Raw genomic sequence first — 57671 nt, 5'->3', positions numbered from 1 at the left:
GGAAAGTTTAAATGACTTGTCTTATTTCATCACAAAACTTATAAGAAAGTCCAATAAAAAAGTAGTATTACTCATAGATGAAGTTGATAAAAGTAGTAACAACCAGCTATTTTTAAGCTTTCTAGGGATGCTTAGAAATAAGTATTTACTTAGGAATCAAGGACGAGATTTTACTTTTCACAGTGTTATACTTGCAGGGGTTCATGACATTAAGACGCTGAAGGTGAAGCTAAGACCTGATGAGGAGCAGAAGTATAATAGTCCTTGGAATATAGCCACTGATTTCAATGTGGATATGAGTTTCTCAAAGGATGAGATAATGACAATGCTGGATGATTACACAGAAAATAAAGCGGTAACCCTTGATAAGGAATACTTTGCTGAAAAGCTCTATTTCTATACCTCTGGATACCCATTCCTGGTGAGTAAACTTTGTAAGATCATAGATGAAACTATAATGGATGAGGATAAATTAGTATGGGAAAAAGAGTACATGGACCTAGCTGTAAAACAGCTCTTAAGGGAGAGCAATACTAACTTTGATAGCCTTATAAAAAATATAGAGAATGATGAAGAGCTATATGACTTTGTTAGGAGAATAATATTAGATAGTGAACCTATGAGTTATATAAAAAGTGACGTTATAATAAATATGGCAAGTGTATATGGTATTTTAAAAGAAGAAGATGGACTTTGTAGGATAGATAATAAAATTTATGAGCAACTTCTCTATAATCACATGATGATGAAGGTTATAAGAAAAGATAAGAAATCAATTATGTCCCAATATAACTATAAATCAAAATTTATAATGGAGGATGGCAACTTAAATATAAGAAAAATTCTTATAAAGTTCTCTGAGTTCATGAAGCATGAGTATTCAGAGAAGCGAGAAGCATTTCTTGAAGCAGATGGAAGGCTATTATTTCTAGCATTTATAAGTCCTATAATAAATGGAACAGGCTTTGCCTTTAAAGAGGTACAAGGTGGCGATGAGAAAAGATTTGATATTGTTATAACCTATAATAAAAAGATGTATATACTAGAGCTGAAAAGATGGAGTGGGGAATCCTATCATCAGAAGGGATTAGTCCAGCTAGGAGAATACCTAGACCAGTATGATCTTGATAGGGGATATCTTCTAATTTTTGACTTTAGAAAGATCAGTGGAGAAGTCGGAAATCAGAAGGATACGGTTATTACTTTAGGTGAAAAAGAAAAGAGGATTGTTGAAGTTTATTGCTAATATAGCAACGCTTCAGAAGTCTTGGCAGCATAGTAACACTATTTAAAGGCAATATGAATGATGCAAGAGAGATTATTGGGGTTATCACAGAGATTAAAAATAACTGTGAGTAGATTAGTTAAGGAATAAATATATTTAGTTCAAATATAAAATATAAAATAATATATACACAAAACATAACTCAAGATATAACAGGAATATGATGCAATATATAACAAGAAATATGATGTGAAAATAGTTGCAATAAATGTTTAAAAATATGATACAAAAATAGTTACAATAAATGTTACAAAAGTGTTACAAAGTTTGTTTCAAAAACTGTTTACGAATATGTTGCAAAAATTGTTTCAACAAAATCTATGAAAAGCTACGTAAAAATAAAATTACGTAGCTTTTATTTTAAAAAAAATCAATAGAATAAAATCTGTTAGGCAGCTTTTTATGTTTTTATGTTTTTATGTTTTTATGTTCTTAGAGGGTTAAACCCTTAGAGGTTACAGGGTTTAAGGCTCCTAGAGAAAATAGGTATTTGTGTGATGAAATATAAAATTTTTTTCTAAAGTTTATTCATTTAGAAAGAAGTCTTAGTATGAATTACATCACTATCACATCCTATATAAAAAGAAATAACCCTAAAATGCTTTAGGGTTATTTGAATTGTGTAATTGTTCTTTTTTAGAGTCTAATATAAATTTTAATAAATCACTTAAGCTTTCTTTATCATTAGTATCATTATAGAAATCTAAAAGCTTAAATACTGGTACTATGCTAGCATCAACAATGTTTAATGAGATAAGTTCGAGAAGTTCATTTTTGAAACTATTTATTTCAGATAAAATTTCTTCTTTTATAAGTATATCCAATAGCTCAGTTAGAGATTTAACTATTATAGATATTCTTTTATGATATTTAGCAACCTTTATAGATTTTTTATAATATTCAATGGACAAGTCTATATTATTAATTAAATTATTAGACATAGCTATCTGGTTATAAGCATTTGCACTATAAGAACTTTCAGCTACTTCACTGTAATTATTCATTAGGTAAATTAACTTATCGATATAAACTCTTATATTCTTCGTATCCTTTAACACAGTATAAATATCAAGGATATTTCCTGTAATTAGTATGATGTTTTCAGTATCATTATCATCTAAAGTACTAAGCATATACTCATTTAGCTTAAAGGCATCACTATAAAATTTGGTATATCTAAGGCAATTTACTCTTAATACATTAAGTTCAAAAATATCTATTTTCGTTAGATTTTTTAGAGTTTTTTCGATGTGTTCAAGTTCAATTAATGCTTTATTATATTCTTTTAGATGCATATGGGCAAGTATGTTATTATGGAGAGCCTTATATTTTAAATCTTCAGGTATGGTGTCGTTGTATACTAGAGCTAAATTATTAAAATCCATAGCCTCCTTATATTTACATAACCACAAGCATACATTTCCTAACTTTTGAAGAAGTTTAAACAGTCTAATATCATTAAATAGCCTATTATGGTTTTCAAAAGCCTTTATATAGTAAACATAACTCCCGTTATAATTTTTTTGTTTTCTCAGGATATCTCCTATCTTTTCATATATAATCATTTTCTTTTCTGGAACATCATATTTAATTAAAAACACTTCGATTTCTTCTATATCTTTAGTAAAATCCTTTGAAATATTATCTTCATTCATAGATAAAAAATCTATATATTGGCTAGCAATTTTGCTAGTTTGAGAGTTTATATCCTCTAGTAAGTACTCTGCATTTAAAGTAAAGTCTATTCCTCTTTCTTTGCATATTCCATTTATGTTATCTGCAATTATATGTGCCACCGTTGGTGTAAGGTTAGATCTGTCATTTTCAATTATGCTTATGAGCTCACGGGTTATGTCGCCTCCTGCGATTTCCTTTTGATTAATTTTGAACTCTTTTCTAATCCTTCGAATTTTTTGACCTGGTGATAAAATTTCCATATTATCAATCTCCTTATTAGCATTTAATGTTAAAAATCTTTATGTATCAAGTATTTCTCATATTCAAACATAACTTACTTAAGTGGAATATAAAACTTTAGCTGAATGTTAGAAACTATCTAGGATTTTCACCTCTGCTAGATAATAGATAGAGAGAAGTAAAATGAACTTTTATACATTAATACTGTATTAATATAATTATTATACCATTTGAAATAAAAAAAGTAAAACAAAACCTTTACAGAAAAATAACAATAGGGTATGTTTAAAATGTAAACACTAAATATTACATAAATGTTATAAATTTATGTAATATTTAGTGTTTATGTAAAAAAGGAGAGATTTAAAATGAGGAAAAAAACAATATCATTATCAATTTTAGTGGCTATATGTCTAATGGTAGGGTTATATTCAACGAATAAAGTTTTACAAAGTGAAAATAAATTTATTAGCAATAATAGTATAAGACTGTTATCAATGGGTTCTGATTTAGAAAGTTTCAGAGATATAATAGATCCAGGCATAACAAATCCTAAATAAAAAGTAGATTTTATTCTAAGATACACAATAAACAACCAATGCAATGTAAAGATTAATGTTTACATACAAAAATTACTATGATATGATTCAAGTGTAAATAAAATAACTTACAATTGGAGACGTATATCCTTGCGATTATCTTAGATTTCCTGAGTTTAAAATGGGTAATATATTAGTAGATACGGATGATGAGATATGGAATAATAAAAAATTTTTGGAATTGGTAAGTCTTAATAGAAGTGAGAAGAAAGAGTGTAGCGATTGTAAGCATAAAAAGTGTTGTACAGGTTGTACAGGTCTTGCTTATGAAAAGTATAGAGACATTAGAAGAAAAGACCCAAACTGTAATATTGTAAATTAATAGAAAATGAGGTGTGTAGATGTTATATAATAATTTTGAAGAAGCAACGATAGAGATTGAAAGCAGTATAATAGATAAAATTGATTTTGTAAAATTAATAAATGATTGTATTAAAATGGGTTTTAACAAGTGTATTATTCATATTGAATCAGAGAAACAAATGAAACAAATGAATGAATATCTTCTGAAATATAGCAGTGAAATTGAACTTTATGTTTATCAAGATAAGATGTTAAGTGAACAAGAAAATAAAGAAATATTTTATATGAGTGAGCAATTAAAGGATCAACCACGTAAAAATGAGTTATTTATTTACAAATTAGATTTCAAAAAAAATAAGTCAATAGAAGATATGTTGGATTTTTTTAAGAAAAATGAAGAAATTTTAGAAGTGTATGAATATATCATTATTAAAACCTTTTTTACTAAGGAAACTTTAATTAATATGAAACAGTTTAATGACGTATTAGAGAGAATTCCTAAAAGTATAAAAGTATATTATGAATCAAGCATGATGCCAACACAAGTTTGCATTGAGCATCCGTGTAATATATATCTATGCGCTGGGGAAAAATGCCACACAGTAAAAAATAAGCACCCAGGAGAACTTTATATTGATGAAAGTGGGGAAATTATCCCGTATGGAATTAAAAATAAGGAATTAACAATTGGGAATATTTTAGACGAATCATTAGCTGTAAATCTCGAAAAATATAATAAATCTCCGGCTCATAACAAATTCATTGAAAATTGTAAATATATAAGATGCGAATATCTAACAAACTGGCCATTTTCTTTTTTCCCATTTGGAGGTATTATAAATGTCATATCAGAATAATCTTAACATTTATGTAAGTAATGTTTGTAATCTAAATTGTAAATATTGTTATAGAGAAGAGAGTAAGATTAATATTGAAAAAACAGATCCAGAACAAATATTAGAAAAACTTGATGAATTTAAAGAAAAAGGAATAAACTCCATTCATTTTACAGGAGGAGAACCCTTATTATGGCCGGGGCTTTTAAAAACATTAAGAGCTGTGAAAAAAATTGGATTTACAACTAAAATTACAACTAATTGTACAGTTGAAATACCTAAAGAACTTATTAAATTAGTTGATAAATTTATTCTAAGTATAGATGGACTGCAAAATACAATGCGAATTCATAGAGGTATTCAAGACTTTAATATCGTTAAAAAAAATTTAATTGAACTTAAGAATAATAAGAGCTGTATAGACTTAAATGTAGTTGTAACTAAATACAATTTGAATTTATTTCATTCAGAGATATTTCAAATTATAGAAGAATATAAGCTTAAAGATATCTTGGAAAAAGTTACAATACTGTGGGTATATAGTAAAGATTCAAAATTACAACTAGAACAAGATGATATTTTAATATTCAACAGAAATGTACAGAAACTTATAGAATTATTAGAGTATAAAATAAATATTCAAACTAATATGCTCTCCAGAAATAATTTTCTACAATTATTGGATGCAGATATGTTTAAATTTCCAATTTGGTTTGATGCTATTGAAAGAGTGTATTATACTAGCATTAAAATTAAGTATAATACGTTAGGTAATTTGTTTGATAATTATAATGATGATAGCAAGAAATTAATCGAAGATATTTTGAGCAACAACAATGATTATTTTGATCCAGTAGGAGGTGCTATACAATGAGTGTTGTCCAGATAAGTAACTGTAGTAAAAAATATGATAAAAATGAATTTTTCAGTTTGAAAAATATTGATTTAAAAATCGAGAAGGGTGAGATAGTTGGACTTATAGGACCGAATGGAGCGGGTAAGACAACACTGATAAAAACCTTAAGTGGACTTTTAAAACCAACAGAATATGAAGATGTTAAAATCTTAGAAGAGGATATTTATAAAGGGAAAAGGAAAATTCCGAAGATTGGCTTGGTTTTGAATTCAAACCAGATGTATGATGGATTAACTGTTATGGAAAATATTCAATTTTTTTTAAAAATGCACAAAATAAAAAAAGATGAAGATGAAATTGTGAAACTACTAAAAAAAGTTAATCTGGAAGGCCGAGAAAATTCCTTAGTTAAGAGTTTATCCACCGGAATGAAGCAAAAGCTTAACATAATAAGAATTATTTTGTTGGAAGTTCAATTTTTAATACTGGACGAACCTACAAGTGGGTTGGATCCTGTATCCAAATCAGAAGTTCACAATCTGTTGCATACACTCTCTAAAGAAATGAATATAACTATTTTAATCAGCTCCCATGTTATGAATGAGGTTCAAAGACTCTGCACCAGAGTTGTGCTCCTGAACAATGGGCAGATAATAAAAGATGATAATATGGAAGATATTTTTAAGGGATTTCATAAGGATGTTATAGAGCTTAGGATATCTAAAGATGAAGCCCAAGAAATGGATAAAAAGCTTAGAGACTATGGTATAAGAAAATACATTATTTGGGGACAGAATGATAGTAGCATTGCTTTAATAATGGAAAAGATAGCAAGTAAAGAGACCTTAATCTCAAGGCTCCAAATAAGTTCTTTCAATGAAAGACCTTTACAATTAGAAGATGTATTTTTCTATGAATTGTATAAGGATAGATTGGAGGAATGCTAAATGCTTATATACTTAATGTTAAAAAGTCTTATTAGAAATAAGTGGAATATAGTTAAATTATTTTTAATATCTCCTATAAATGCAGTTCTTCCAGTAATATTATTAAGCAGTACAATAGCCACAAATATAGATAAAACCACAATTCTGAAGATTTGCTTATGGTCATGTTTTTATTTTACTATATTCGAGATAATCTCAACTAGGATGGAATTTTTCGGAAGTGAAAAAATTCAGGATGTATTACTGTCTCGAATTAGCTTACATAGATATAGTTTCTATCAGACAGTTGCAGTAAATATTTTATATATTCCATCACTGATTATAACACTGTATCTTTATGATTTAATATTTCATTTGAATATTGATTTTCTATTTGCAATTATTTGTGCTTTCTTTGTTTTTATCAATAATGTAATTGTAAGCAACATCATGCTTGCTGTTCACTTAAAAACCCAAAACTATTTCAATAGATTCAACTTTGGAATGGATATTATCTATATAATAAGTGGTGTATTATATCCTATAAGTATACTTCCAAGGATTTTAGGAGAAGTTTCGAAGATTATACCAATAACCCATGTTATCAGCTTTGCTGAAGGAAATACAGCCCATATAAAAATAGCAATTTTGATTTTTTCAATTATGATGTCATTTGCAGTATGGAACACAGAAAAAAGTATAAAGAAGTATATTTTATCGGGAGGATTCTATGGGTAGTATTATATTGAAAAATATCTTTTTTTATAAAAGAAACTGGAAAGAATTATTGGTAAACACATTAAGGATTTACCTAAGTGTGATTCCATTCTATTACTTCGCTCTATCACAATCGCAGGGGGAAGAAAGTATAAGATTTACGTTATTAACTTTAATTATTGCAGGAATAATAAGCAATACGGTTATTGCAACAAACTATGAACTCTACCAAGAGATTATTAGTGGGAAAATGATAAATCTCAGCCTTGCTAATATTAAAATAACTGAGTATATTTTTGCACAAACGATTTTTTATTTTTTCATTTATCTAAGTCAGTATATTATGGTTTTGGTTGTGATGAATATATATGGAATTATTCATGTAAAAGTTTCATTAAATAGCATAATAAGTACAATGCTATTTACAGGAATAATAGTGGTCATATCAGCTGTTATAAGTGGCATGCTAGCAGTACTTACTCTTAAAACAAAGAGGTTTGCCTACAGTTCTATAATGATGAGTAGTATATTAATATTATCTGCATGTTATATGCCTTACGGGTTATTAAACTGGGAGTTTAAAGGTATAGCGCTATTATCACCATTTACGTATATAATAAATATTTTTAAGAGTGCATTTGGTGCTGAGAGTTTGATTTTACCACTTGAAATAATGTATCTTATATTGGTGGTTCAAATTTTAGTTTTAGGCCTTATACTGGCGAAGATATTATGTAAGTATTTCAATGAACTTATAAATAAGACCATATAATTTCAATTATCATAACTTAAGAAGTAATTGAAGAAAACTGTCAGTATGAAATAAAAAGATTGATCCAACTTCCTGTGAGTCTATACTAAAGTTAAGTATGGACTCATTTCTTTTAATCTTTTAGTCGTACTAAGCAGATAAATAGGGGAAAAGCTATATAAGTGGATATGTTAATAATCTATTTTAAATCATAAGGTTCCATTAAAAATTTCGCAAGTAAAAAAATTTTACTTACAAAACATAATATGGTATATTAACAACATTACATTAAAATACATTATTAAAATAATTTTACAAAGAAAAGCTGGTTTATACAAATGTAAAGGTTAATATAGGGATAAAATTAAAAATTTTAAGGGGGATTTAATCATGTCAGTTATAGGTATTTTAGGTACAGTTCATGATGAAAAAATGAGAGAGGAATCTAATTATTCTCTAGATAAAATAAAAGGACTTATAGAAGCGTTTAACCCGGATATTATTTGTGGAGAAGTGAGACCGGAGGATTGGGAAAAATATTGTGATAATAATGAGTATGAAGGATATCTTGGACCAAATGAATATAGAAGATTAATAATACCTTTATGTGAGAAGAAAGGTATTAAATTTGTACCTGTGGATTGGTTTGAAAATGATTTGATGAATCAAGATTGTTTTAAGGGGAAATCAGATAGTGAAATTAAGATTTTAGAAAAAGAAATTGAAACCCTAATTGAGAACTTTTGGAAAGTTGCTAAAGAAAGTGAAGTGCCATTTAATTCTTTAGATTTTAATAATATTGTAGAGAAAAAACATGAGTTTCTACAACGTGTTAACCCAAAGGTTGAGAACCTGTATTGGGTATGTAGGAATGAAATTATGGTTGAAAGAATAAAGCAGGCTTTAGAGGGGAATGAAGGTAAAAGAGTTCTCTGTACAGTAGGTGCAGAACATAATTACTACTATTGCAAAGGATTAGAAGAAAGCAATTGGGAAGTGATTTATCCATTAAAATAAATTACTATTTTAATCTATTATTAAATAAAAAAATTAAGGGGATGGTAAATCATAAATTTTAAATTATTAAAACAAAAGGATTTTTCATTATTGATTTTGGGAAAGTTAGTTTCATCTGTAGGTAGTCAAATGCAAAGTTTTGCACTTTCCTTATATGTTTTAAGTATTACGGGGTCAGCTACTAAGTTTGCATCTGTTTTAGCCATAACAATAATTCCAAGATTAATCATAGGGCCAATAGGTGGAGTTTTTGCAGATTGGTTTGATAAGAAGAAGATGATGGTTGGACTTGATATATTAAGCGGAGTAATAGTTGGAATATTCGTATTAATATATAGGAGTAATGGTGGTTTAAACATAGCACATATCTACTTTCTTTCAATTATGCTCTCTTTGATTGGTGTTATCTTTCAACCAGTAACTAGTAGTATTTTACCATCTATTCTAAAGAAGGACGAGTTAGTGGATGGTAATAGCTTAAATTCGTTTATTATGGATTTAGGTAATTTGCTATCTCCGGCAATAGCAGGAATTTTAATGGGGGCTTATGGTCTTTATGTGATACTTATTATAAATAGTATTAGTTTTATATTATCCGGTATAAGTGAGGCATTCATAAGAGTACCTAAATTAAAAGTTAAGACCCAGGTTACCTTCAAAAACTTTGTAAGTGATTTCAAGTATGGAATTAATTTTATTAGAAGTAAGAAGTTAATTTTAAATATTATATTACTATGCTTAGTACTTAACTTCGCATATAATCCGGTATTTACTATTGGACTAACCTATATTTCTAAACAAATATTGATGGTTACAGATTTTCAATATGGATTGATGGAGTCTATACTTGTAATATCAATGTTAATATCCCCATTCATATCTAGTGCTATATATAAGAAGTTTAAAAAAGGAAAGATGTATTTTTATATTATATTGGGTAGTGGAAGTTTACTGGCAATCCTAAGTATAGTGCCATCAAAGTTTTACTTGAATTTATTTGAGAGTAATTTAGCTCCATATATTAGTATAATAGCTATAACATTCTTCATTGGGATTATTACAACTGTTGGTAATATTATTGTAAATACAATAGTTCAAGAAGAGGTTCCTTTAAATTTAATGGGGCGGGTTATATCAGTAATGGGAGCCGTATGCATGGCTGCAATACCATTTGGTCAATTAGTTTTTGGATATATGTATGATAAATTTGATGCTTCAGTATGTATATTAATATCATCACTAATAATAGTTAGTACGGTACTATTATTCAGGAAATCTTTATTTGATTGTGATAAAGAAAGTGAAGTAGAAAATGTATTAGATGAAGCTGATGAGCAGATTATAATATAATTTCTTTAAATTACTCAAAAACAGTATTTATACTTTATATTTTTTAGAAAACTCATTCACTTTGCTCTTTTGTAAGTTCCCCTGGGGTGTAAAATTTATAGTAATTTAACGACAATACCTATTTGGGGTCACACATATAAGAAGTAGGGTGAAAAAAAGGTTGATGTTGAATATTGAATATAAGTAATGCAAATTTGATAAAAGGAGGAATTAACTTGGAGATAAATCCTTTAGCTATATTGGCAGCTATATTAAGTGTAATTTCAATAATACTAATATATAAAACTATAAAAAGATTCTTGTTTAAATAAAACAAGTGCCTAGTTGTATAAGCTTTGAAAATACAAAACTTGAGTGAATAGGTACTAATTTGTTAGAGGGTGGGGTAAATGAAAAAAAGAAGTATATTAGTTACTTTTATTATTCTTATTTTTATATTGTTATGTGTTTTTGTTTCAGGTAAATTTCTACACAAGGATAAACAATTAACTTTTAGTGAAAAAAATGAAGATGCAAAATTTTTGATCAATTTTATTGAGGAGAATTATCCTTTTTTAGAGATAAAAGAAAGCTTAACGGGGTATGATTTTCTAGAACATAAAGAAGAGCTTATAAAAAGAATAAGTAACTCAAAAAATGAGAGTGAATTTTATTTGAATGTTTATAAAACAATAAAATTATTGCAAAATAGTCATACTAGAATAGCTAATATGAAAGAAGTGAACGATTACATACTTGGCACAAACTTTAATAGTGTTGGCACTGAATATCCTTTTATTAGTTCATATTCAAATACTATCGATGAAAGTACTTCAGCAAGCTCCCAAAATTGGGATGATGTGTTCGTTAATATGTATTATATTCCCGATATTACGTGTTCTTATGTAGATGGAAAATATATTGTAACAAAGTCACTTAATGAAGATATTAATCTAGGTGATGAGATTCTTCAAGTTAAAGGTAAATCTGTTGAAGAGTATTTAAATGAAAATATTGATATATATACTTTATATTATGATTTTGAAAAAGAAAAACTATTTACTAATAAATTGTTTGTTTTTCCAAACTTAAAAAAAGTTAAATCTATACCAGTAACTATATTGTCTAAGGACAATACTGAAAAATTATCCAAGGTTCATATGGAAAAGTTCAACTTAGATACATATAATAAGTTGAAAGAAAGCAAAGAAGATAATATATCTACAAGAATAATAGAGAAAGACAATATAGCCTATTTAAAAATTAATTCCATGAATGATGAAAACAATGGTATTGAAAAGATTAAGAACTTTTTTATCAATATTAATGGTTATAAGAACTTAATAATAGATATCCGTGGAAATGGTGGTGGTGGTAGTGGTGGCGGTGGCTCTATTCCAGATACGATCATATCACATATTTCAAAACAACCATTAACGGTAACTGATTATTTATATTTTAGGCAAAGTGAATACACGGAAACCTTTATTGAAAAAGCATTTAAATCTACAAAAAGTAAAATTTCCACTTCAGCAAGCTTACCAGGAGATAATATGAATGGTAAATATATAGCTGTAGAAAATAGTGTAGAATATAGCTTTAGCAAGGAGAATAATTTTGATGGGAAGGTATTTTTATTAGTAGATTATGAGGTTTATTCTTATTCAGAGTTTTTTGCAAATCATGTAAAGAGATTAAATTTAGCTACAATTATTGGTACAAATACTGGAGGAGATGGAATAACAGTTACTCCACACATTAACATGTTGCCAAATAGTAAGTTAAGTTTTAAAATGTCACTTGCTTTAGGTGTAGATGATAAAGGGAATATTAATGAGAAGGAACATACTGCTCCTGATTATTATGTAGAGCAAGGAATAGAAGATTCTAAAAGAGCTCTAGAAAATGGTATTACAGATATAGAAAATACGGAGTATGATACTATTCTTAATAAGTGTATTAGTATAATTAATGGCAAATAGTATTATATGTATTATTTTCATGAAACTAAAGCTGACTATTTGGAAAAGTAATTTTAGAATGTATTCTTGTAACTTCTATGATGATTGCTCCTTTTATATTGAGTAGTGGAAGTTTACTTGCAATACTAAGTACAGTGCCATCAAAGTTTTACTTGAATTTATTTGATTGTGATAAAGAAAGTGAAGTAGAAAATGTATCAGATGAAGATGATGAATATAAATTAGGTGAATTAGCTAAAGCTGTCAGTGGTGAAGAATAGTAGAGATTGATAGTAAAATATGATATATGAATAGTATAATAAGAAAACTATACTATTCATAATAAAACCTAGGTGTCAAAATGATACCTAGGTTTTACTATGTATTAATACTTACATAAACCCATATTATATTCTTGTTTTGAAGTTTAATAGTTGTTTAATGTATAATTACATATTTTAGTAACAATTATCTAAAGATATATTGATATTGTAAAAAATGTAAATTTACAAATTAACACATTTATAACTATCTTTTCAGGCTACAAACTAAAAATTGTATAAATAATACAGTTAATAAATAAAATAGCAATAATAAGCTTAAAGTGTAAATAAAATATAAAAATAGTAATTTATTAAAATAATAGAATAATTTTTAATAAAAACTATAAAATAGTTGAAGTAAAAATATGTATTTAGAAGCACGAAATACCATTCAACATAATAAAGGTTATGTTGAATGGTGACATATTTTGGTATAATTTATTGAAAAAACAGTATTAAATATAACAAAATGTAAAAAAAGATAAATAATATAAAAAAAGAAAATAAATGTAAATATTTGGACTGGAAAATACATCATGGAATAAAATGGTATAATTTTAATGAATTTCAACTAGTGTATAAGTCTGATGTAAAAATAAGTATATTTGCATATATTTACATGGAAGAACCTCATATGGATATTTTTTTTGAGTGGTGAAATAAAAAATACCGCATATTCATTCTGAATAATACGGCATTTAACGAAATTACCTAATTTTATAATTGTTGACTGTTATATGAAAATTGTGAACTAATTGTTTTCAACATCCTTAATATATTTTTTTCGCATCATTTGGTAATAAATGTACATCTTTTAAAAACTTTAAACTATTATTTGCTTGAATTTCGTTATATTTAATATTCATTTTACATGCTATATCTTTGGCTATATCATTAAATAAATCACACATAGTAAAAACTGATTTCCAAATGCATTTTACTTCTCCATCAGGGTATGTCTTCAAGAATGTATTCCACATATGGCTTTCTAACCATCTATACATATATTTCCCTGATTTTCCAACACTAACTGTAAAACCTGTATCAAATCCTACTTTCCACTCCATTAAACGAATCAGCTGTGGGCGGACAACATAATTTATCATATCCATTACATATGGTATTTCTTCACGCCATAATCCCTTTGCTACATTATTAAGACACCACCAAAAATCATTACATGTATCAAAAAAATTATGTTCTGTTGGCTTCTTCACCCAATAATCCATATCTGTTGCTTCAGGGATGTTGGGCAAACACTTTTCTTTATCAAGTAATATTCTGCAAAGTCTGTCACCTTCAATTTCTTTTAGCACATATGGTAATGTGCTTACAGTTAAGTCAAGACGATTTCCATCAGTAAATTGAATAAGCCATGCATAACAATTATCAACATCATTTTTATAGTAAGAATTCTCTTCAGGATATTGCATATATAATCGTTCACCAAATTGATCTATCCATTCTTTCTGTTCACGAAATGATTTTGTTTCTTCAACAATGTATACAATATCATAATCCTGAAAAATATCTTTTATAGCATTGGGATTTGTTCTTGAGCCATTCATATAAACTGCACGAATTCTTTTATCATTTTTTGCTACATTCAATATTAAATTAAGCATTTCTTGTTCTGTTCTCATTGTATCCTCCTCAAATATAAAGGTCTTCTAATTCGTCATATTCTACAACTACCTCCAAATCAATTTGTTTTATCCATATTATAACATATTTTTCAAATACCCTACTGTTGAATTTTCAAAGAACAAATTTCAATACTGTTTCACAATACCTACAGATTAAATGTTAAAACATAAATTAAATTGCAGTACAATTTTAACTTCATATAATATATTATCAGCAATGGAGGAGTAGGTTGAAGAGCTTTAGTAGTTGATAGCTATAATATTAAAAAATTTTAGATAACAGACTTAAGTTCAAAGGTATTTCGATATGATCACTGGTGTGTAAGTTCTTACAGTTATAAGCTGTAAGAGTAAAATGAGATAAGAGAGAATCGTCAGAGATGTCGGTTCTCTTTTGATGTATATGTAGAAAGGGTTAAGGTAACGACTAATTTTATCAGATATTATATTTTTTTATTCTTCCTTTTCCAGGTACTATTCTTAAGGAAGTCAAAGATTTGTCACAATGATTTAAGTTATTGTGACCTATTTATTTGTTCAAAAGAGTATACGGTGTTGAGAAAACCCTTTGAAGGTTTTAAAGGATTTTAAAATATTTTAAAATTTTGTAAAGAATTGAAGAGGATTTATGAGAAATATATGTGGAATTTATGTCGAATTTTAGAAGAAGTTTAGAAAATTTCAAGTATTATTGATAAAATGTTGAAATATATGAATAAATTTTATTAAAATATTGAAAAAAATAAGAAGGTATTTTTTTACAATGTTGACAGTGAATTTGCAATAACCTTTCAGAAGGGTATAATAGCTTTCATGGAGGGGGTAACTCCTTTTCCAAACTAAAAACTTAATATATTTAGGAGATGATTAAAATGAGTGATGAAAAAGCAAGTAGTAAAGGTAAACTTAGTTTATTTGCATTTTTCGCAATGACTGCATCGATGGTTATGACAATTTATGCGTATCCAACCTTTGCAACATCTGGATTACACTTAGTATTTTTCTTATTACTTGGTGGTTTCTTGTGGTTTTTACCTGTTGCTTTATGTGCAGCAGAAATGGCCACTGTAGATGGATGGCAAGAAGGTGGAATATTCTCATGGGTAGGTAATACTTTAGGAGAGAAATTCGGATTTGCAGCTATATTTTTTCAATGGTTCCAAATAACAGTTGGATTCGTTACAATGATTTATTTCATTTTAGGTTGCTTATCTTACATATTTAATTTTCCAGCATTGAATTCAGTGCCAACAGTTAAATTTATAGGAGTATTAGCAATATTTTGGATTTTAACCTTAACTCAATTAGGCGGAACAAAACATACCGTTAAAATTGCAAAAACAGGATTTATATTTGGTATCGTATTGCCCGCAATCATATTATTTGGACTAGCTATTGGTTATTTGGTACAAGGAAATCCTGTAAATGTAAAAATAGGAGCCGAGTATTTAATGCCTGATTTTTCTAAGGCAAATACTTTAGTAGTCTTTGTATCATTTATATTGGCTTATATGGGTGTAGAATCTTCTGCATCACATGTAAATGAATTAGATAATGCAAAACGTAATTATCCATTAGCTATGATTATTTTAGTAGTTTTAGCTATAACCTTAAATACAATTGGTGGATTAACAGTAGCAGCCGTTATACCACAAGATCAAATTAGTTTAAGCGCTGGTGTTGTACAAACCTTTGAAGCATTAATACTTCATTTTTATCCAGCAGGAAAATTACTTGTAAAAGGAATTGCATTATTGTTAGCACTTGGTGTTATGGGAGAAGTAAGTGCATGGGTAGTTGGACCTTCAAAAGGAATGTATGCAGCAGCTAAAAAAGGAATATTACCTAAAGCATTAACTAAAACAAATAAACATGATGTTCCAATTAATTTAATATTAGTACAAGGAATAGTAGTTACAATTTGGGCAGCAGTTTTAACTTTCAGTGGTGGAGGAAGCAATGTATCCTTCTTAACAGCAATGTCTTTAACCGTTGTAATTTACCTAGTAGGATATTTATTATTCTTCATTAGTTACTTCGTATTAATATATAAGAAAAAATCATTAAAACGTTCATATGAAATTCCAGGAGGAAGAGTAGTTAAAACTATTGTTGCAGTAGCAGGATTAGCAACATCAATCTTTGCACTAGCAATTTCCTTTGTACCACCTGCAGAATTAGCAGGTAAAAGTATAACTAGTTATTTAATGATATTAAGTGTTGCTTTTGTAGTAACAATTATTATACCATTTGCTATATATTATATGGCAAAGAAAAAAGGACGTATTCAGCCATAAAAAAGCCAATGCTTTTCATTTATAGTAATATAAATTTTTTCTAAAATACAAATATTTATAATAAATTTTAGGAGGCTTTTAAAATGCTATTTAGTAAAACAAATGAAACAAACAGAGAGAATAATTCAACACCAATTTTTGGATCAATCGAATCTAACTCAGAGATTCCAAAATACAAATTAGGGATGGATTCTATTGCTCCAAATCTAGCTTATAGAATGATAAAGGACGAGCTTATGGATGAGGGAAATGCAAGACTTAACCTTGCGACTTTCTGTCAAACTTACATGGAGGACGAAGCTGTTAAGATTATGTCCGAAACTTTAGAAAAAAACGCTATAGATAAATCAGAATATCCTCAAACTACAGAGATGGAAAACAGATGTGTTAACATGATCGCAAATTTATGGAATGCTCCAAAGGATGGTAAATTCTTAGGCACATCAACAGTAGGTTCCTCTGAAGCATGTATGCTTGGTGGAATGGCTATGAAGTTTAGATGGAGAAATAGAGCTAAAAAATTAGGCTTAGATGTGAATAATAGAAAACCTAATTTAGTTATTTCTTCAGGCTTCCAAGTTTGTTGGGAAAAATTCTGTGTATATTGGGATATAGAAATGAGAACTGTGCCTATGGATAATGATCATATGAGCATAGATGTAGATAAAGTTTTAGATTATGTAGATGAATATACAATAGGTATTGTAGGAATATTAGGAATAACCTACACAGGAAAATTCGATGATATTAAAGCACTAAATGATGTAGTAGAAAAATATAATAGCACAACAGAACATAAAGTATATATACACGTAGATGCAGCATCAGGCGGAATGTTTACACCATTTATAAATCCAGAACTAGAGTGGGATTTTAGATTAAAAAATGTAGTATCAATAAATACATCAGGCCATAAATATGGACTAGTTTATCCTGGTATAGGTTGGGTACTTTGGAGAGATGAAGACTGTCTTCCAAAAGAATTAATATTTGAAGTAAGCTATTTAGGTGGTAACATGCCAACAATGGCTATAAACTTCTCAAGATCAGCAAGCCAAGTAATAGGTCAATATTATAACTTCTTAAGATTTGGATTTGATGGCTATAAAAAAATTCATCAGAAAACTAAAAATGTAGCAATGTATTTATCAGATGAAATTGAAAAACTAGGATTATTTGAAATATACAACAATGGAGAAAACCTTCCAATAGTATGTTATAAATTAAAAGATGAAGACAGTGTACAATGGACATTATATGATTTAGCAGATAGATTATTAATGAAAGGATGGCAAGTGCCAGCTTATCCATTACCAGAGGATTTACAAAATACAATAATTCAACGTGTAGTTTGTAGAGCTGATTTAAGCCATGATATGGTACAATTATTTATTCGTGATTTAAAAACTGCCATTAATGATTTAAATAATGCAAGATTATTAATTCATGGAAAAGATAATGAGAAAAAAGTCTATGGATTTACACATTAATTTAGTGGTTAGAGCAATTTATCCGCAACCTCTAAATTACGATGAAAGTCTAGCCTTTTAAATTTCAAAGTTAAAAAGCTAAGAAGTAATGTTATGATGAAGTAACAATATTTCTTAGCTTTATTTTTATATTTAAATAATTAGTTCACTAATAAACATAGCTTGTACTCCCCGACAAATTCCTATTTATCGCTCACCATATAATACTATGATTAATCGATTGTAACATATTTTTACAACACTATACTGTTCAATTTTCAAAGAACAAATTTTATCATCGGTTGCTTTACCTACAAATTAAATCTTAAGCTATAAACTAAATTTTATATTTGCCATTTAAAATTATCCGAATTTCTGTGTTTTTATGTTTTTATGTTCTTAGCCCCATGTAGCCTTAGAGCAAACAAGGTTTGAGGCATCTAGGGAAATGCTAATTTTAGGGCTGTTTTTAATTTAAAATTGCAATAAAATTATTTTGTTTAATGTAGCAAGCTCAAGTTCAAAGATCCCGTAGAGTTACCCCTGGAGTAAAAATTATTTATGGTTTTATCTCTTTTTTTATGGATATTTTCATTGAATGGTGAAATAAAAAATACCGTATATTCGTTTGAGAATAATACGGCATGTACTTTATATTTAATTTTCGTAATATACTAAAAGTATGACTTAACGTTAGTAATACTTTTATGCAATTATATTGACCGTAACATTTTCACACTTATTTTCCCAAAAAGTATAATAATAGGACAACATAAACATAAGTGTCTGTATGGTATAAATAACTAATCGTTCTGTTAAACCTAATATATTTAATTGTAAGCTCATAGAAATAGGATTAAATACTCCAAACACAGTAATAAGTATAGCCATAACTAAAGTAAGTTTGCCGAGCCTCTTCGTTTTTTCCTGTTTTAAGTACCCAAATGAAATAAAAAAAGAAGAAGTAATAGTTGTAACCACTATGACAACTGTCACAATAATATGCATCATATTTTGAAAATTCATCACTGTTTTATCCCCAGTTAAAGGAAATAAACTATAACCAAACAATGAAGTTAATTGCATTATCATCAAAATTACATATCCAATTCTTACCATACTATTGTACTTTCTAAATGCTTTTCTAATCAATCCTATTACCATTAAAACCATACAAATACCGTAAATTAAACCAAATATTTTTAGCAAATGTGCATTAGGGGCTCCATCTGCGGTAAGTGAACTAATATCTGTTGTAATTGGATTGTATTCCTTCCATAAAATGCTTCCTAAAATAGTATGTGTAAAATAAAATAGGACTCCAACCATTCCTAGGGGCATTAAATATTTATTGATTTTTTCCACTCCTATACCTCCACAAATATATATATAATTTCTGTTTCACATTTTTCTACTATTATGATGTAATTATAACATATTTTACAAATACCATACTGTTCTATTTTCAAAGAACAAATTCCAGTTAACTACTTCCAATTTATGGAGATTAAATGGTAAACTATAAATTGAATTTTATATTTGCCATTTAAAATTATATTGATTTACGTGTTTTATGGATATTTTCATTGAATGGCGAAGCAAAAATACCGCATATTCATTTGAATAATACGGCATTTAACGAAATTATCTAATTTTATAATTGTTGAATGTTATATGAAAAGTGTGACCTAATTTTTAGATATATTTTACTTCATGAAGAATATAAGGTTCACGAGTGAAAACACCATAAATGATTTTTTCTTCACAACTTAACATACTCTTTACCCTATCTCTCATAAAGTCTTTACCGATTAAATCTAATACTTTATCTCTATCAACCCAAGCTATTTCAAGACTTTCTTCGCTTGTTGTTAATTCACCTGAGATTGCCTTACCAGTAAATCCAAAGTTTACAATTGACCCTATAGAACTAACTCCATCAGGCTGAACCCTTTTTGCTACATTGGAATAAACTGCTTTCAAGTTACCAACCTCAATATATATCCCGGTTTCTTCTTGTACTTCCCGTTTTAAGGCATCAGTAAGAGATTCACCTTCCTCTACTTGTCCACCTGGTATCTCCCATCCTCTGTCTGGACTTAACAGCATTAGAATTTTCCCTTCATCGTTTTCTATTAAACCACCAACAGCAACAATATGTACTGGATAATTCATAACATCACCTCTCCTTTGTTACGCTATAACCTACTATTATGAATCAATTATAACATATATTGTAAATAACTCACTATTCAATGTTCAAAGAACAAATCTAAATATTTATTTCGCTTTATCTACAAATTAAATCTTAAACTATAAACTAAATTTTATATTTGCCATTTAAAATTATCCGAATTTCTGTGTTTTTATGTTTTTATGTTCTTAGCCCCATGTAGCCTTAGAGCAAACAAGGTTTGAGGCATCTAGGGAAATGCTAATTTTAGGGCTGTTTTTAATTTAAAATTGCAATAAAATTATTTTGTTTAATGTAGCAAGCTCAAGTTCAAAGATTCATTGGCATTACCCACGGAGTAAAGATTATTCATGGCTTTATCTCTTTTTTTATGGATATTTTCCTTGAATTGCGAAATAAAAAATACCGCACATTCACTTTTGAATAATACGGTATCTACTTTATATTTAATTTTCATAATACATTAAAAATGCGAATTAAGGTTTATACTCGTTTAATAAAATAATCTTCAATACACTTTTTCACTAATAACCAATCATGTCCGTTTGGCATACATTTTATGTGTTCTACCAATGGCAGTAGTTCTTGTTCTAAATCAAAACGAATATTAAATAAGTCTTTGCAATCGTTTTTAATAAGTAAATTATCGACACGCTCTGCCCATGCTTTACCTTTAACTTCTTTTGCAAAAGAAATAGCTTCGTCAACATTGTTCCTTTGAAGATAAATACAAATAGGATTCAAAACCTTAATACGTTGAAAAATCTCTGAAATATATAGCAATGTTTCTTTGTATGTAGCTTTTCTAAAAAGTAGTTCATTGATAGGATTTTGTAAAAATCCACTATCAACTATAACAGTTCCAGAGTTAGAAATAACCTTATTTACCCAATGTTCTAACCTTTCCAATGTACAAGGAATGTAATCAGAAACAGTTACCATCTGGTTATTTTCATCACCCATATCCCATCGTTTAATTTTAACTGCAACATTTTTAGGGCAGTCATCAATCCTCAGGTAAGAATAATTTTTTGTAACAAGAGCTCTGTTGCTAAGTTTTTTGTATGTCTCTGGATTGTCAATAAATAAGGCTTCAAAGTCATTATTGGGTATTCCTGCCATTTCATAAAAATCACAAGGGATATCTCTATTTCCTTCAAGAAGTAGAATTGCATTAGTTCCTTGTGTGTTTAAATAATCTGTTAACCATTCAGCTATAGTTGTTTTACCTGTACCAGGTAGACCCTCTATCATTATCAGTTGCACATCAACAACCTCCTTATTATTTAGATAATCCTTAATTTGCAATGTATTACTATTATAATGTAATTATAACATATTTTTCAAATACTCTATTATTCAATTTTCAAAGAACAAATTTCAATACTGTTTTGCTTTACCTACAAATTAAATCTTAAACTATAAACTAAATTTTATATTTGCCATTTAAAATTATCCGAATTTCTGTGTTTTTATGTTTTTATGTTCTTAGCCCCATGTAGCCTTAGAGCAAACAAGGTTTGAGGCATCTAGGGAAATGCTAATTTTAGGGCTGTTTTTAATTTAAAATTGCAATAAAATTATTTTGTTTAATGTAGCAAGCTCAAGAGCCCTTGGCATTACATCTGAGGTGAAAATTATTCATGGGTTTATCTTTTTTTTATAGATATTTTCATTGAATGGCGAAGCAAAAATACCGTATAGACAGAACAATACGGTATTTATATAAAGTCATTTTTAATTTTACTTTCCAACAATATAATATTACGTATTACACAATTACTTCGCTTAATGCTTATTTTGAAAGTAGATGCATAATTTCATTTTTAATCTTTTCTTTCAATTCTTTTCGCTGCTCCTCATCGGGTCTTGTAAATTCATCAAATAATTCCTCATTTGACAATTGATATACCGAGCTAATTATAGGGGTATCACCTTTTACTCTGGGATATAGATGCCAATGAATATGAGGACATCCATTTCCAAGTAGTTCATAGTTCATCTTATCAGGCTTAAATACATTAGAAACAGCCTCCGCTACTATAGACATTTCTTCAAGATGTTTAATTTTAAACGAATTTTCTAAGTTGTGTAATTCAGGACCATGCTCTTTACAATTGAAAACGGTATATCCCTTGAATCTCTGAAACCATCCTAAAATTACATATCCTGTTTCAAGTTCCATAATAAAATATGGGTCATCCTTAATGTTTCTCTGCATTTCACACATTTTACAGCTCATTCTATAGCCCCCTACAAAAATATTAATTATCTTAAATTCACACTTTAATACCATATATGATTAAATTATAACATATTTTTACAAAACTATATTATTCAATTTTCAAATTGAATAATAAGATATTTTCATAAATATATTTATAGTTTTATTTTCGTAATATAATAAAATTGTTCATCAAATCTAACTGCTAAATTGGAATTTATCGCTTACTCTAATAAGTTAACCCTGTTATATTCATCTTGTCTCATGGAATAATATAATTCTCCATCATAACCACTATAATTTAAATCCTCAACTTTTAAAATTTTTTCAAAATTCATGCCAATCTTATCAATTACTTTTTTGGATGCAATATTGTCTGGTTTAACCAAGGCTACAATTCTTTTAATTCCTATAGTGTTAAACCCATAATTAAGCATAGCATTTGCTGCCTCTGTTGCTAAACCTCTTCCCCAATATTCACTAGATAATCCATAAAAAATTTCTACATCATCCGGATTACAATCAACTGAACCTAAGCCACACCACCCTATAACTCTATTACTTTTTTTGTCCATTATAGATACTCCAAATTTAATAATATTTTCAGGGGTGTTTTTTTCATAACAATATTCAACCATCCAGGTTATTAAATCTTTTACCCATTTATAGGACATAATACCTTCTGGTATATATTGCATAACTTTTTCATCACTATATATTTTGTATAAATCATCAATATCATCTATACAATAAGGCTTAATAATCAAATTTTCTGTATTAATATTTATATCTTTAAACATAAATTTTCTTTAGTGAGAGTGTGTATTGTAAGTAGCAAACTCTCACTAAATCCTCCTATCATCTTTTCTCAAAAATAAATTTGTTTTTCATTATAATACAATATTTCATTGTTAAATAATTTAACTCTTATAAGCAAATTTTGAAAATTGATTGTCCCATAATTTTATCATCCCACAAATACACTCATCATTTTCTTAAGTATTCTTCCTTAGTAAGGGTATAATATGGTTCTCCATTAAAAAAATCAAACTCTTTTGGTAAACCGTTAACAAAATACTGAAACTTGAATCCTAGTTTTTGTATTACCCTATTTGACGCAATATTTTCGGGTTTTGCTAAAGCAATAATTTTATTCATTCCTATTGTGTTGAAATAATAATCCATTAAAGCATTCATCATCTCAGTAGCATATCCTTTTCCCCAATACTCTTTTCCAATTAAATAGAAAATTTCTTTATCTGGATAAAAGCAGTCTATAACACCAAAACCACCCCACCCAATAAATTTATTATTATCCTTTAAAAAAACTGCAAAATTATATTTGAAATCACCATCATAATTGGTTTCATATAAATCAATCCACCACTTAAATGTTCCTCTAAATGATTCAATAGATGTAACCTTCCAATCCAAATAATCGAATAACCCTTCATCTTGCATTAATTCATAACACTCTGCAAAATCGTTCTGAATAAAAGGTTTAATTATTAATCTTCCTGTTTCAATTCTCATTTCCTTCACTGTATTCATCATTATATCCCCCCCATATAAACATATAATTAATTCACTTTCAGCCTTAATTTTATAATTAAATCATATACTTCCATAAATTTTGCATCAACCTAAAACATTTTTCCTAATTAATAATAATCCATTTTACTCTAGCGGTTAAATTCCTATTTATCGAGCAGTTTAAAATTCAAACTATCTCGTGATATTCTACAACTACGATTCAAATCAATTTGCTTTGTCCATATTGTAACATATTTTGTAAATACTTCACTATTCAATTTTCAAAGAACAACTTTCAATACTGTTTCGCTTTACAAGGATATTGTTCATTTATATTTATTATCTGTAAAACATAAACTAAATTAAAACTAAATTTTCTGTATTTCTCGCTTTGCCAATTCAATTACATTAACAATAAATTTAGTCTTGCTTTTTGTGTATGCATCTCTATCCTCTTTATATTTATTGGCTAAATCTAATTTCAGTCTGCAATATTCTTCTCTATAATCACAATGATTGCTCATAAAATTCCTAAACAAAATTAGATTATCAAAGTTTTTATCTCCATGTTGAACAATGTGAAGATTATGAGTGTTGCTTTTATCATTGCCTTTCCAAAAGAAAAATCTATTACTCTTTCCTAAAGAACCTTTAAAATGATATCCTATAGACTCTATATCATCTATTAATTTAAATCCATCTTCTAAATTCTTTATAGCTACAACAATGTCTATTATAGGTTTAGCGTACATACCTTTTATTGATGTGCTCCCAACATGCTGAATATCAATAACATATTCTTTTATACAGTTATATATATTTATTTTTTCTTTTTCAAATAACATACTCCATTCTTCCGAATAAGGATATAACATCACTGAATTTTTAGGTAATCCAACCACATTTCTTTCCCCCTTACACCATAAAATTCGCAAAATATTTTTTATTGATTCCTCAGAATTTAATACGATTATGAATTAACTATAACATATTTTGTAAATAAATTACTATTCAATTTTCAAAGAACAACTTTCAATACTGTTTCGCTTTACCTACAGACTAAATCTTAAACTATAAACTAAATTTTATATTTGCCATTTAAAATTATCCGAATTTCTGTGTTTTTATGTTTTTATGTTCTTAGCCCCATGTAGCCTTAGAGCAAACAAGGTTTGAGGCATCTAGGGAAATGCTAATTTTAGGGCTGTTTTTAATTTAAAATTGCAATAAAATTATTTTGTTTAATGTAGCAAGCTCAAGTTCAAAGATCCCTTGGCATTACCCATGGAGTAAAAATTATTCATGGCTTTATCTCTTTTTTTATGGATATTTTCCTTGAATGGTGAAATAAAAAATGCCGTATTATTCATTTGAATAATACGGCATTTAAAGAAATTATCTAATTTTATAATTGTTGAATGTTATATGAAAAGTGTGACCTAATTTTTAGATATATTTTACTTCATGAAGAATATAAGGTTCACCAGTGAAAACACCATAAATGATTTTTTCTTCACAACTTAACATACTCTTTACCATATCTCTCCTTTGTTACGATATATAACACCAAAAGCACCTTATTTTAATATAGACTAAGGCAGCTAAATCTAAGATTATTTCTATAAATATAGTTGTAAAATTGGAATTTATAGTGATAATTTTACTGGCATTCTAACGAATTGCACCATTTTTAAAATTGTCATACCATTGCTCAATTTCTTCATCACTATCAATTCCTAATATTTTAAAAATTTCATAAGCAAATTGTACAGCTGCAGTTTCATTTGCAGTAATAACTTGATTTGCAACAACTACCTGTTGATTAATATAAAATGCTTCTCCTCTATATTCTTTTTGCTGCTTAAATAATTCAAGACTGTCTCCTGTATGGTTTATATTATCAAGAAATCCATGCTTACATAGGAAAGTGGCTGCACCACAAATAGCTGCTATAGGAATATGTAATTCCATTATTCGCTTAACAAACTCTGCAATATTATTATAGTCACTTTCTTCCCATGATAAACCTCCAGGTAGAATAACCATAGCAGTTTTATCGAAATCCTTATAATCATTTATAGTACAGTCTATAGAGGCATTAATACCTCCCATTGATTTCTTAGGCAGTTTATCAATTCCAATTGTTTTAACCTTATAATCTGAAAAAGAATTGATAACTGCAATAGCATAACTTGCTTCCCAATCATTCCATTGTTCTGTTAACACAATCAGAACCTGATTTTTAATATTCTTCATAATAGTCCCCCTAATATTTAAATCTAAACGCTAAATTCCTATTTATCCCTCATAACACAGTGCCATTATAAAGAAATTATAGCATTATTATACAACAAGGTGCTATTCAATTTTCAATTAATAAATTAGCAAACCTTTTTAAATCTTAACAAATCTTAATACTTTTATAGTGCAAAGATTAAACATTTAAGTTTACTCTATAATAAAATGGAGATTTTAGGAGGATAAAATGTTTTTATTTGAGTATATTAAAAATCCAAAGATGGTTGGAGCAGTAGCGCCAAGTGGTAAGAGTTTAGCAGAAAAAATGATAAATAGTATTGATTTTAGAAATGCAAAATCTATAGTTGAATATGGACCTGGCACTGGAGTATTTACAGAAAAAATACTTGCAAGGGTACAAAATGATACAATAGTCTTATTAGTAGAAGTAAATACAGAATTCTATAATATATTAAAAAATCGATATGGACATAAGAAAAATGTAATAATAGTAAATGATAGTGCAGAAAATATTGATAAAATACTAAAGGAAAATGATATAGAAAAGGTAGATTACATTGTATCAGGACTACCTTTTGCATCACTTCCAAGGAAGGTTTCTTGCAATATTTTAAAGAAGACTTCAATGCTAGTAAGTAAAAATACCGAATTTATTACATTTCAATATTCACTGTTTACATTGAAATTTTTAGGAGAGTATTTTAAGAACATTAATTATAGAAGAGTGGTGAAAAATATCCCACCTGCTTATGTTCTAAAGTGTAAAGGAGGAAAATATGAGTAAAAATATATTGGTGGTAGATGATGATAAGGATATAAGAGAGCTTGTAGCGGTTTATTTGAAAACAGAGAATTTTAATGTGGAGTTAGCTGAAAATGGCGAGGAAGCACTAGAGTTAATTGAAAAAAAGGAATTTGATTTAGTTATTTTAGATGTAATGATGCCAAAACTAAATGGTTTAGATACATTAATAAGGATTAGAAAAAATCATGTAATGCCAGTTATCTTCCTTACAGCTAAAAGTGAAGAAATAGATATGATAAATGGCTTTGTTTTAGGTGCAGATGACTATATAGGAAAACCATTTAGTTCTATGGAACTATTAGCTAGAGTTAAGGCTCATCTTAGACGATATACTATTTTTAGTAGTACAGAAAAATCTACTATAACAATAGGTGATTTAGTATTAAATACTGATAAACATATGGTAACTGTTTCTGGAAATGAAGTGAATTTAACACCAACAGAATATAAAATTCTTGAGCTTATGTGTAAAAATAGAGATATAGTCTTTTCTGTTGATCAAATCTATGAAAATATATGGAGAAATAAAGCTGCAGTTGGAGACACTTCTATAATGGTTCATATAACTAAGCTTAGACAAAAATTAGAAAAAGACAATAAAAATCCTGAATACATTAAAACAGTCTGGGGAGTAGGGTATAAGATATGATTAAAAAATTTAAGATAAAATACAACATTATTTTAGGAGTACTAATTGGTTTTATATTAGCTCAATTTGTAATAGCAGAAGGCTATGCAATTATAACTGTATTACAGCTAAATAATGGAACTTCAGACTTTGATATAATTCCTAAAAGTGTATATTTTTTTAAGTACCTTGCCTTATTTGTATTTATAGTCACAATAGGGATTTTTTGTACTAGAAGATTTAGAACTATCAACTTTAATAAGATAAGTCTTTATATAACCTTATCTTTAATATTTTCAATAGTTGTTACTTTTGAGTTACTATTTATTATACTCACTATAACAGTTGAAGCTTTCCCTAAAATCACCTATTATTTAGAGACAAATTACTTTGTATCTGTAAATTTAGCCTTCATTATGATAATTATAGGCATAGGAATTTTTCTCACAACATTTATATTACTTCTAAATAGAAAGGTAAAATATATTAAGTTTTTAACTAAGGAAGTAAAAAGTATTCAGGAAGATGGGTTTGGTAAAACAATAAATGTAAAAGGGAAAGATGAGCTTGCAGAGCTTTGTACAAGTATAAATAATATGTCCATTGAGCTTGCTCAAAGAATAGAAAATGAAAAGAAAATTGAAAATACAAAGGCAGAGCTTATAACTAACATATCCCATGATTTAAAAACCCCTCTAACTTCACTAGTTGGCTATTTAGAACTATTAGATAGGGGTGAAGTTGATGAAGAAACAAGAGAAAAGTATATATATATTGCATATAGTAAAAGTTTAAGATTAAAGGATTTAGTCAATGAATTGTTTGAATACACTAAGCTAACTAGCCCTGACTTTAAAATAAATAGAGAAAAGCATAATCTGGCTAACCTAATAAATCAAATGGTTGGTGAAAGTATACTTGGATTTTCCTCTAAAAACATAGAGGTGCTTTTAAAAAATCCATATAGAGAAATTTATACATACATTGATATAAAGCTATTTTCAAGGGTAATAGAAAACCTTATAAAAAATGCAGAGAAATATAGTGATGAAGGTGGAATTTTTAAAATAGAAGTAAATAAAGAGGGAGAAACTATCTTTATTTCATTTACAAATAAATGTGAATCTTTAAAGGATGCTGCACTAGAAAAGATTTTTGAAAAGTTTTATAGACTCGATGAGGCAAGAAGTTTAGAAAATGAGGGTTCTGGACTTGGACTATCTATAGCAAAAAGAATAATTGAGCTTCATGAAGGAAGTCTTACAGCAGAAAAGAAGGGTGAACTCATAGAGTTTAAAATAAAACTTAATTCTTAATAAAAGTTATTACTTCAGTTACTCTTTCATATTCAATAGAAATTTTCAAAGTTGATACACAAACTCTTATACTATATTTTGCCTTAGGCATGATACTTATATGGACAAAATCCATACTTCAAAATAGAAGAAGAGCTTAGTAATATCAATGGTTAAAGGGTACAAGAACATAAAAAAGAACCTTTAATATCAAAGGTTCTTTTAATTATTATTGAGAAAGAATCAAATCATCTCTTTCCTTTGATAAGTTTATTAGATCTTCAGTAAAACCATTGATACTAAAGAGTATAAAGTGCTCTTTTCTATTTCCTTTTTTCCATTCTACAGATTTAGCCTTTTCCTCAAGAGCTTTTAAAACATCAATACCAACCTTACCTTCCCAGTATTTACATTCTCCAAAGATTATATCTTCTCCAGTGGAATCAATTGCCACAATATCAATTTCAGTATTGCTATTCCACCATCTGCCTACTTTGTCAAAGTAAAAACTCCATCTATCTTCACTGCATAGCTGCCACATCTCTTCTATACATACATCCTCATACACATAACTTACATGACGGTCTATAAGATTTCTACATATTTTAGTCATGGCAATTTTTTCGTTACCACTTTCAATAAAGCTTAAATTTGGATAGATGAATTTAAACCAAAATAGGATGAAGTTATCTTTTATTTTATACAAACCTCTTTTACTCTTTTCAGGGTTTTCCTCAGTTATTGGAACTTCCCTTTCAATAATATCTAAGTTTATAAGAGTATTTAAATACTTTGTGATTCCAGTCTGTTTAATCTCCAAAACACCTGCAATTTTACCAAGTTTTTCATTGCCGGCAGCGATGGCTTTAATTATAGAAAAGTAACTGCCAACCTCAGATACTTCTCGTTGAAGTAAAAAATTAGGCTCATCATATAGAAAGCTTGACTTTGAGAGTACATTCTTCTCTATGGCCGTATATATATCCTGGCTATCATAAAAAAGTTCAATGTATTTAGGTATTCCACCAGTCACAGCATAGTATTCTATAAGCTCTTTCCTATTCTTACTTTGGAAAAATTCATTATAATATCTAAATGGTATCTGTTTTAGTTTTATCTGCCCTGTACGTCTTCCATATAGTGGGCTGGTATATGCAAGGGTCTGACTTTCCATCATGGATATTAATGATCCACACAGAATCACCATGACATTTTTATCCTTCAGCATAGTATCCCATATTTTTTGAAATATGGAGGGAAATGCTCCATTAGATTTTCCTAAATACTGAAATTCATCTATTATAATAAGCTTTTTTTTATCTGATTTATAATCAATAAGAGATTTAAATATTATATCCCAATTTTGAACACTTGCATTGCTGAGTAGTTCATTATCTGTATAACTCGCTACCATATTTTTAAACGCAGTTCTATTTTGCGCCTCACTCTCTTCGGTAACCAGGTAATAAAGAGCATCTTTACCTTTCATAAACTCTACTGTAAGAGCAGTTTTACCCACCCGTCTTCTTCCATATAGAATGACTAATGAAGAGCCATCTCTATTATATTCATCATTTAAAAACTCACGTTCCTTATCTCTATTCACAAAACGATTCAATTAAATCACCCCTTATAATTATTATACTCCAAATTATAATAATTATAAGTATAACTTGTGATATTTTTTATTATTATAGTAATTTCCTACATTTTCATGTTTTTATGTTTTTATGTTCTTAGGGTGTTAAACGCTTAGAGCCAACAAGGTTTTATGCCTCTAGGGAAAATGCTAATTTCAGTGCTATTTTTAATTTGAAATTGTAATAAAATTATTTTGTTTAATGTAGCAAGCTCAAGTTCCAAGATACATTCGTATTACCCCTATGGTGAAAATTATTTATGGTTTTATCTCTTTTTTTATGGATATTTTTCTTGAATTTCGAAATAAAAAATACCGCATATTAATTTCAAATAATACGGCATTTTTATAAATATATTATTACTTTGTATTAAGTTTTTTTATTTCTTCTAAAATTGTAAATGTACAAAAAATAATTGTTGATATTACGGCAATACCCATAGTGATACCTACTGCATCACCTGCATTAAATATAAATGAGAATCCCCATAAAAATCCCCATGCTACTAAAAAACCTACAATAAATGATACTAAAATTCGTATATAAATATTTTTCATTTTCATTCCACCTTTTGTGTATTTTATACATTTTTAAAATCTTATCTAAAGTACAATAATGTACAATTCCATATCATTTTTTAAATTTACTCTTGATAATGTAGAGATTTCAAACCGCTATAATTCTATCCAGTATCTTAAAACTTTTTTACCTGTCTCTTTAGAAATTATAGTATTTTCTAATTTTCCTCCATTGTTTTCAATAATTTTCTTTGAACCTATATTATCAAGATCGCATGTTAACAATACTTTTTCAAATTCAAGTTCTCTTGCTTTGTCTAATGCTAATTTTAATATAATTTTTCCATATCCTTTTCGTCTAAACCTTGGCGAAATATCATATCCAATATGACCACCTTCAAGATAGTTTCTTTCTACTAGTTTATGTCTTAATCTAACAGTTCCCAGAATATCACCAGTGTTATTTATAAGCCACCATTCTGTTGAAGGAACATAGCCTTTAGGTAACCCAATACCCTTCGATAAATCGTTAAGATCTTTAATATATCCTTCAAAATCAAAATTAGTGTTGAAATGCTCACTATTAAAAATATCCTCATTATTATCATTAACCATATTTATAAATTTTTCTTTAAGACAACTGTCTGGTTTAACTAAATTACACATCCCCATCCTCCATTTATGTTTACTATTATGAAATCGTTCTATAACGTCGTAATAATATACAACTACATTCAAATCAATATGTTTTATCCATATTATAACATATTTTTCAAATACCCTACTATTCAATTTTCAAAGTACAAATTTTAATACTGTTTCTCCTTATCTACAAATCAAACTTTAAATTATTTGATTTTAGAAATCACTATAGGATGGGAGCTCTGTAGACACGTTACGCACCGCGTAGGTGGAAAGCCTATCAATAGTTTCATATTGTTTATAATGGGTGGGAGAGAGAAGAAAAATTACACTGGCAGCTATAGCTATGAGGTGAAGATAATAAGTACTTATACAAATGTGATACAAAGGTATAACGAAAGTATAAGCTATACAAAAGTTATACCAACGTATAATAGGATATTTAAATGTAGATGAATTTTTTAGTACTATAATACTAAAGTACTTTAGTGTTAACAGGAGTGGGGAGTCCAGACCGTGAGTATAAGATATCTCATAAAGGCTATAGGCGGAAGGGGCAATTGAGTATATGATTTACTTTAGGTCCTTTCCTAAGTAGAGGTTGGTGACAACTTTAGTTGTGACCAAGGATAGAGAGGATAGTCTTTAGATTCTTATTAGAAACTTCTGAAAGGCACTTTGAGAAGTTGAGATAAAAAGATAGTCTATAGTGCAGTGACAAGGTTTCCTTGTGACTGCAGATTAAGTGATAGTTTAAAGTTAATATTAATGGAAGTGTGAGAAAAAGTGGACTAACTCCATGAGTTTATACCACTTTTTTCTTACACTTCCACCAGGGTGAGATTATCTAAAATATTCAATGGTGTGATACTTCATGTATATAAAACCTACTTGCAAATTATCGGGCCACTTAAATATATATATGTATAATCTTATTTTAAAGGAGTGGATACCATGAATGAAAAGTATTTTAACAAAGATATCGAGGATAAAAAGTTTTATCATTCTCTTCTAAAGAATTGTACAGATAGAATTGAAAATAGGGAGATAACCTTCCCCATAATATCAGAGGAATCCAAGGAAGAGTTAAATGAAGTAATAGTAAAGACTGTATGGGATATGTTCTATAATTTTAGACCAGAGCCAAGGATTCAGATAGTGGCTGCTGAAGTAGCTAAGGATTTCTATAATACTATACTTAAGGTTCAAGATGTTGAAGTTGCACTTCAAAGGATATGTGAAGAGAAGGATCTAGATGTGGTAGTAATAACAGAATTAAGTTTTTAATTCCTTAGAAATGTAATATAATAGAAATAGATATTATTCCATTTACCTAGAGAGTAGTTATAGCCGAACTACTCTTTTTTTATTGCTATGAAGTTATTCTTACATTAAGATGAAGGTTGCTTAAGAGCAATACACCGTATAAATTTAAATATATTAATATTTGAGGGAAATAGGATATATTCGAGTAAGTTCACAAGACCAAAATCAAGAAAGACAAATAAAACAATTGAATGAAATAGGTATGGATATTATTTATCAAGAAAAAGTATCAGGAGCAACAATGGATAGAAAATAACTCCAAAAAATGTTAAATGAATTACAAGCTGGGGATACTATTTATGAAACTGATTTAGCTAGAATAACGAGAAGTACAAAAGATTTATTTTTATTAATAGACTGTATTAAAAGTAAAAATGTAAATTTAAAATCATTAATTATAGCGTCAGAAATTGCTTAGCGTTGTAAATCCGCATTTTGATGATGCTACCCCATATATATTGAAAATGTCACTAGATTTTGCAATTAAGCTGCAGTAAGAAGGAACCCTGTAACTCATCTATGAACTATCATTTATATATAACCTTCTCAAAGTAACTTACCATCATGAATATAATTAAAAGTGAATATAGATTGACTATTCTTACATGGAATATGTATACTGAAATTAATAAAAATTATACTTTTTATTAAAAATATATTTAATTTTATAAAATTTTGTAATTTTTAATTCACAACAGAGAAAGGAGGGGTTTAGCAACTCAGGTATAGCAATTCATTGTCATATAAATTTAAGTCATGTCATGATAAAAATTCAACTTAAGCTGTAATTTAAATTTATGTGTTATTTTTAACTGACAACATTGAAATTAATACAACTTAAATTGTAAAATACATAAAAAGGGGAGACTTTAGATGAAAATTAACAAAAAAATTATATATCCCATAGCTCTTATAGGCATATATATGGTGTATTTCTTTTTCTTGATAAAATACTTCTATAATAATGATTTACTTATAGCTGCTAAAAACGTCACTATATCAAATATCGGAATAAGTTTATTAATTGAATTTCTAGCTAACTTACTTATTGTAATAATTATTATGTCAATTATGCTTAGAAAAAAACAATCATTAAATATAACTGGAACAACGAGAAATGGCAAGATAGTTGCTTGTATTTTATTTGCAATTTATATAGGAATATTTTTTATCAAAGGTGATTTCTCACTAGCAGGTATATATAAACCATTCTTTTTTCTAATTGTTGTAGGATTTTCAGAAGAATTTATTTTTAGGGGATACTTATTTACAGAATTAGACAAAGAGTTACCTACATATTTAGCCATAATAATTAGTGGTATGATGTGGGGCGCTATGCATGCTGCAATTCCAATTATTACAAATAACTATTTAGTTACTCAATCCTTAAGTGTTATTATCTCAACCCTTGGAGGATATACTGCGGCTGGAGCAATATTTGTTTTATTATATAAAAAGAGTAATTCTTTGATAGTTCCTATTTTAGTACATGCACTATTAGATTTTTATCCTGTATTGATGAATAAGATATAATTTAGCCATGAGCCCTTTGAGGGTTAGTAGTATAGACATAGTAACAATGCAAATTCAACTAATAAGTCAAAAAAGCTCTATAAGTTTAGCGTTATAGCAAGCCCAAGTCCCACGGGCCTTTCGCAATGACCCCTGGGGTAAAAATTCTTCCAGGGACAAAGTTTCCAAATTTTAACCTAGGGTAACTTACCAAACAGCGAAGTGAACGAGTTTGCTATTGTTTACATATTGTTGCCAAACAAGCACATCCAAAATCCTTATAATAATGTTGCTTAATACAATAATAATATTTTATAATATATACCTATTTTATACATAAAGGAGGGTGATTTACTATGGAGCTGATTTTGCGTTTAATTGTACTTACATTGCTAGCTTATGAGTTTAAAATTAATAAAAAAATATATTATATACCACCTATAATATATTTCTTAACGGGAATTATTGATATAATTCTAAAGCATACAGTAATACTTAGCAAGGCTAGTATGATAACTATAGACATTATTCAATTTATTTGTATAATTATATTTATATATCTATATATTAGATCGAAAAAAAGAAAAAAATATAGCTATTAAGGTCTTCTTGATTCATAAACAAATGCATTTACGAATCCTTTCGCAATGACCCCTGGGGTGAAAATTCTTATTCATTAGCATAAAATTTAATGTTTTCATCTTTTAAACCAATATACTCAATATTCCCTCCAAATACCATATGTTTATCTGGGGTAATTATAATTAACCCATCATCGATACGAATTAATTCATTTTCCCCTTGAAAAGTAAAAACAATTATATTAGCATTATCAAGTTTTTCCTTATACTTAAAAGTGGTTGTAATAAATATCCCATTAATTATAACCAGAATAATTACTACCCCAATAAGTGAGTAAACCCAGTTGGGGTATTTTTTTTGAAATTTTTTTAACATAATTTTCACCTCTCCTATTTTAATATAGGTAATGAATAATATGATACCATTATGAATTTATTATAACATATTTTGTAAATGCCGTATTATTCAATTTTCAAAGATCAAATTTCATTTATAATAGGTGGGAGAAAGAAGAAAAATCTGTACTGGGAACTATAGCTATGTGTATAGAACCTACTTGCAAATTATCGGGCCACTTAAATATATATATGTATAATCTTATTTTAAAGGAGTGGATACCATGAATGAAAAGTATTTTAACAAAGATATCGAGGATAAAAAGTTTTATCATTCTCTTCTAAAGAATTGTACAGATAGAATTGAAAATAGGGAGATAACCTTCCCCATAATATCAGAGGAATCCAAGGAAGAGTTAAATGAAGTAATAGTAAAGACTGTATGGGATATGTTCTATAATTTTAGACCAGAGCCAAGGATTCAGATAGTGGCTGCTGAAGTAGCTAAGGATTTCTATAATACTGTACTTAAGGTTCAAGATGTCGAAGTTGCACTTCAAAGGATATGTGAAGAGAAGGACCTAGATGTGGTAGTAATAACAGAATTAAGTTTTTAAGATAACACTCTCATCAGGAACTTATTAGTTGATGTAAAATATGGTTTAAAACTCATGTAACTCGTTGATATCCCAAATAAGTACTAAAAAAGTACTTTGCTTTTTTATTGCAAAGTACTATAAAATATTATACATTTCCATATTAATGTTTACAAACGTAAAATTTATATATTTATTCTGCTGCTACAATTGAATTTATTTGTTCAAAGTAATCAACTAATTTATCATTAGGTTTTATTTTATTAAATATATTAAATTTATTGTTTTCAAAAAAAGTATTTATAGGCATTTTTAATATTTCAGAAGAAATTAAATAAACTTCATTTAAATTATTTAATACTTCATTTCTATAAATATCATTTTTTTCAAAAGTTTCTAGATTTATTTCAAGCAAATAATATACTAATGGTGTAATTGGTTTCTTAAAATTATTGTTAAATTCACGGTAATCCAAGCTATAATTTGAATTATCTAGTCTTAAACCTAATTTTTTTATAATATCAAGTTCTTGATAAATATCATTGGTTTTATTAATGTCATTTTCATAATCATCCATTATAAGATTAAAATTTCTTATGTTATAATGAAATTTATCTCTAATCATAGCATCACTTTTTCGTTGATAATTTACAAGTAATACAATGAAAAATGCACATATTAATAATAATATTATTATGTGCATTTGATATATATTTAATCTCTTTTTATTTTCCATTAAATTCACCTACTTCATTTATTTGTAATTTATTTATATAATAAATTAATAAATAAAGCAACATAATATTAAAAATTATGTTGCTTTATTTATCGTAAATTATATTTATTACCTACCCATTTTTTACTTTTTTAACTTTATATTTATATTAAATGTAAAATTAGATTTTGAATTTGAGGTATAAGGTGAATTAAAATAATTAAACGGTAGTTGTGTCTCATTAGAAGTTAAATATTTCAGTGTGAAAAATTTTCTAGTATAGGATACACCTGTACTATTTTTAGGAACTGCCTTGAAATTATCTAACAAACATTCAGAATTAACAATTATATTTGTGTCGTTATAGTTGTTTAAAACCCATTTAGCGTCTATTGTTGAATTAGAATATAATGATACAATGAATTGCTCATTATTATTTAATTCTAGATTTATTGTGTCATTATTTGATACAATAAATCTTTTAAAGTTTAAATTATCAACTTCACCTTGGATTATATAGATAATTTGTTTATTATAATCATCAGGTATTTCATAGTTATACTGCATTAATTTATTTTGAAGTACTGTTTTAGTATTATCATAATTTTTATTATATTCCTTCTGATTATTATTGTATTTAATAATAAACATCATAATAATGAATATCATAATAATGAGAATAAGTATGAATAACGATGTGTTCACTTTTTTCATCATTTATATCCTCCTAATAATATTATTATTATATTAAAAGTGAAATATGCACCATTAATGGTGTTTTTTTGAATTTGCATTAAGGATATTTTATCTGTTTTTAACTACTATTGATTGTAGCAATCAAGCTCAAGTCCCACGGCCTTTCGCAATGACCCCTGGGGTGAGAATTCAATTTCTTACACACTTATCTCACTAGCAAGTGAACTCATAAGTACATTTAAGGCTCTATTTTTCCTTCTGTATATAGTGGTATAGCTTACATTTAAATCAGCTGCTATTTCCTTGATTGAAGTTCCCTGAAAATATAGCTGAGATATTAACTCTGCTTCACCTATAGTTAGATTTTTAAAGGCTTTATGGAGGGTAGATACTTCTATTGACATAAGTACGTTATCTTCAATACTAATGGCATCAGCCACTTCTACTAGCATTTCATCTGAGGTGTTTTTGCCATGTCTTCTCTGTTCTTTTAATAATAGATCTAAATAATTATTCTTTATGGCTCTGGTAACATAACTAGTGAAATTTTTGCTTTTATCCTGGTTAAAGCTAATGATGCATTTTAGTATTGTAAAAGTTCCAATTTGAATCATATCTTCTATATCGAAGTTAGGGATTCTTATTTTAAAAGCCTCTGTGTACACATAGTTTGCATATCTTTTGATAATTCGCTCCTTAGCCTCCATAGACCCATTTTTAGCCTGTAGTATATCAACTTCTAATCCTTTAAATTCCTCACTTTTCATCAATATCACCTCTTAAAATGATTATATATCTTTTTACAAAAATTGTATATAGGTAAAAGGTTAAGTATTTTAAAAATAATATACAATTGTGTTATCTATTAGTAGTGGTTAAAACAGAATAACCCGGCGGAACAATCTCGCTTAAATAAAAGCCTAGATGAAAAAACTAATATTCATCTAGACTTTTATGTTGCAGCAAAAAAAATTTTTATAGAATTACCCCCAAGGGGGGACCATATATGGATTTTTACTTACAATTTTTGTAATTTATTTTCAAAATCAAGAGGAAATTCAAAGTTATAATAGAATAGATATACAAAAGTTATACCAATGGATAACCCGGCTATTGAAAATAAAGATATAACAAATGTTATACAAAGGTATAACATCACCCCAAAGCCAGAAGTTATACAAAAGTATAACGAAGATATAGATGTTGAAACTTTAAAAGAACTTATAGGCCTTATAGAGCCAATAAAAGAAGTTATACAAGAGTATAACAAAAGTATAAATATAGTAGATGTAAAGCCTATAGAGCTTAAACCTAAAGCCATTGTGGAAGTTAAACAGAAACTATTTAAGATTGATGTAGAAGTATCTGATAAATGGGATGAGTTTGTAAAGGAGCATAAAGAGTTTAAGGTCCAGCAGCTAATAAGCTTGGCCATGGAGGAGTTTATTGGGAGGTATAAGTAGGTATGTCACCCCTGGCTAATCTAAAATTTATTGGTTATATAAACTATATGTGGTATAAAATAATGCCTTGTCATATATCTAACTCCCAGATTATATAGGAAAGTATATAGATAATCTGGGGGATTACTATCATATTTACGTTTGTACATTAGCAAGATCAAATCCCAAGATGTGAATGACTTTGATCATAAGTTTTGCCACCGATATATACATTGAATATACGTCATGACTTTATCGGTGGCGATAGTGTTAATTTCCGACACCTCACTAATAAACTTAACTATTATGAAGCTTACATCGTTGGATTTCATAATAGTTTTTTCTCACCATAAAAACAAAACTGCTATCAGTAACACACACTTCCTGACAACATTATAAAAGCTTAATTCTTTATAGTGTTACTTAACTATATTGTCACATATATAAATATAATTTATATATTGATACTAATACCACCTTGCCATAATAAGAATATGGAGTAACATTGTTGACTAAAACCGATTGTTAATTTTCTCATCCACTTTAGATGTTAGAATGCATTTTTATATTATTAATTGAATACATAAATATAATTGGACAGCTTGTTACTCATATTGTATTATGATACATATAATGCAATTAAGGAGAGTTTATGTATGAATACTTTTAGAAAAGTGAAATCTTTATTTTCGGTATTATTAATAATTCTGGTTATATTTTCAGCCTACCTCTATTCTTGTAGTAACACTCAATCTATAAATTTTTCAATATTTATAACGCTTATGGCTGCCTTACTTGGATTTATTGATGGCTTAGAGTATATAATCATAAAAAAATCCACCAAAATAGGATATCTAATTTGCACATTATCTATTCTTCTTCCTATTCCAATTATAATTTTAACAAATGCTATATCATAAAAATAATTAATTATTTCAGATGTTACATAATTAATTTCTCTTACTGATGTATGTTTACTAAACGTAAATCTTATCGTACTATCGCATTCTTCATCAGTTAATCCTATTGCTTTTAACACATGAGATTGCATCAATAAATTTTCAGAACAAGCAGAACTAGATGATACATATATATTTTTGCTATCGAGCAACATCTTAAATATTATACCATTCATATTATCCAACTTATGTAGCAAGCTCAAGTCCCAAGGTCCTTTCACATTACCCCTGGGGTGAAAATTATTCCAGGGACAAAGTTTCCTTAGGATTACAGTTTAGGAAGGGTAAATTTCCAAATTTTACACCTCAGGGTAACTTACGAAAGAGCGAAGTGAATGAGTTTGTAATAACCCATGATGCTGGAGTATTAGATATATCAGATAAAATTATAAACTTACATTTTGGAGGAAATAATTAATGAATAAAAAATTAAAGATTCTTTTAGTTATTATAATTTCTATATTCTTGATAGTTGGAGGAATTTATGGATATAAAAGATATAAAAAATATGATACATATAAAACAGATGCAGTATTTTTGTTGAATTTTTTAGAAGATAATTATCCTTTTTTTCAGGTTAAAGAAAAAACATTAGATTATAATTTTTTAGATCAGAAAGAAAAACTTATAGAAAAAATATCTAAATCTAAAAATGATACTGAATTTATTAAGAATGTAAGTTTAACTATGCGTTTATTACAAAATGCTCATAGCAGCATATCCTTCAACTCATTAATTTTTGATCATAGTAATTTAAATGATAGCAACATTGATTTAAAAGAAAAAACTGAATATTGGACTGATAAGTATTCAAAAACCCTTTATATTGCAGATGTAAAATGTAAGTATATTCAAGGTAAATATATTGTTACAAAATCTAAAAATGAAAAAGTACCAGTAGGAAGTATGATTACTAAGATTAATGGAAAAAGTGTAAGTGATTATTTGTATGAGCATAAAGAGATTTATTATGTATTAAAGGATTCTAAAAGAAATCAATATTATATACATGAAGATAATTATTTTAAAAGAGATAGTTCACCAGACAGTATAGAAGTTGAATATAATGATGAAAAAATAGATTCAACCATTCACTATGATCCATATAGCAAAGAAATAAAAGAATGGTATTATGGCGATTTTATTAACTCTAGTGACAACAATATTACATTAGATATTGTAGATGCAGGTAAAACCGCATATATAAAGATTAGAAGTTTTAACAATGAATACATGGCAAAGAACCAAGCAACTATACAAAAATTCTTATTAAATGAATGTGCAGATGTTGATAATATTATTATAGATATAAGGGGTAATGGTGGTGGAAATAACCAATTTGGTGAATTTCTAATTTCAGCTTTATCCGATAAACCTTTATATATGTCTTATTATGATTGTTTTAAAGATACCAAATTTATGGATGAATATTACTTCTCAAGAATGTTAAGTGAAAAAGAAATAAATAAATCTGAAATTCCAAATAGTAATTATGATTTAAATAACTTTAGAATATATAACGTAGATAAAACTATAACCCCTTATGGTAATTCTATAAAATTTAAAGGGGATATATATATATTAGTTGATGATATAGTTTATTCTGCATCAGAGTACTTTGCAAGCATAATCAAAGATACTAAGTTTGCAGAAATAATAGGAACAACCACAGGTGGAGATGGTTTAGGTCCAGAACCAATAGCTACTCTCCTTCCCAATAGTAAGATAGCTATACAATTTTCATCAACTCTATCCATGAACAGTGTGGGCATAGTAAATGAAGAAGTTCATACTGAACCGGATATATATATAGAACAAGATTTAAATGATTACTTAGAGTATTTAAATTCAGATCTTGATAACATTGAAAGAAGTAAATACGATACAGTATACAATAGAGTTATGAATATATTAAAATAGACATTGCTTATACTTGATTAATTTTTTAGCAAGCTCAAGTCCAAGGTCCTTTCACATTACCCCTGGGGTGAAAATTCTTCCGGGACAAGGTTGCCTTGGGACTACAGTTTAGGAAGGATAAATTTCCAAATTTTACACCCCAGGTGACCTTACGAAAGAGGGAATCGAATGAGTTTACTACTTAACATATTTAAGTCTCTTTTATTTTCTTTACTTGATAAGTCTCTGAGATTTTTTAAATACGAACGCATTCTCTCTCTTATTTCTCTATAAGTAGTATAATCATAACTCAAACTTATTCCTCCCTCTAGATACTTTGCTCAAATATAAAACTTAATGCTTTCTCTAATTTATCATCTAAATCTTCTGGATACCAGTGTCCTATTCCTTCATTAATGTAGTATTCATAAGGTATACCAATGTTTTTACAGTCTTCCATCATCTCTTCTACATCTTTTACTTGTATATCCTTTTCCCCTTCCATGAATACAAGCTTTATACTTTTCCTAAGAAGCATTTTAATATTTTCTTGAGTAAAAGTCTTTGGCTTTAATGAGCATAAAGCAATAGCCCCTTTAATAGGAATTATATCAGCTATTGCAATGTCTATAACCGCCATAGCTCCACCTGAAAAACCACCTATTACAATTTTCTTCTCATCAACTGAATATTCATTCAATATTTGATTATAGCAATGTTTAAATTCCTCATATAATGAACTATAAGTTTCTGATTTACCACCACGAAATTTTGATGATCCATTTTCCCCATCATCTTCTTTAAGATGGATTTCTTTTTTTATCCATACATATGAATTATGATAACGTAATTGGGATGATTGAACATAAACTACAATGAACCCTTTACTTATTAACCAATCTGGTTTCCAATATTTTTTGTGATATTCAGTATTATCGCCATCTCCATGGAAATTAAAAACAAGTGGATATTTTTTTTCTTTATCATACCCCTTTGGAACATATACAATATACTCAAATTTTAATCTTTTTTGAACTTCTCTTCGTAATAAATCATTTTTTTCTTTTAATTCTATATATCTTGTCTCCTCATTTTGTGATTTAAATACTGATTTATATGCATATAAAGGACATGAAAAACCGTTTTCAATTGTATCTGTTAGTATTTTAATAACCTGTTCATACTTTTTACATTCATAAAAAAACCAACATTTATAATCCATAATAGTAAACAAATGTTTTTTTAGTTCTGTTTTAGGAAGAGTTTCTGCCCCTTTTTCTAAAATAGTCAAAGCTTCCTCATATTTATCTTCTGCTAATGGTCTAGACCAGGCTTTTTCTAATTCATCAAAGCTATTATATTTCATTATTTACCTCCAAAAATTAATTATCTTGTTACAAAGGTTTATTATTTACTAGTTTTCTTACTTGCATATTTTTCCTCCCAAAGTACTTGGGTCATATATTGCACGTTATGATTTGCTGTACTACTTCATTATTTTCATCTCTCATTAAGTTTTTCCTTAGCAAGCTCAAGTCCCAAGGTCCTTTCGCATCACCCCTGGGGTGAAAATTATTCCAGGGACAAGGTTTCCTTGGGACTACATTTTAGGAAGTGAAAATTTCCACATTTTACACCCCAGGGTAACTTACGAAAGAACAAAGTAAATGAGTTTGCTACCCCGTCATGGCATGCCTGCAGGTCATGGCGGCCTTGGAGGATGTAGACGGGTATCAATACCCATCAGTTTTCTTGCTTAATTTGCTTTTGGAGAATATTGCATGTTAAAACATTCTACACGTAAATGATTCATCAAATTCAATTTCATAAATCCCACAATAAGGTATTCTTTGTGCAGATACAAATCTATTCATCACCATTCCATGTGTTACCACAATAATTTTTTTATAATCCATATATTTCAATAATGAATTTTTTGCACGGTTACATAAAACATCAATGCTTTCATACTTTATATTACTGTCATCAGGGCATATGCCGTTATTCTGCTTAAACATATCAACCGCGTTATCAGCAAATGTCTTACCGCTATAACGGAACGTTAAATCAGGTATCCACTCGTGTAAATCTAACTCGATTTTTATATTTAGTTGTCTATTTTTTGATATGATGGCTGCCGTTTGCAGAGCCCTTGTATATGGAGATGAAACTATTAATTCGCTACCATCCAACTTACTGTCTAACGATGCTTTCTCTGCAATAAGGATGCCGTCATCAGTTAATTGTCCTAATTCACATCCATGTCCGATATAACCTTTGGCTTCTACAACGGAATAATCTGTTTCGCTATGCCTCATTAAAATTATTTTTAACATTATATACACCTGCTACAATAAATTTGCGGATAAGGCATCGCATCCAGCCGTGTCTTGTTCCATCTTGTTACCCAAGCTACAATAAGAGGGTTAATTGGCCTGACGTTTGACACCTTGGACTACCCGCGTCCGTATCTGAGACTGTCAGCCAACCTCTTATTGTGGCATTCGGTTAAAGCAAGCTGAATCTCGCGTTCGTGTCACCAAGCAGATTGAATCGGCAATGAGTAAATGTTGCTTGCCAATTACAAAATTCAATCAGCGGAAGTTTCTTATGAACGCAGTGGGTAGAAAACTCATTCACTTAGCTCTTTCGTAAGTTACCCTGAGGTGTAAAATTTGGAAGTTTACCCTTTCTAAACTTTGTCTCTGGAAGAATTTTCATACAAGGGGTAATTGCGAAAGGACCTTGGGACTTGAGCTTGCTATTTTCCATTTTCAATGAACTATAAATCAAAAATGGAACTACTATTTTGTGGCTGTTCTGACGTACTATAAGAATATTCTATATTAACGTATTTTAAATAAGCACTTCTTTAACCTTTAAATAATGATCCTGAACCATTTCCTTGGCTTCAGGACAAAGTTTATTCATGCTTCTCTCAATCTTTTTTAGAACCCATTCTTTGCCTTCATCAATTCCCATACCATGGGTAACATATGCTAAATGCAATAACGAAGGTACTTGGAAAATATGAGTCATGGCATCAGCACTGGCTATGCATTCTGCTTCTTGTGTTAATCTTTTCATAGGAACACTGCCCCTATGTGTTATGATACAATCCTTCACTTTTTCAATCCTATCTTTAGGATAATTGAATTCAATAAGAATTCGTTCGGCTTCAACAGCTCCATAAATATGGTGCTCTTCTGCCAGCATACAATCTTTAATTCCCGCATAATCATGTAGTAACGCCGCAATCTCCACTATTTCTGAATCTGCACTTAATTTCTCTGCTAATTGCTTTGCACATTTAACAACATAGACTATATGATGAGACCAAATACCATACCCAAAAGCGTTAGAATCACTCTTACAGGCATCTTCAACTAATCTTTCTATTTCTTCAATCATCTGTTCATGCAACATTTTATTCTCCTTTAATTTTATATTTAGATTTATCCAACAGGAAACTTAAATTATATGGCCTATTGCAGCTAATCATAGTATTTATGAGGCAATATTTTGCCAATCCGACGTAACTTTAAGTAATATTATACCATTAAATAGCATTTAATGTATTGATTCCAATGAACCTTCGCCAAATAAAGGAGTCAAGATCACAAAGTGTACACGTTCCCATTTATTAAATAAAAGTAAAAACCAGAAGGGTATAAGGGATAGTTATCGAAGATACAAACATCTAAATTTTTTAGTTTTAAGAATTTAATTTGTACAATTGTTATAAGCTTTTTAGCAAGTTATATTAATGGGTGGACTTTTTCTGAGAAAAAATATAATGAATTAACAAAAAAAACCTTCTAAATCATCTGTTCTAATAGATTTAGAAGGTTTTCCATTAATGATTGTTATGGTACTTTAAGCAACCTCATACACTTGGGACTTGAGCTTGCTATATGCAACTCAATATAATGAACCATTATTTTCTTTATTGTCAAATATATAGTTTTCTATTCGTCTACATATTTCAAAAGCGCTATCAAATTCTAAATACTTCTCTTTTTCATTTAAATTTATCCACTGTAATTTTGAGAATTTCTCACCATTTTCTATAGTAAATTCCGGAATCTGTCCTTCCCATTCTGTTAGCAAGCTCAAGTCCCAAGGTCCTTTCACATTACCCCTGGGGTGAAAATTCTTCCAGGGGCAAAGGTTCCTTAGGATTACAGTTTAGGAAGGGTAAACTTCCCAATTGTGCACCTCAGGGTAACTTACGAAAGAACGAAGTAAAGAGAGAAGTGAATGAATTAAGTAAAGCCTATTGTAGTGAAACAATAGGCTTTACTTAATCATTAGAATGCATAATTATTTTGCAGGGGATGCTATATTTTTAGGATTTCTTGTTTGTATCCAAATGGTTCCAGGTCCAACAAATTTACAAACAAAACCCTCTCCACCAGCAATGGATCCAAAGAATCCAGATATTAGTTCCGTTGAATAATTTAAATTACTATCCCATAAAACTAAGTGATTTGAATCAACTATATATGTTTCTCCGCTACCTATTTCTTTTTTATGAATGGCTCCATAAGAACTAACAAATAAAGTTCCAACTCCAGAGGCTTGCATTTGAATTAGTCCTTCACCGGATAACATTCCATTGATTCCGCCAGATTTAGTGCTGATATCTATTGACGTAGTAGAGGCTAAAAAACTAGATTTTCCAAGTCTATAGCTTTTGCTGCCATCCATTTCAATAATTTCAATATCACCTAAAAACTGTGGTGCAAGCAGAAGTTCTCCATTATCCTTTGCTGTAAATCTTTGTATAAACATTGATTCACCTGAAAACATTCTTCCAAGTGTTTTACCAATCTTACCAGTCCTAGCTTTTATTTCAAACACATTATGCATTGAAACCATAGCTCCAGCTTCCACCGTAAAAGATTCACCTTTTTCTGCATTAATCATTAATACCTTATTAGTATTTCCATATAATAATTCGAATTTTTTACTCATGCTATCTCTCCTATTTACATATTTAAAAACAATAGACCAATTTTATGAAAAATTATCCCCTATCCTAGAATATGCTTAAATATATCTTGATATTAGGCATCTGAAAATAAATAACAAGAAAAGGATGTTATATATTATATAGTACGCTATTTAATTAATGATAGTAAAGAATTGTCTTGTTATTATTCTAAATTAAGTTTGTTCTTTAAAATGTAATTAGTTATACTGAATAAAATTGTGAAGAAAAATAAATGATTGGAATTAGTTGAAATTCAAATGTAAAAGTAATAATAAAGTAATAATAAGGAAAAGAATTCATGTTAATATATTCTTGTAATAGAAAAATATAGAATGAATTTAAGACAAAGTATTATAAGGAGAAATAAATATGAAGAATAAGAGTTTACTAAGTATATTAGCAGTAGCATTAATACTAACTGGATGTTCATCAAATAAGACCAGTGTAAGTAAAATGAGTAGGACTGAATTGCAAAATTTCCCTAGCCATATCTCGGAGGAACTAGATAAAAATTTAACCATAGATGCAGAAACACTAGTATTTGATGCTGAAAATTATAATGTTTTAAATGTGAAGTACAAACAATATGATGAAACAGAAGCATCCAATATATTTCTTAAGGATGAGATTATAGATACAAGAACTGAAAATGGGAAAGATAATGACAAAAATGTTTGGATAAAGACTAAAAGTAATAAAGACTTAATTATTTCTAAACATTACTTAAGGTTTGACGTGGATAATAAGGATTATACTCATTTAATGTTTGAATCAAATCGGCATTTATTTAATGAGATGAAACTTAAATTCCCTAAGGATACCTTAGAATCTTTAAATAAAAAGGATAGCATTGATAAAGTTAAACAAGTTGCTAAAGATTTAGACTTGTCTTTATATGATGAACCTATAGTATATTCCCTTGATGTAAATTCTTTGAGGGATGCAGAAAATAATTTTATGACAGATGAACAGTATGCAGACTCAGAGAAAACAAAGCCGGGAACTGGTAAAGTAAATTGGACAGAAGAAGATGAAGCTTATCTAATTATTTTCAAATCTACTTTAAATAATATTCCAATATACTCTAGAGGCTTTAGACCTTCATCTGATAATTCTTTTTTGAGTCCAAATCATTTAAAAGCAGTGGTAAATAAAAATGGTATTGTACTGTTTGATGTATCTTCAATCTATGATTCACCTTCACTGTCCACTGAAAATTTATCTTGTATTCAGTATACTGAGGCTTTGAAAACTATAAAAAATAAATATAAAAATATAATTATCACAGACCCAATTAAGATTTCTAATATAAATTTAGAATATATTCCAAGGCTAAAAGATAAAGAATTGGGAGAATTTAAATTAACACCGGCATGGGTATTTTTAACCGAATATGAATACATCATAGATGATGTTATAAGTAATAGTAAAATAGTTATAAAAGATACGGAGGCTATACTTATTGATGCAATTACAGGGAAGGAAATCAAATGATAATGCAGTGTAAATAAAATCATAAGTAAAATGAGAGAGAAACAAAGCACCATAAAAACCCAGTTTACAAAAGATGGGTATAGTTATGATAAATAAACTAGGAGTTATACCAAAGTTATACTTTTAATTTCCAGGCAGTGTTAAAAGTATAAATTTAAAGTTAAAAATTTAGAATTTACAATTTAAAATTAAGAATTCAAAATTGGAGTTGAAGGATTAAAATCCTTAATTATTTTTTAAAATCAAGTAAAAAATCAACATTTCCCTAGAGGTCTTAAACCCTGTGGGCTCTAGGCTACATGGGGCTAAGAACATAAAAACATAAAAACATAAAAACACGTAAATCAGGATAATTTTAAATAGCAAATATAAAATTTAATTTTGGAGCTATGGGTGAAGCTGATGTGATAAATAATTATGAACTTACTGAGGAAGATTTGAAAAATTCTATGAGCAGTTTGGACTTACACCTTCTTCAAGATACAGATAGAGGTTCTAAGGATTGTTTAGATCCTATTGAAATGTTGCTAAGAGATAAGACAAAACAATGTTTAGTAAAAAATAGAAATTAATAAAACCATTTACAAATATAGCATTGACAAGCAAAAATTCATGTTATATATTTATAACATAAGTTAAAAATATATAACATGAAGAACAAGGAGTGGTGATATGAAAAGAGCGTTAACATTAAGAGAAAAATCAATACTAGTTAATGGCGGTTCAGGAATTATTTATATTGCTTTTGCATTTTTACAGATTTTTGCAACAAACCGATTTGAAGATGGTACATTATATATCTTAATTATGCTTTTAGGGTTAATTACAGTTTGTTTTAAAACAGAGCCTGAAGACGAAATGGCACAGTATAACAAGTATAGAACTAAGGCAAAAATATATGATCTTATCTACTCAGGACTTTTGATTTATGTACTTATGTTTCTTTTTGAAGGTGTAGGGATGATTAATCTAAAAATAGTGTTACCATTTTTACTAGGTGTTTTTAATTTACTTGAACTTATAATTTTTGTTTCTTATGAGAAGGCTGGTGATTAGATACCAATGATAAAGACTAAAATTCATGAATTGCGCAGAGAATTTAATATGAAACAGGGAGAATTAGCAGAATTAGTAGGTGTAAGGAGAGAAACCATAGGACATTTAGAGAATGGACGATACAACCCATCTTTAAAATTAGGTATGGATATTGCTAAAGTTTTTGGAAAATCAGTGGAAGAAGTATTTGAATTTGTAGAAGATGATGAGTAAAATTAAATCTTATGGATTTTAGGATGTTTATTTTCTATATAATAGATTAATTATTTAAGGGTCATCATACTGAAAATTTTGTATTTAAAATGCCTCGTAAAGCATATAAGAGAGGGGTTAAAGCAGACCCCAATGTTCCTGCAACGGCGAAGAAAAAACAAGGTATATATCATTTACACGTTTTTTTAATAATTGATAAATTTAATATTTATATCAATAGTATTGTAAAATATGGTATTATAGTGTAGGTATAAATTACCAATAATTATGATAACAGGAGGGGATTTTTATGAGAGAAATTGTAAGAAGTGATGTAAATAACGAATGGGCACATTCTGGAATAGTTGAGGCTGGAGATTTTGTATTTATAAATTACTGTGTAGGTAATGTAGGGCAACCTGTTGAGAACCAAATTAATGGTGCATTTGACCACTTAACAGAAAGGCTTCAATCAATCGGTCTAACTTTAGAATCAGTTGTAAAGATCGATTGTTTATTTAGAGATGTTTGGAATATTCCTTTGTTAGAAAAGGTATTAACAGAACGCTGTAATGGAAAATATCCAGCAAGAAAATCAATTCAAACTGAGTTTGCTCATCGTGGAGGAGAAGAAGGACTTTTATTTCAACTTGATGCAATAGCATTCAAAGGATAATACATACAAAGTAGCAGTCTATTTAGACTGCTACTTTTACTTTAAACTATATTACTTTTAACACCTAAAAAATCAACACTAAAATTAAAAATTTACAATTTAAATTTTACACCCTAGAATAACTTACGAAAGGGGGCAGCGAATGAGTTTGCTATCTATTAGTCGTTTATAATCTTTTCATAGAGGATGTTATCCTCCTTTTGTCCAATTTTTTTGTATCCCATCTTCTTATATAAATGTTGATTTCTAACACTGAAAAGCGCTGTTTCCAATGACCATATTTTTATGTTCTCATGTAGCTTTTCCATAAGTTCCATCGCTTTTGTTCCATAACCTTTATTTTCATATTCAGGGATTATACAAAAATCCTGTAATTCAAAATGATTAGGTCTATCATCAGTTTCATGATCTAGCCAAAATGTTCCAATTATTTTCTCACCTAACATTATTTTATAAAGAAGATATCTATTCATGCACCAAGAAATAAACCCTACATCTCCAATGTATTTTAAATAAGTTCCTTTCCCTTCTCCAAACCTAATATCTTCATCTGTATATGCAAGTCTTTTAACTTCAACGATTTCTTCTGCATCATTAATATGTGCTTTTTCAAGATATATCATAAAATTAACCTCCAATATTTTTCATTATCTTTAAAGTATATCCTAAATGGAAGTGAATGAGTTTCTGATACTCGTACATAACCTATTTTAGACATAGCGTCGTTACTCTTTCATAAAAATTTTATAGCTAGATTATACCGTATATGTAACAAAAATACACTCATTACTTTTGTACTATCACAAAATATAAAATAGGTACTCTTGTGACATATAATTATACCAACACAAAACCCTACTTTTGTGACAGTTATATATTTGTAAAAATAGTATGAAAATCATCTGTAATCCATAAGGTATATGTAATTAATTACTATTAAATGATATAATTAGAAGTAAGAACGTCATAACAGTTTTAAACATAGCTTGCTTTAAAGCAAATAATCTTTGAGGGGTAAAGACTTTCAGTCTTAGGCATTTATACATTAAATCCACCTGCTTCAGCAGGTGAGTAGTTTGAATTTCTTAATTATTACTCATCTACTTTAATAAATTAAAAGTTATTAATAGCATCTAAAAATTAGGAGGAAATACTATGGGAATTACATTAAAACAAGTAACAAAAGAAAATTGGTATGAATGTACTAATTTAGAGGTTTATAAAGAACAAGAAGGAATTGTAGCACCAAACTATAATTCAATAATTTTAAGCTTATTATGTGAAAATTGGAATGCAAAATGCATTTATGAAGATGATACACTAATTGGATTTCTTTTGTATGGAATTGAAGAAGATACAAGTAAACCAATGTTACTTAGATATATGATTGATAAAAAATTTCAAGGTAAAGGATTAGGGAAAAAAGCAGTCTTAAAATTGCTTGACTTAATAAAAATCGAATATGGCAATATAAAATTCTATACAACAGTATCACCACAAAATATATCTGCTGAGAAGTTATATGAAAGTGTTGGCTTTGAAAAAATTGAGGAAATAATGTGGGATGAAACTGTAATGGTATTACAATTATAAATCAAGCCATGAGCAAGTGACTCCAACAAGCCTTCCCTTACTAAAGTGTGACTCATTACCACGATTAGGAACAAAGTGAATAAATTTCGTAGCTATTAAATTATTAAAATTCATATGAAAAAAATTATTAATATCTAAGCCAGACTAGCATATAACGTTACACCGTAATATTCTTATAGTACGTCAGAACAGCCACAAAATAGTAGTTCCATTTTTGATTTATAGTTCATTCAAAATGTAAAATAATGGTATAATTAAAAGTAACTATAAGGAGGCGGTTAAAATGAAGAAAAAATTATTAATAAGCTCAATGATACTAAGTAATGATACACCATACGCACCAATAGATATCGTTATTAATTAATATATTAAGGGAGTGTTGCTACATGCCTTATACATATAAGGATGGTTATCGAGAAGGCGTTGCATTTATATTTATAAAAGATAATATGGTCCTAGTAGAAGAGAGACCAATAAGTGGCAAAAACTATGAAGTTTTTTTTACAAGTGGATCAATAGAGGATAAAGATTATTCTGATAGTTGTGATTACAAAGTTAGAGCAATGTTCAGAGAAGTAAGCGAAGAGTTTGAAGGTAAGGTAAAAATTAAAAATTATAAATATCTTGATGATTTAAAGGTTAAGGAAATAAATGTTATTTTCTATATCTACTTAATCACAGAATGGGAAGGACAGATTCCGGAATTTACTATAGAAAATGGTGAGAAATTCTCAAAATTACAGTGGATAAATTTAAATGAAAAAGAGAAGTATTTAGAATTTGATAGCGCTTTTGAAATATGTAGACGAATAGAAAACTATATATTTGACAATAAAGAAAATAATGGTTCATTATATTGAGTTGCATATAGCAAGCTCAAGTCCCAAGTGTATGAGGTTGCTTAAAGTACCATAACAATCATTAATGGAAAACCTTCTAAATCTATTAGAACAGATGATTTAGAAGGTTTTTTTTGTTAATTCATTATATTTTTTCTCAGAAAAAGTCCACCCATTAATATAACTTGCTAAAAAGCTTATAACAATTGTACAAATTAAATTCTTAAAACTAAAAAATTTAGATGTTTGTATCTTCGATATTATCCCTAGAGTAATAGTTAGCAAAGAAAAAGCAATTAAAAATCTAGTTACCATATAGTAAAGAAACCCTTTTTGTCTAACATTTTCCCATTTTTTTATAAATTCATCTGATTTATTTTGCATAAGAACACACCCTTTGTGAAAATAGTATAAAGTATAATTCGATAACTATCCCTTATACCCTTCTGGTTTTTACTTTTATTTAATAAATGTGAACGTGTACAATTTGTGATCTTGACTCCTTTATTTGGCGAAGGTTCATTGGAATCAATACATTAAATGCTATTTAATGGTATAATATTACTTAAAGTTACGTCGGATTGGCAAAATATTGCCTCATAAATACTATGATTAGCTGCAATAGGCCATATAATTTAAGTTTCCTGTTGGATAAATCTAAATATAAAATTAAAGGAGAATAAAATGTTGCATGAACAGATGATTGAAGAAATAGAAAGATTAGTTGAAGATGCCTGTAAGAGTGATTCTAACGCTTTTGGGTATGGTATTTGGTCTCATCATATAGTCTATGTTGTTAAATGTGCAAAGCAATTAGCAGAGAAATTAAGTGCAGATTCAGAAATAGTGGAGATTGCGGCGTTACTACATGATTATGCGGGAATTAAAGATTGTATGCTGGCAGAAGAGCACCATATTTATGGAGCTGTTGAAGCCGAACGAATTCTTATTGAATTCAATTATCCTAAAGATAGGATTGAAAAAGTGAAGGATTGTATCATAACACATAGGGGCAGTGTTCCTATGAAAAGATTAACACAAGAAGCAGAATGCATAGCCAGTGCTGATGCCATGACTCATATTTTCCAAGTACCTTCGTTATTGCATTTAGCATATGTTACCCATGGTATGGGAATTGATGAAGGCAAAGAATGGGTTCTAAAAAAGATTGAGAGAAGCATGAATAAACTTTGTCCTGAAGCCAAGGAAATGGTTCAGGATCATTATTTAAAGGTTAAAGAAGTGCTTATTTAAAATACGTTAATATAGAATATTCTTATAGTACGTCAGAACAGCCACAAAATAGTAGTTCCATTTTTGATTTATAGTTCATTGAAAATGGAAAATAGCAAGCTCAAGTCCCAAGGTCCTTTCGCAATTACCCCTTGTATGAAAATTCTTCCAGAGACAAAGTTTAGAAAGGGTAAACTTCCAAATTTTACACCTCAGGGTAACTTACGAAAGATCGAAAGTGACTAGAGTTCTATTTTTTATGATTTTAGATGCCTTAGTTTATATTAAAATAAAGTGGTTTTAGTGTTATAATGGTTATTAATTAAGTTAACAATTAAAATGGTTACTATTTTTAATTATATGGGGGTGAAAAGCATGGCTATATATTTAAATACAAATAAATCCTTAGAATTATTCCAAGCTTTATATAAAAGCAAATATCTCGTAGATAAGTCTATGATTATAGAAAACTTAAATGAGCGTATAGAAACCTCTGATAGATATGTTTGTATAACAAGACCAAGAAGGTTTGGTAAATCATCCGTTGCGGATATGCTAGGAGCCTATTATTCTATGGCTGTAGATTCAAAATTTGTTTTTGATAGCCTTAAGATAAGTAAAAGTAGCAGTTATGAGGATCATTTAAATAAATATAATGTAATTAATATATCATTTAATGAGATATCTGAAATTGGAAATACTTATGAGGATTATATAAAAATGATAAGGGAAACTATAAAAAAGGATATAGTAGAGAAGTATCCTAGTATTAACCCTAATGATTACTTCAATATAAGTTCTATGCTTTATTCAACAGGCGATAAGTTCATTTTTATTTTAGATGAATGGGATTATATTTTTAATAATAATCTTTTCACAGAGAATCAAGACGACTTTTTAGAATTCTTAAGAAATCTATTAAAGGATCAGCCTTATGTAGCACTAGCTTATATGACAGGAGTGCTTCCGATAAAGAAATATTCAAGTGGATCTGCACTTAATATGTTTGATGAATTTACATTTTTAAGAGATAGAACCTTTGGACAGTATTTTGGATTTACTGAAGATGAGGTTAAAGGGTTATGTGTTAAAAATGATAAAATGGATTTTAAGGAACTTGAAAGCTGGTATAACGGCTATATGACCGCAAATGGAATTAAAGTATACAATCCAAGATCTGTTGTAAAGGCTCTTCAAAATAATAGCTGTGAAAGCTATTGGACAAATACTGGTGCTATGGATGAAGTGGCAGAGTATTTAAAATATAATACCTTAGAAATTCGTGATGATGTTATAGAGATGGTGACTGGTGAGGAAATTGACATAACAATAGATGAAGAGTTTAGAGCTGGTCAAGGAGAGCCTAAAACCAAGGAAGAAATATATTCAGCTATGATAGTTTTAGGGTTCTTATCTTATTATGATGGATACTTAAAGGTACCTAATAATGAACTGATGAAAGAGTTTCAAAAGGCGTTGAGGGATGAATCCTTTGGTTATGTTTCAGAAATAGTTGAAAACTCAAGAAAGATGCTAAAAGCAACGGTTAGTGGTGATGCTAAAACTATTATAAAATTGCTGCATGATGTCCACAACTCAGAAATTCCAATACTCAAATATAGTGATGAAAATAGCTTATCATGTGTAGTAAATCTTGCTTATCTTTCTGCAAGAGATACCTATAGAATAGAACGTGAAGAAAAGACCGGAAAAGGATATACGGATTTTTCATTCCATCCAAGAAGAAAGAATGATACTCCTTTTATAATTGAACTTAAAAAGGATGACACCCCTGAAAATGCAATAAAGCAAATTAGAGAAAAGGAATATGTGCAGAAGTTTAGAAAAGAGTATAAAGATAGAAAAGTTTTAGCTGTTGGCATTTGCTATAATTCAGATACTAAAGAGCATAGTTGCATCATAGAAGAGATTTAAATTGCGCATCACCTCTTGAGTGAAAATTCTTATACATTAAAAAGTCCCCCATGTTATCTATGCAACACGCACAAATAACATGGGGGGTTTTCTTTGAATCCCCAAAATTGAACTTCATCATTACTTTTCCAAACAGTTCTTACAGTTATGACAATCCTTTATCTGATTGATATTACTTCCATTCATGGGAAGAGTAGGTGATTCACTTCTCGTTGCTGCTTTTATTCCTAGATATATTGCGTAGGCAATAGCTTTATATCCTACATTTGAGTAAAGGTCTGTGTCTCCTTTACTGTTACAGAAGAAGCATTCTATTATAACTGCGGGCATATATGTGTTTGATAGTTCTGCAAAATCACTTGATACCTTGATTCCTCGGTTTATGAACCCCAGTGATCCTAGCTCTTTAAGAACTTCTCTTCCTACAAGTCCACTTATTTTACTTTCATTGTTTGGATATATCCAGCATTCAGACCCTATAGGGCCTAGGTATTCTTTTTCCCCTGAAGCATTTATATGTATTGAAAAATATAAATCAACCTTCATCGAATTAGCTATATTAATACTATACTTTAGGTCCTTGGCTACAGATGTACTTGTATCTGGAGTGACATCTGTATAGTTAAAGTCTTCATCTTGTATTAATAAGGAATTAAGTTCAGATATGATTTTTCTGTTTTCCTCTACCTCATTTACAATGTCAGAAGCCCCTTGAAATTTAGTATTATGGCCACCACGACCACAGATTGATATTATAGACATATGCTTACGCCCCCTTAACATTGTTATTATTTATGGCTATGACGAGAGAGTTGATGCTATCATCTAACTTCTCTAATTTATTTTCAAACCTCATCATGAGATAAGCTGTAATTGCTATTGGAAATCCTACATTTGATATTAAGTTTATTAATTCGTCCATGATCCCTTCACCTCCTCTAACAATATATATGGAGATTTAGGTTTATTTTTCAGGTTTGTATAACAAAAGTTATACTTTTGTATAATTAATATTTTTTCTTATCTTTATCAGTTGTTCCATCAGTGTTATACCTTTGTATCACACTTGTATAAGTGCTTGTATTATCGCTACTAGGGTGTAGCTCTAAGTATGAATTCTTCACGTTGTCCACCTATTAATGATGGGCAATTATGTATGGCTTTCCACCTAGGCGGTGCCAACAGGACCTCTAAGAAGATTGTCACACAGTTAAATATTTCTGGTAATCTCACCATTGAAAAAAACATCATACAGAGCAAAAACCTTTTGCTTATGTATCATGTTTTTTATAAGTAGTACTATAGCTATGAATAAGGGCAATGAAGAAGTTCTGTGGAGAAGACGCATTGACGATCTGCATTTATGCCTATCATTTTACCTAAGCTGCTCAAAGTGCCTTTCAGCAGCTACAATGAAATTATCCTCACTATCACCACTTAATCGGTAGCGGAAAGTTAAGTAGTGCTCTGGAGATGAGCTTTCTGTAACCTAACCTTTAGATATATATACAGTTTAATATAATAAATTAAATATCTTTTATGCACTTTAATTTAAAGGTGTTCATTATTATAAAATGGACCCCTTGTCAAGGACACAATAAAAAAAGGGGTTAAGCAACACTTAA

General features: G+C 28.7%; 59 protein-coding genes and 1 pseudogene (1 of these 60 running past the window's edge). 33 read left to right on the top strand and 27 right to left on the bottom strand.

Translation table 11 applies throughout. The features are described from left to right. Positions 1-1246, top strand: the 3' portion of a protein-coding gene (locus RSA29_RS14465) for an AAA-like domain-containing protein (RefSeq protein ID WP_346944499.1). Its footprint begins 347 nt before the window's first position; only the last 1246 of its 1593 coding nucleotides appear in the window; the start codon falls outside the window, past its left edge; the stop codon is at positions 1244-1246. A gap of 632 nt (positions 1247-1878) precedes the next feature. Here RSA29_RS14465 and RSA29_RS14460 read toward each other — a convergent pair. Next, positions 1879-3222: a helix-turn-helix transcriptional regulator gene (locus RSA29_RS14460; RefSeq protein ID WP_346944498.1), complete on the bottom strand. Its 1344-nt coding sequence runs from the start codon at positions 3220-3222 to the stop codon at positions 1879-1881. Positions 3223-3570: 348 nt separating this feature from the next. On the opposite strand from RSA29_RS14460, the gene RSA29_RS14455 reads away from it, so the two are divergent. The 11 genes from RSA29_RS14455 to RSA29_RS14405 all read left to right on the top strand — a co-directional run bounded on the left by RSA29_RS14455 (position 3571) and on the right by RSA29_RS14405 (position 12778). Then, positions 3571-3762, top strand: a complete 192-nt coding sequence (locus RSA29_RS14455; RefSeq protein ID WP_346944497.1) for a hypothetical protein — start codon at positions 3571-3573, stop codon at positions 3760-3762. A gap of 112 nt (positions 3763-3874) precedes the next feature. Next, on the top strand, positions 3875-4123 hold the full coding sequence (locus RSA29_RS14450; protein ID WP_346944595.1) for an SPASM domain-containing protein: 249 nt from the start codon (positions 3875-3877) through the stop codon (positions 4121-4123). 19 nt (positions 4124-4142) lie between these two features. Next, positions 4143-4961, top strand: a complete 819-nt coding sequence (locus RSA29_RS14445; RefSeq protein WP_346944496.1) for a hypothetical protein — start codon at positions 4143-4145, stop codon at positions 4959-4961. Further along, positions 4945-5814 carry a radical SAM protein gene (locus tag RSA29_RS14440; RefSeq protein WP_346944495.1) on the top strand — a complete coding sequence of 290 codons (870 nt, stop codon included), beginning with the start codon at positions 4945-4947 and terminating at the stop codon, positions 5812-5814. The genes RSA29_RS14445 and RSA29_RS14440 overlap by 17 nt, the downstream gene beginning before the upstream one ends. Then, positions 5811-6743, top strand: coding sequence for an ABC transporter ATP-binding protein (locus RSA29_RS14435; protein ID WP_346944494.1), 933 nt, complete (start codon positions 5811-5813; stop codon positions 6741-6743). The genes RSA29_RS14440 and RSA29_RS14435 overlap by 4 nt, the downstream gene beginning before the upstream one ends. Beyond that, complete coding sequence (locus tag RSA29_RS14430; protein ID WP_346944493.1) at positions 6744-7460, top strand: hypothetical protein; 717 nt, start codon at positions 6744-6746, stop codon at positions 7458-7460. It abuts the gene before it with no gap. Then, complete coding sequence (locus RSA29_RS14425; protein WP_346944492.1) at positions 7453-8211, top strand: ABC transporter permease; 759 nt, start codon at positions 7453-7455, stop codon at positions 8209-8211. Before RSA29_RS14430 ends, RSA29_RS14425 begins: the two co-directional genes overlap by 8 nt. Positions 8212-8580: 369 nt before the next feature. After that, positions 8581-9207 carry a hypothetical protein gene (locus RSA29_RS14420; RefSeq protein ID WP_346944491.1) on the top strand — a complete coding sequence of 209 codons (627 nt, stop codon included), beginning with the start codon at positions 8581-8583 and terminating at the stop codon, positions 9205-9207. 48 nt (positions 9208-9255) lie between these two features. Next, positions 9256-10557 carry an MFS transporter gene (locus RSA29_RS14415; RefSeq protein WP_346944594.1) on the top strand — a complete coding sequence of 434 codons (1302 nt, stop codon included), beginning with the start codon at positions 9256-9258 and terminating at the stop codon, positions 10555-10557. A gap of 389 nt (positions 10558-10946) precedes the next feature. Next, positions 10947-12518, top strand: coding sequence for a S41 family peptidase (locus tag RSA29_RS14410; protein ID WP_346944490.1), 1572 nt, complete (start codon positions 10947-10949; stop codon positions 12516-12518). A 77-nt stretch (positions 12519-12595) separates the two neighbouring features. Continuing rightward, on the top strand, positions 12596-12778 hold the full coding sequence (locus RSA29_RS14405) for a hypothetical protein (RefSeq protein WP_346944489.1): 183 nt from the start codon (positions 12596-12598) through the stop codon (positions 12776-12778). A gap of 812 nt (positions 12779-13590) precedes the next feature. Here the strand turns inward: RSA29_RS14405 and RSA29_RS14400 are convergent. Then, entirely contained in the window at positions 13591-14463 is an 873-nt protein-coding gene (locus RSA29_RS14400) for an aminoglycoside 6-adenylyltransferase (protein ID WP_346944488.1), read from the bottom strand. 875 nt (positions 14464-15338) lie between these two features. Here RSA29_RS14400 and gadC point away from each other — a divergent pair. Further along, positions 15339-16763: a glutamate:gamma-aminobutyrate antiporter gene (gadC, locus tag RSA29_RS14395; RefSeq protein WP_346944487.1), complete on the top strand. Its 1425-nt coding sequence runs from the start codon at positions 15339-15341 to the stop codon at positions 16761-16763. Positions 16764-16846: 83 nt separating this feature from the next. After that, complete coding sequence (locus RSA29_RS14390) at positions 16847-18253, top strand: glutamate decarboxylase (RefSeq protein WP_346944486.1); 1407 nt, start codon at positions 16847-16849, stop codon at positions 18251-18253. Between the two features lie 684 nt (positions 18254-18937). Here the strand turns inward: RSA29_RS14390 and RSA29_RS14385 are convergent. The 8 genes from RSA29_RS14385 to RSA29_RS14350 all read right to left on the bottom strand — a co-directional run bounded on the left by RSA29_RS14385 (position 18938) and on the right by RSA29_RS14350 (position 26439). Beyond that, positions 18938-19597, bottom strand: a complete 660-nt coding sequence (locus tag RSA29_RS14385) for a DUF998 domain-containing protein (protein WP_346944485.1) — start codon at positions 19595-19597, stop codon at positions 18938-18940. A gap of 330 nt (positions 19598-19927) precedes the next feature. Beyond that, positions 19928-20407 carry an NUDIX hydrolase gene (locus RSA29_RS14380; protein ID WP_346944484.1) on the bottom strand — a complete coding sequence of 160 codons (480 nt, stop codon included), beginning with the start codon at positions 20405-20407 and terminating at the stop codon, positions 19928-19930. Positions 20408-20909: 502 nt separating this feature from the next. Then, on the bottom strand, positions 20910-21692 hold the full coding sequence (locus tag RSA29_RS14375; protein WP_346944483.1) for a hypothetical protein: 783 nt from the start codon (positions 21690-21692) through the stop codon (positions 20910-20912). A 529-nt stretch (positions 21693-22221) separates the two neighbouring features. Continuing rightward, positions 22222-22668 (bottom strand): HIT family protein, encoded by a 447-nt coding sequence (locus RSA29_RS14370; RefSeq protein ID WP_346944482.1) that lies wholly within the window; start codon positions 22666-22668, stop codon positions 22222-22224. Positions 22669-22874: 206 nt separating this feature from the next. Further along, positions 22875-23450, bottom strand: coding sequence for a GNAT family N-acetyltransferase (locus tag RSA29_RS14365; RefSeq protein WP_346944481.1), 576 nt, complete (start codon positions 23448-23450; stop codon positions 22875-22877). Positions 23451-23637: 187 nt separating this feature from the next. Continuing rightward, complete coding sequence (locus RSA29_RS14360; RefSeq protein ID WP_346944480.1) at positions 23638-24204, bottom strand: GNAT family N-acetyltransferase; 567 nt, start codon at positions 24202-24204, stop codon at positions 23638-23640. A 347-nt stretch (positions 24205-24551) separates the two neighbouring features. Continuing rightward, complete coding sequence (locus tag RSA29_RS14355; RefSeq protein WP_346944479.1) at positions 24552-25085, bottom strand: GrpB family protein; 534 nt, start codon at positions 25083-25085, stop codon at positions 24552-24554. Between the two features lie 769 nt (positions 25086-25854). Then, entirely contained in the window at positions 25855-26439 is a 585-nt protein-coding gene (locus RSA29_RS14350; RefSeq protein ID WP_346944478.1) for a DJ-1/PfpI family protein, read from the bottom strand. A 229-nt stretch (positions 26440-26668) separates the two neighbouring features. On the opposite strand from RSA29_RS14350, the gene RSA29_RS14345 reads away from it, so the two are divergent. The 3 genes from RSA29_RS14345 to RSA29_RS14335 are packed head-to-tail and all read left to right on the top strand — an operon-like array spanning position 26669 to position 29191. Then, entirely contained in the window at positions 26669-27226 is a 558-nt protein-coding gene (locus RSA29_RS14345) for an rRNA adenine N-6-methyltransferase family protein (RefSeq protein WP_346944477.1), read from the top strand. Continuing rightward, the gene (locus RSA29_RS14340) at positions 27219-27896 is read left to right on the top strand and encodes a response regulator transcription factor (RefSeq protein ID WP_346944476.1); all 678 of its coding nucleotides are present in this window, start codon (positions 27219-27221) and stop codon (positions 27894-27896) included. The genes RSA29_RS14345 and RSA29_RS14340 overlap by 8 nt, the downstream gene beginning before the upstream one ends. Beyond that, positions 27893-29191, top strand: a complete 1299-nt coding sequence (locus RSA29_RS14335) for a HAMP domain-containing sensor histidine kinase (protein WP_346944475.1) — start codon at positions 27893-27895, stop codon at positions 29189-29191. Before RSA29_RS14340 ends, RSA29_RS14335 begins: the two co-directional genes overlap by 4 nt. Before the next feature lie 208 nt (positions 29192-29399). Here RSA29_RS14335 and RSA29_RS14330 read toward each other — a convergent pair whose 3' ends face one another. The 3 genes from RSA29_RS14330 to RSA29_RS14320 form a co-directional block, all read right to left on the bottom strand. Beyond that, on the bottom strand, positions 29400-30776 hold the full coding sequence (locus RSA29_RS14330) for an ATP-binding protein (protein WP_346944474.1): 1377 nt from the start codon (positions 30774-30776) through the stop codon (positions 29400-29402). Positions 30777-31169: 393 nt separating this feature from the next. Further along, positions 31170-31367 carry a hypothetical protein gene (locus RSA29_RS14325; RefSeq protein WP_346944473.1) on the bottom strand — a complete coding sequence of 66 codons (198 nt, stop codon included), beginning with the start codon at positions 31365-31367 and terminating at the stop codon, positions 31170-31172. Positions 31368-31484: 117 nt separating this feature from the next. After that, on the bottom strand, positions 31485-31994 hold the full coding sequence (locus RSA29_RS14320; RefSeq protein ID WP_346944472.1) for a GNAT family N-acetyltransferase: 510 nt from the start codon (positions 31992-31994) through the stop codon (positions 31485-31487). Between the two features lie 930 nt (positions 31995-32924). On the opposite strand from RSA29_RS14320, the gene RSA29_RS14315 reads away from it, so the two are divergent. The 4 genes and pseudogenes from RSA29_RS14315 (at position 32925) to RSA29_RS14300 (ending at position 35410) form a co-directional block, all read left to right on the top strand. Beyond that, positions 32925-33257, top strand: a complete 333-nt coding sequence (locus RSA29_RS14315; RefSeq protein WP_346944471.1) for a hypothetical protein — start codon at positions 32925-32927, stop codon at positions 33255-33257. A 160-nt stretch (positions 33258-33417) separates the two neighbouring features. Next, a pseudogene (locus RSA29_RS14310) lies at positions 33418-33690 on the top strand (recombinase family protein); the annotation flags it as partial. Positions 33691-34169: 479 nt separating this feature from the next. Next, positions 34170-34829: a CPBP family intramembrane glutamic endopeptidase gene (locus tag RSA29_RS14305; protein ID WP_346944470.1), complete on the top strand. Its 660-nt coding sequence runs from the start codon at positions 34170-34172 to the stop codon at positions 34827-34829. Between the two features lie 335 nt (positions 34830-35164). Next, positions 35165-35410 (top strand): hypothetical protein, encoded by a 246-nt coding sequence (locus RSA29_RS14300; RefSeq protein WP_346944469.1) that lies wholly within the window; start codon positions 35165-35167, stop codon positions 35408-35410. A 67-nt stretch (positions 35411-35477) separates the two neighbouring features. Here the strand turns inward: RSA29_RS14300 and RSA29_RS14295 are convergent, their stop codons facing one another. After that, the gene (locus RSA29_RS14295) at positions 35478-35765 is read right to left on the bottom strand and encodes a hypothetical protein (RefSeq protein WP_346944468.1); all 288 of its coding nucleotides are present in this window, start codon (positions 35763-35765) and stop codon (positions 35478-35480) included. A gap of 244 nt (positions 35766-36009) precedes the next feature. On the opposite strand from RSA29_RS14295, the gene RSA29_RS14290 reads away from it, so the two are divergent. Continuing rightward, on the top strand, positions 36010-36342 hold the full coding sequence (locus tag RSA29_RS14290; RefSeq protein WP_346944467.1) for a hypothetical protein: 333 nt from the start codon (positions 36010-36012) through the stop codon (positions 36340-36342). A 172-nt stretch (positions 36343-36514) separates the two neighbouring features. Here the strand turns inward: RSA29_RS14290 and RSA29_RS14285 are convergent, their stop codons facing one another. The 3 genes from RSA29_RS14285 to RSA29_RS14275 all read right to left on the bottom strand — a co-directional run bounded on the left by RSA29_RS14285 (position 36515) and on the right by RSA29_RS14275 (position 38499). Continuing rightward, the gene (locus RSA29_RS14285) at positions 36515-37057 is read right to left on the bottom strand and encodes a hypothetical protein (RefSeq protein WP_346944466.1); all 543 of its coding nucleotides are present in this window, start codon (positions 37055-37057) and stop codon (positions 36515-36517) included. 123 nt (positions 37058-37180) lie between these two features. Next, entirely contained in the window at positions 37181-37753 is a 573-nt protein-coding gene (locus RSA29_RS14280; RefSeq protein ID WP_346944465.1) for a hypothetical protein, read from the bottom strand. A gap of 176 nt (positions 37754-37929) precedes the next feature. After that, complete coding sequence (locus RSA29_RS14275; protein WP_346944464.1) at positions 37930-38499, bottom strand: sigma-70 family RNA polymerase sigma factor; 570 nt, start codon at positions 38497-38499, stop codon at positions 37930-37932. 330 nt (positions 38500-38829) lie between these two features. Here RSA29_RS14275 and RSA29_RS14270 point away from each other — a divergent pair, with 330 nt between their 5' ends. Continuing rightward, positions 38830-39195 carry a hypothetical protein gene (locus RSA29_RS14270; protein ID WP_346944463.1) on the top strand — a complete coding sequence of 122 codons (366 nt, stop codon included), beginning with the start codon at positions 38830-38832 and terminating at the stop codon, positions 39193-39195. A gap of 727 nt (positions 39196-39922) precedes the next feature. On the opposite strand, the gene RSA29_RS14265 is transcribed toward RSA29_RS14270, so the two are convergent. Beyond that, a complete protein-coding gene (locus RSA29_RS14265) occupies positions 39923-40309 on the bottom strand; it encodes a hypothetical protein (RefSeq protein ID WP_346944462.1) in 387 nt (128 codons plus the stop codon). Positions 40310-40550: 241 nt separating this feature from the next. On the opposite strand from RSA29_RS14265, the gene RSA29_RS14260 reads away from it, so the two are divergent. After that, entirely contained in the window at positions 40551-42053 is a 1503-nt protein-coding gene (locus tag RSA29_RS14260; protein ID WP_346944461.1) for a S41 family peptidase, read from the top strand. A 307-nt stretch (positions 42054-42360) separates the two neighbouring features. Here RSA29_RS14260 and RSA29_RS14255 read toward each other — a convergent pair whose 3' ends face one another. From RSA29_RS14255 to RSA29_RS14235, 5 genes are all read right to left on the bottom strand, one after another. Next, entirely contained in the window at positions 42361-43398 is a 1038-nt protein-coding gene (locus RSA29_RS14255; protein WP_346944460.1) for a hypothetical protein, read from the bottom strand. Between the two features lie 418 nt (positions 43399-43816). Beyond that, positions 43817-44350, bottom strand: coding sequence for a histidine phosphatase family protein (locus tag RSA29_RS14250; RefSeq protein WP_346944459.1), 534 nt, complete (start codon positions 44348-44350; stop codon positions 43817-43819). A 538-nt stretch (positions 44351-44888) separates the two neighbouring features. Next, entirely contained in the window at positions 44889-45458 is a 570-nt protein-coding gene (locus RSA29_RS14245; protein ID WP_346944448.1) for an HD domain-containing protein, read from the bottom strand. Positions 45459-45953: 495 nt separating this feature from the next. Continuing rightward, entirely contained in the window at positions 45954-46166 is a 213-nt protein-coding gene (locus tag RSA29_RS14240) for a hypothetical protein (RefSeq protein ID WP_346944458.1), read from the bottom strand. Positions 46167-46355: 189 nt separating this feature from the next. Continuing rightward, positions 46356-47009, bottom strand: coding sequence for a TIGR00266 family protein (locus RSA29_RS14235; RefSeq protein WP_346944457.1), 654 nt, complete (start codon positions 47007-47009; stop codon positions 46356-46358). A 388-nt stretch (positions 47010-47397) separates the two neighbouring features. On the opposite strand from RSA29_RS14235, the gene RSA29_RS14230 reads away from it, so the two are divergent. From RSA29_RS14230 to RSA29_RS14210, 5 genes are all read left to right on the top strand, one after another. Beyond that, complete coding sequence (locus tag RSA29_RS14230; protein ID WP_346944456.1) at positions 47398-48522, top strand: hypothetical protein; 1125 nt, start codon at positions 47398-47400, stop codon at positions 48520-48522. A gap of 404 nt (positions 48523-48926) precedes the next feature. Beyond that, positions 48927-49094, top strand: a complete 168-nt coding sequence (locus RSA29_RS14225) for a hypothetical protein (RefSeq protein WP_346944455.1) — start codon at positions 48927-48929, stop codon at positions 49092-49094. Positions 49095-49194: 100 nt separating this feature from the next. Beyond that, positions 49195-49578, top strand: coding sequence for a hypothetical protein (locus tag RSA29_RS14220; RefSeq protein ID WP_346944454.1), 384 nt, complete (start codon positions 49195-49197; stop codon positions 49576-49578). Next, positions 49579-49791 carry a helix-turn-helix transcriptional regulator gene (locus RSA29_RS14215; protein ID WP_346944593.1) on the top strand — a complete coding sequence of 71 codons (213 nt, stop codon included), beginning with the start codon at positions 49579-49581 and terminating at the stop codon, positions 49789-49791. 289 nt (positions 49792-50080) lie between these two features. Then, a complete protein-coding gene (locus tag RSA29_RS14210) occupies positions 50081-50446 on the top strand; it encodes a RidA family protein (RefSeq protein WP_346944453.1) in 366 nt (121 codons plus the stop codon). A gap of 158 nt (positions 50447-50604) precedes the next feature. On the opposite strand, the gene RSA29_RS14205 is transcribed toward RSA29_RS14210, so the two are convergent. Then, positions 50605-51069: a GNAT family N-acetyltransferase gene (locus RSA29_RS14205; protein WP_346944452.1), complete on the bottom strand. Its 465-nt coding sequence runs from the start codon at positions 51067-51069 to the stop codon at positions 50605-50607. A gap of 532 nt (positions 51070-51601) precedes the next feature. On the opposite strand from RSA29_RS14205, the gene RSA29_RS14200 reads away from it, so the two are divergent. Together RSA29_RS14200 and RSA29_RS14195 are read left to right on the top strand one after the other, a co-directional pair. Then, positions 51602-52039, top strand: a complete 438-nt coding sequence (locus RSA29_RS14200) for a GNAT family N-acetyltransferase (protein ID WP_346944451.1) — start codon at positions 51602-51604, stop codon at positions 52037-52039. 386 nt (positions 52040-52425) lie between these two features. Continuing rightward, complete coding sequence (locus RSA29_RS14195; protein ID WP_346944450.1) at positions 52426-52899, top strand: hypothetical protein; 474 nt, start codon at positions 52426-52428, stop codon at positions 52897-52899. A gap of 99 nt (positions 52900-52998) precedes the next feature. Here RSA29_RS14195 and RSA29_RS14190 read toward each other — a convergent pair whose 3' ends face one another. Then, positions 52999-53262, bottom strand: coding sequence for a hypothetical protein (locus tag RSA29_RS14190; protein WP_346944449.1), 264 nt, complete (start codon positions 53260-53262; stop codon positions 52999-53001). Positions 53263-53562: 300 nt separating this feature from the next. On the opposite strand from RSA29_RS14190, the gene RSA29_RS14185 reads away from it, so the two are divergent. Together RSA29_RS14185 and RSA29_RS14180 are read left to right on the top strand one after the other, a co-directional pair. Further along, positions 53563-54132 carry an HD domain-containing protein gene (locus RSA29_RS14185; protein ID WP_346944448.1) on the top strand — a complete coding sequence of 190 codons (570 nt, stop codon included), beginning with the start codon at positions 53563-53565 and terminating at the stop codon, positions 54130-54132. A 354-nt stretch (positions 54133-54486) separates the two neighbouring features. Further along, the gene (locus RSA29_RS14180) at positions 54487-56046 is read left to right on the top strand and encodes an AAA family ATPase (protein ID WP_346944447.1); all 1560 of its coding nucleotides are present in this window, start codon (positions 54487-54489) and stop codon (positions 56044-56046) included. 120 nt (positions 56047-56166) lie between these two features. On the opposite strand, the gene RSA29_RS14175 is transcribed toward RSA29_RS14180, so the two are convergent. Further along, positions 56167-56808: an N-acetylmuramoyl-L-alanine amidase gene (locus RSA29_RS14175; RefSeq protein WP_346944446.1), complete on the bottom strand. Its 642-nt coding sequence runs from the start codon at positions 56806-56808 to the stop codon at positions 56167-56169. 4 nt (positions 56809-56812) lie between these two features. Beyond that, on the bottom strand, positions 56813-56968 hold the full coding sequence (locus tag RSA29_RS14170; RefSeq protein ID WP_346944445.1) for a YvrJ family protein: 156 nt from the start codon (positions 56966-56968) through the stop codon (positions 56813-56815). Positions 56969-57671: the final 703 nt, after the last annotated feature.

Source organism: Clostridium sp. (assembly GCF_036660475.1).
Classification (GTDB): Bacteria; Bacillota; Clostridia; order Clostridiales; family Clostridiaceae; genus Clostridium_J.
Note: the sequence above shows the minus strand (reverse complement) of the source record. Positions and strands in the feature narration are given on the sequence as shown.

What these genes read in the sequence shown, in the direction of transcription:
- RSA29_RS14405 (WP_346944489.1), top strand. Translation starts at nt 12,596, where the DNA reads ATGATGATTGCTCCTTTTATATTGAGTAGTGGAAGTTTACTTGCAATA.
- RSA29_RS14175 (WP_346944446.1), bottom strand. Translation starts at nt 56,808, where the DNA reads ATGTCTATAATATCAATCTGTGGTCGTGGTGGCCATAATACTAAATTT.
- RSA29_RS14260 (WP_346944461.1), top strand. Translation starts at nt 40,551, where the DNA reads ATGAATAAAAAATTAAAGATTCTTTTAGTTATTATAATTTCTATATTC.
- RSA29_RS14400 (WP_346944488.1), bottom strand. Translation starts at nt 14,463, where the DNA reads ATGAGAACAGAACAAGAAATGCTTAATTTAATATTGAATGTAGCAAAA.
- RSA29_RS14350 (WP_346944478.1), bottom strand. Translation starts at nt 26,439, where the DNA reads ATGAAGAATATTAAAAATCAGGTTCTGATTGTGTTAACAGAACAATGG.
- RSA29_RS14295 (WP_346944468.1), bottom strand. Translation starts at nt 35,765, where the DNA reads ATGTTAAAAAAATTTCAAAAAAAATACCCCAACTGGGTTTACTCACTT.
- RSA29_RS14285 (WP_346944466.1), bottom strand. Translation starts at nt 37,057, where the DNA reads ATGGAAAATAAAAAGAGATTAAATATATATCAAATGCACATAATAATA.
- RSA29_RS14425 (WP_346944492.1), top strand. Translation starts at nt 7,453, where the DNA reads ATGGGTAGTATTATATTGAAAAATATCTTTTTTTATAAAAGAAACTGG.
- RSA29_RS14275 (WP_346944464.1), bottom strand. Translation starts at nt 38,499, where the DNA reads ATGAAAAGTGAGGAATTTAAAGGATTAGAAGTTGATATACTACAGGCT.
- RSA29_RS14290 (WP_346944467.1), top strand. Translation starts at nt 36,010, where the DNA reads ATGAATGAAAAGTATTTTAACAAAGATATCGAGGATAAAAAGTTTTAT.
- RSA29_RS14230 (WP_346944456.1), top strand. Translation starts at nt 47,398, where the DNA reads ATGAAGAATAAGAGTTTACTAAGTATATTAGCAGTAGCATTAATACTA.
- RSA29_RS14435 (WP_346944494.1), top strand. Translation starts at nt 5,811, where the DNA reads ATGAGTGTTGTCCAGATAAGTAACTGTAGTAAAAAATATGATAAAAAT.
- RSA29_RS14420 (WP_346944491.1), top strand. Translation starts at nt 8,581, where the DNA reads ATGTCAGTTATAGGTATTTTAGGTACAGTTCATGATGAAAAAATGAGA.
- RSA29_RS14250 (WP_346944459.1), bottom strand. Translation starts at nt 44,350, where the DNA reads ATGAGGCATAGCGAAACAGATTATTCCGTTGTAGAAGCCAAAGGTTAT.
- RSA29_RS14320 (WP_346944472.1), bottom strand. Translation starts at nt 31,994, where the DNA reads ATGTGTAATTTAGTTAAACCAGACAGTTGTCTTAAAGAAAAATTTATA.
- RSA29_RS14280 (WP_346944465.1), bottom strand. Translation starts at nt 37,753, where the DNA reads ATGATGAAAAAAGTGAACACATCGTTATTCATACTTATTCTCATTATT.
- RSA29_RS14235 (WP_346944457.1), bottom strand. Translation starts at nt 47,009, where the DNA reads ATGAGTAAAAAATTCGAATTATTATATGGAAATACTAATAAGGTATTA.
- RSA29_RS14325 (WP_346944473.1), bottom strand. Translation starts at nt 31,367, where the DNA reads ATGAAAAATATTTATATACGAATTTTAGTATCATTTATTGTAGGTTTT.
- RSA29_RS14180 (WP_346944447.1), top strand. Translation starts at nt 54,487, where the DNA reads ATGGCTATATATTTAAATACAAATAAATCCTTAGAATTATTCCAAGCT.
- RSA29_RS14270 (WP_346944463.1), top strand. Translation starts at nt 38,830, where the DNA reads ATGGATAACCCGGCTATTGAAAATAAAGATATAACAAATGTTATACAA.
- RSA29_RS14380 (WP_346944484.1), bottom strand. Translation starts at nt 20,407, where the DNA reads ATGAATTATCCAGTACATATTGTTGCTGTTGGTGGTTTAATAGAAAAC.
- RSA29_RS14305 (WP_346944470.1), top strand. Translation starts at nt 34,170, where the DNA reads ATGAAAATTAACAAAAAAATTATATATCCCATAGCTCTTATAGGCATA.
- RSA29_RS14265 (WP_346944462.1), bottom strand. Translation starts at nt 40,309, where the DNA reads ATGAATGGTATAATATTTAAGATGTTGCTCGATAGCAAAAATATATAT.
- RSA29_RS14430 (WP_346944493.1), top strand. Translation starts at nt 6,744, where the DNA reads ATGCTTATATACTTAATGTTAAAAAGTCTTATTAGAAATAAGTGGAAT.
- RSA29_RS14455 (WP_346944497.1), top strand. Translation starts at nt 3,571, where the DNA reads ATGAGGAAAAAAACAATATCATTATCAATTTTAGTGGCTATATGTCTA.
- RSA29_RS14255 (WP_346944460.1), bottom strand. Translation starts at nt 43,398, where the DNA reads ATGAAATATAATAGCTTTGATGAATTAGAAAAAGCCTGGTCTAGACCA.
- RSA29_RS14410 (WP_346944490.1), top strand. Translation starts at nt 10,947, where the DNA reads ATGAAAAAAAGAAGTATATTAGTTACTTTTATTATTCTTATTTTTATA.
- RSA29_RS14345 (WP_346944477.1), top strand. Translation starts at nt 26,669, where the DNA reads ATGTTTTTATTTGAGTATATTAAAAATCCAAAGATGGTTGGAGCAGTA.
- RSA29_RS14440 (WP_346944495.1), top strand. Translation starts at nt 4,945, where the DNA reads ATGTCATATCAGAATAATCTTAACATTTATGTAAGTAATGTTTGTAAT.
- RSA29_RS14205 (WP_346944452.1), bottom strand. Translation starts at nt 51,069, where the DNA reads ATGATATATCTTGAAAAAGCACATATTAATGATGCAGAAGAAATCGTT.
- RSA29_RS14460 (WP_346944498.1), bottom strand. Translation starts at nt 3,222, where the DNA reads ATGGAAATTTTATCACCAGGTCAAAAAATTCGAAGGATTAGAAAAGAG.
- RSA29_RS14360 (WP_346944480.1), bottom strand. Translation starts at nt 24,204, where the DNA reads ATGATGAATACAGTGAAGGAAATGAGAATTGAAACAGGAAGATTAATA.
- RSA29_RS14170 (WP_346944445.1), bottom strand. Translation starts at nt 56,968, where the DNA reads ATGGACGAATTAATAAACTTAATATCAAATGTAGGATTTCCAATAGCA.
- RSA29_RS14370 (WP_346944482.1), bottom strand. Translation starts at nt 22,668, where the DNA reads ATGAGCTGTAAAATGTGTGAAATGCAGAGAAACATTAAGGATGACCCA.
- RSA29_RS14390 (WP_346944486.1), top strand. Translation starts at nt 16,847, where the DNA reads ATGCTATTTAGTAAAACAAATGAAACAAACAGAGAGAATAATTCAACA.
- RSA29_RS14445 (WP_346944496.1), top strand. Translation starts at nt 4,143, where the DNA reads ATGTTATATAATAATTTTGAAGAAGCAACGATAGAGATTGAAAGCAGT.
- RSA29_RS14200 (WP_346944451.1), top strand. Translation starts at nt 51,602, where the DNA reads ATGGGAATTACATTAAAACAAGTAACAAAAGAAAATTGGTATGAATGT.
- RSA29_RS14210 (WP_346944453.1), top strand. Translation starts at nt 50,081, where the DNA reads ATGAGAGAAATTGTAAGAAGTGATGTAAATAACGAATGGGCACATTCT.
- RSA29_RS14185 (WP_346944448.1), top strand. Translation starts at nt 53,563, where the DNA reads ATGTTGCATGAACAGATGATTGAAGAAATAGAAAGATTAGTTGAAGAT.
- RSA29_RS14315 (WP_346944471.1), top strand. Translation starts at nt 32,925, where the DNA reads ATGAATGAAAAGTATTTTAACAAAGATATCGAGGATAAAAAGTTTTAT.
- RSA29_RS14190 (WP_346944449.1), bottom strand. Translation starts at nt 53,262, where the DNA reads ATGCAAAATAAATCAGATGAATTTATAAAAAAATGGGAAAATGTTAGA.
- RSA29_RS14335 (WP_346944475.1), top strand. Translation starts at nt 27,893, where the DNA reads ATGATTAAAAAATTTAAGATAAAATACAACATTATTTTAGGAGTACTA.
- RSA29_RS14340 (WP_346944476.1), top strand. Translation starts at nt 27,219, where the DNA reads ATGAGTAAAAATATATTGGTGGTAGATGATGATAAGGATATAAGAGAG.
- RSA29_RS14195 (WP_346944450.1), top strand. Translation starts at nt 52,426, where the DNA reads ATGCCTTATACATATAAGGATGGTTATCGAGAAGGCGTTGCATTTATA.
- RSA29_RS14245 (WP_346944448.1), bottom strand. Translation starts at nt 45,458, where the DNA reads ATGTTGCATGAACAGATGATTGAAGAAATAGAAAGATTAGTTGAAGAT.
- gadC (WP_346944487.1), top strand. Translation starts at nt 15,339, where the DNA reads ATGAGTGATGAAAAAGCAAGTAGTAAAGGTAAACTTAGTTTATTTGCA.
- RSA29_RS14300 (WP_346944469.1), top strand. Translation starts at nt 35,165, where the DNA reads ATGGAGCTGATTTTGCGTTTAATTGTACTTACATTGCTAGCTTATGAG.
- RSA29_RS14365 (WP_346944481.1), bottom strand. Translation starts at nt 23,450, where the DNA reads ATGTTTAAAGATATAAATATTAATACAGAAAATTTGATTATTAAGCCT.
- RSA29_RS14220 (WP_346944454.1), top strand. Translation starts at nt 49,195, where the DNA reads ATGAAAAGAGCGTTAACATTAAGAGAAAAATCAATACTAGTTAATGGC.